Raw genomic sequence first — 57,671 nt, forward strand, 5'->3', positions numbered from 1 at the left:
GTACCGACCTGCCACACCGACCTGCCGTACCGCCCGTGCGGCCGACCATCGAAGGAGAAGGCATGGAACCGCTGCGGATCGGCATCCTCGGTGCCGCCCGGATCGCCGGCCGGGCCATCGCCGAGCCGGCTCGGCTGACCGGCGCCCGGCTGGTCGCGGTCGCTGCCCGTGACACCGGCCGGGCCGAGGCCTTCGCCGCCGAGCACGACGTCGAACGCGTGCACGCGACGTACCAGGACCTGCTCGACGATCCGGACATCGAAGCGATCTACAACCCGCTCGCCAACGGCTTGCACGGCCCGTGGAACCTGCGGGCACTTGCCGCCGGCAAGCATGTGCTGACCGAGAAACCGTCGGCCAGCAACGCCACCGAGGCCAGGCAGGTACGCGATGCGGTGCAGGCGTCCGGCCTGGTCTTCATGGAAGGCTTCCACTACGCGTACCACCCGGCGCTGCGGCGGCTCCAGGAGCTGATCGCGAAGGGTGAGCTCGGCGACCTGCAGCATGTCGAGGCGACGATGGTGATGCCACCACCCGCCGACGACGACCCGCGCTGGTCGCTGCCGCTCGCCGGTGGCGCGGTGATGGACGTCGGTTGTTACGCGCTGCACGCGCAGCGGATGTTCGCGGCGTACGCCGGTGGTGCTCCGTTCCTGGCCAGTGCGCGGGCCGGCGAGCGGAAGCGGCTGCCCGGTGTGGACGAATGGCTGAACGCCGACCTGCAGTTCCCGAGCGGGGCGACGGGTGCGGTCCGGACCAGCATGGCGGCGGAGAGCGTCGAGTTCAGCCTGAAGGTGATCGGTAGCCGGGGCGAGGCGTTCGCGCCGTTCTACGTACTGCCGCAGAACGACGACCGGGTGATCGTGACGACGAAGGAAGACACCTGGGTGGAGCATCTCGGCACCAGGACGTCGTACACGTACCAGCTGGACGCCTTCGCGGGAGCGGTACGCAATGGTGCTCCCGTACTGACCGACGCTGATGACGCGCTGGCGACGATGGAACTGATCGACGCGTGCTACACGGCCGCGGGTATGACGCCGCGGCCGGTGTCGACGATCTGAAGCTTCAACGCATGGCGGCCGGTATGTGTACCGGCCGCCATGCGCTTTTGATCAGTCGTGGGTGGGGAAGCCCAGGTTCAGACCGCCGTGGGACGGGTCGAGCCAGCGGGACGTGACCACCTTGCCGCGGGTGAAGAAGTGCACGCCTTCGGTGCCGTGCGCGTGCGTGTCGCCGAACAGCGAGTTCTTCCAGCCGCCGAACGAGTAGTACGCCATCGGCACCGGGATCGGGACGTTGATCCCGACCATCCCGACCTCCACCTCGTTCTGGAAGCGCCGGGCCGCGCCGCCGTCGTTGGTGAAGATCGCCGTGCCGTTGCCGTACGGGTTCGAGTTCACCAGCTCGAGCGCGGCGTCGTACGACGGCGTACGCAGCACCGAGAGCACCGGACCGAAGATCTCGTCGGTGTAGATCGACATCTCCGGCGTGACCTTGTCGAACAGGGTCGGACCGAGCCAGAACCCGTCGTCCCCGCCGTCGAAGTCGCCCGCGCGCCCGTCCACGACCAGGTCCGCGCCCGCGTCCACGCCGGCCGCTACGTACCCGGCGACCTTGTCCCGGTGCGCGCCGGTGACCAGCGGGCCCATGTCGCAGCCGCGGGTGCCGTCGCCGGTCTTCAGCCGGCCCATCCGCTCCTTGATCTTGCCGATCAGCTCGTCCGCGATCGGCTCGACCGCGACCAGCGCCGAGATCGCCATGCAGCGCTCACCGGCCGACCCGAAGCCGGCATTCACGGCCGCGTCGGCGGCCAGGTCGAGGTCCGCGTCCGGCAGTACGATCATGTGGTTCTTGGCGCCACCGAGCGCCTGCACCCGCTTGCCGTTGCGGGTCGCGGTCTCGTACACGTACTTCGCGATCGGCGTCGAGCCGACGAACGACACCGACTTGACGTCCGGGTGCTCGAGCAGCCGGTCGACCGACTCCTTGTCGCCGTGCACGACGTTCACCACGCCGTCCGGCAGGCCGGCCTCCTTCCACAGCTCGGCCATCGCGTTCGCCGCGGACGGGTCCTTCTCGGACGGCTTGATCACCACACTGTTGCCACAGGCAACCGCGATCGGGACGAACCACATCGGCACCATGGCCGGGAAGTTGAACGGTGAGATCACCGCGCTGACCCCGAGCGGCTGCCGGATCGAGTACACGTCGACCTTGGTCGAGACGCCCTCGCTGAAGCCACCCTTGAGCAGGTGCGGGATGCCGCAGGCGAACTCGATCACCTCGAGGCCGCGGGTCACCTCGCCGAGCGCGTCGGACAGCACCTTGCCGTGCTCGGCGGTGATCAGCGCGGCGATCCGCTCCTTGTCCCGGTTCACCAGCTCGCGGTACGCGAACAGGACCTGGGTGCGCTTGGTCAGCGACATCTGCCGCCACGCCTTGGACGCCTCGTGAGCGACCTTGACGACCTCGTCGACGGTCGCCGCCGACGCCAGGTCCAGCTCACCGGTGACCTGCCCGGTCGCCGGGTTGTAGACCTTGCTGGTCCGCTCGGCGACGCCGGTCCACGCACTCCCGCCGACGAGGTGGGTGATCCGCTTGATCTCAGTACTCACGATGCTTCCTCACTGCCGAGTTCTCTCATTTGTTGTCATCCGAAGGCCGGGCTTCAGCCAGGTGTTCGTCCAGGCCGGAGTTCATCCGAGGACGGCGTTGCGGTCGGCGAGCGCGACCTCGACCGGCTGACCGGTCGCGAGCGACTCCAGGCCGGCCTCGCACACGGCCGCCGCCGCGTACCCGTCCCAGGCCGTCGGTCCGTCCAGCTCGCCGCGTACGGTCGCGTCGACCCAGCGCTGCACCTCGAGGTCGTACGCCTGCTCGAACCGCACCCGGAAGTCCGCCGGGATCGCGGTCCCGCAGGTCGCGCCGGCCCGCGTCACCACGCCGGTCCCGAGGCCGATCGTCGCGCTGCCCCGCTCCGCGACCGCCTCGCAGCGCACCTCGTACCCGACCTGGAAGTTCACGAACACCTCCACGTCGGCCATCGCGCCACCGGCCAGCTCGAACAAGGCCAGTTGCGGATCGAGTACGCCCTCGCTGACCAGACCGGTCGGTTTCGGCGTACGCACGGTGATGCGGGTGATCTCGTCATCGAAAAGCCACCTGGCGACATCCACCTCGTGCACCATCGAATCCCGCACGATCATCTCGCTGCGGAACGTCGTGGGTACGGTCTTGTTCCGGTGCACGTTGTGCAGCACGAGCGTACGCCCGAGCTCGCCCGAGTCGAGCAGCTGTTTCAGGGCCACGTACTCCGGGTCGAACCGGCGCATGAACCCGACCTGGATCAGCTGCCGCCCGAGCTTGTGCTCTGCTTCAACCACCCGCAACGCCGACTCGGCGTCCATCGTCAGCGGCTTCTCGCAGAGCACCGGCTTGCCGTGTTCGAGGCAGGCGAACAACTGCTCCGCATGCACGAATCCCGGCGACGCCAGGATCACCGCGTCCACGTCGGCCGCCGCGATCAGCTCCAGCGGGTCACCGATCGCCCGCGCCCCGAGCCGCGCCGCGATCCCTTCGGCCCGCTTTTGGTCGGGGTCCGAAACCGCGACCAGCCGGGCGCCGGAGGTCTTCCGCGCCACCCGCTCCGCGTGGTCGGCACCCATCACCCCGACCCCGACGATCCCAACCCGCAACTCACTCATCCCCGCCGTCCCCCTTCTCCTGATCATCCACACTCGTTACCGCTTCGTCCGCTTGACCGTCTGCTGGACCGCCTGCTCCTGAAACCGCGACCGGGTCCGGGTTCGCGCCGCGGAGCTCGTGGCTGAGTGCCTCCAGCTCCGACCCGCCGGCCATTTCCGTCGTCAACTGCTCGAGCGTGATCTCCGAGCGGTGCGTGTCCAGGGCCACCCGGCCGAGCTTCAGTACCACGAAGTGATTGCCGACCAGGTACGCGTGATGCGGATTGTGGGTGATGAAAACGACGCCGATCCCGGCGTCCCGCGCCTTCACCACGTACTTCAGCACCACGCCCGACTGATTCACGCCGAGCGCCGCCGTCGGCTCGTCCAGGATCAGCACCTTCGCGCCGAAGTGGATCGCCCGCGCGATCGCCACGCACTGCCGCTGGCCGCCGGACAGCTTCCCGACCGGCTGCTCCAGATTGGGAATCGAGATCCCCATTTTGGTCAGCTCCTCGTGCGCGATCCGCTTCATCGCCGCCGAGTCCAGCAACCCGAACGGCCGCTTGGTGAGCTCGTTGCCGAGGAAGAAGTTCCGCCAGACCGACATCAGCGGCGCCAGCGCGAGGTCCTGGTAGACGGTCGCGATCCCGCTGTCCAGCGACTCCCGCGGCGACGAGAAGTGCCGCTCCTGACCGTTCACCGACATCCGGCCGGAGGTGTAGTCATGCAGCCCGGCGATGATCTTGATCAGCGTCGACTTCCCCGCGCCGTTGTCGCCCAGTACGCAGGTGATCTCGCCCTGCCGGACCGCCAGCGACACCCCGCGGAGCGCGGCGATGTTGCCGTAGCTCTTGCCGATGTCCTCGAGCAGCACGATCGGCTGGTTCGGCCCGGCCGCCGCCGCTTCCGCGAACGACTTCGTGGTGGTCATCGCGCCTCCGCCCTGTTCTTGACGACCAGATTGACGATGGTTGCCAGTAGCAACATCGCGCCGAGGAACGCCTTGAACCAATCCGGGTTCCAGCCCGCGTACACGACGCCGAGCTGCACCATCCCGAAGATCAGTGCACCGACCGCGCCGCCGACCACCGACCCGTACCCGCCGGTGAGCAGGCAGCCGCCGACGACCGCCGCGATGATGAACAGGAACTCCTTGCCGACGCCCTCACCCGACTGCACCACGCCGTTCTGCACGAACAGCAACTGCATGCCGGTGAACCAGGCGAAGAACCCGACCGCCATGAACAGCCCGATCTTCACCTTCTTCACCGGTACGCCGACCGCCCGCGCCGCCGCCGCGTCCCCGCCGACCGCGAAGATCCAGTTGCCGATCTGGGTCTTCAGCAGCACCCAGGCGGCGATCGCCACGAAGACGATCCACCAGACGATGATGATCTTGATCGTCACGCCGCCCAGCTTGAACTCCGACGCGAACACCGCGTGCGCCGCGCCGAACCCGTCCATGTCACTGATCGAGTTCGACGCGACGGCGCCGGAGGTGAGCCGGGTGACGGCGATGTTCAGGCCCTGCAGGATGAAGAAGGTGCCCAGCGACACGAGGAAGCTGGGCAGGCCGGTCCGCATCAGCAGCCAGCCGTTGAACGCGCCGATCGCCAGCGACAGGACGAGCGCCACCAGCACGCCCACCCAGACGTTCAGGCTGAACTGGTACGCGAAGATGCCTGCCGTCAGGCCGGACGTCGTCACCGCGACGCCGGCCGACAGATCGAACTCGCCGCCGATCATCAGCAGCGACACCGGCACCGCCATCACGCCGATCAGGGCGGCCTGGTAGAGGATCGTGCCGGTGTTGTTGACGTCCCGGAACGGCGGCGCCGCGATCAGGAAGAACACCAGGATGACGGCCGCGCCGACGAGCGAACCGATCTCGGGCCGGCTGAGCAGCCGCGCGCCGATGGACCGGGCCGAGACGCGGTCGTCTCCCGGCGCGGGTGAGGTGATGGTGGATGCCATGGCGGTACCTCAGCGAGTCCCGGCTTCGGCGTACTTCAGTACTGCCGCGATGTTCGCCTTGTCGATGAACGCCGGGCCGGTCAGCGTCGCCTGACCACCACCGATGGTGTCGCCGTTGTTCTTGTACAGCCACAGCGCGTCGACGGCCAGGTACCCCTGCAGGTACGGCTGCTGGTCCACGGCGAACTGCACGCTGCCGGACTGGATCGCCTTGGCCATCTCCTTGCTCATGTCGAAGCTGCCGATCTTCGCGCCTGATCCGGCGTCCTTCGCGGCCTGGACCGCGGTCAGCGCGATGCCGGCGTTCAGCGCGACGACGTAGTCGACGGCCTTGTCCTGCTGCAGCTTCGAGGTCAGCGTGGCCTGTGTACCCGGCTGGTCGGTGCCGTTGACATTGACGTTCTCGACGTTGCCGAACTTGTCCTTGATGCCCTGGCAGCGGGCCTCCAGGCTGACGTTGCCCTGCTCGTGGATGACGCAGAGCACCTTCTTGGCGCCGAGCTCCTTGAGCTTCTCACCCGTCGCCTGGCCGGCGATCCGCTCGTCCTGGCCGAAGTACCCGATCGCGCCGCTGGACTTCCACTGGTCGAGGCCACCGTTCAGCACGGTCACCGGGATGCCGGCCGCGATCGCCTTCTTCACGTTCGGGATGACGGCGTCCGGTTTGTTCAGCGTGACCGCGATGCCGTCCACCTTCGAGTCGATCGCGGTCTGCACCAGGTTCGCCTGGGCCGCGCCGTCCGGGTCCGCCGAGTACTGCAGGTCGATGTTGTCCTTCTTGGCGGCCGCGTCGGCGCCACGCCGGACGATGTCCCAGAAGGTGTCGCCAGGTCCCGAGTGGGTGATCAGGGCCACCTTCATCCGTGGGGTGTTCGCGACTCCACTGCCGCTGCCACCGGAGCTCTGCTCCTTCTGCTTGCCGCCGGACGAGCTGCACGCCGCCAGTGCCGCGGCGAGCGCGACCGCCGCGACCGCGGCCACCGCCTTCTTCTGCCACCGAACCATGACTTGGACCAGCCTTTCAGGGACGCACCACGGTTACTCCGCGGATGTACGTGGGACCAGAGAGTGTCACACTCAACTGGTCGTCAGCTCGATACGCCACCCCCAGCTGTGGATAAGTACGCCAGCGTCCGCTCCGCGATCGGCAGCGGAGCGTCCGGCGCGCACGGGTACATGTCCTGCTCCACGATCGCGAACACGTCGACGTCGAGCGCTGCCAGCGCGTCCAGCACCGGCGGCAGCTCGGGTACGCCGTTCGGCGGCTCGACGAACACGCCCCGCCGGACCGCTTCGTCAACGCTCAGGCCCTCGGCCTCGACCTCGGCCAGCACCTTGGGATCGACCTGCTTCAGGTGCAGGTAGCCGATCCGGTCCGGGTACTTGCGGATCAGCTCCAGGTTGTCGCCGCCGCAGTAGCTGATGTGACCGGTGTCCAGACAGAGGTTCACGTGCGCGCTGTCGGTCTCTTCGAGGAAGCGCTCCACGGTGTCCTGGGTGTCGACATGCCCGTCGGCGTGCGGGTGGTACTGCGTACGCAGCCCGAACTCCTCCGCCAGCCGGCGACCCAGCTCGGTCACCGCCTGGCCGTGCCGTGCCTGGCCTTCGTGATCGAGCCGCTCCTCGACGATCTCCCCGTTGTCGCCGCGCCACATCGACGGCATCACGACGAGATGCTTGGCACCCATCGCCGCGGTCAGCTCAGCGGTCCTCGCCACGTCGCGCCAGGTCGACTCCCAGCCGTCAGGCCGGTGCAGTTGCTCGAACGTCGTACCCGCGGTCATCGTCAGACCGCGTTGATCCAGCTCGTCCTTGAGGCGCACCGGATCGGTCGGCAGGTACCCGTACGGACCGAGCTCGATCCGGGTGTACCCGGCCGCGACCACCTCGTCGAGGAACCGCGGCCACGGCGTTTGCCGTGGATCGTCGGCGAACCAGACTCCCCACGAGTCCGGCGCCGTACCGATCGCGACCCGGCCCATTTCAGCTGTCCCCTTCAACCGGAGCCAGGTATGGCCGCTGGGTCTTCTTGCTTTCCTCGTACGACGCCGCGGCCGCCTGCGTCGACCGGAGCTCCGACACCTCGCTGACCGGGACGTCCCACCACGAGTCGCTGTCCGGCGCGCTGACCAGCGGATCGGTCGTGACATGGATCGCGATCGGACCGGTCGCCGCCTTCGCGGTGTGGATCGCCTGCTCCAGCTCGGTTCGGCTGCGTACGTCGATCACGTCGACGCCGAAGCTGCGCACGTTCGCCGCCAGGTCCACGGGCAGGTAGTCGCCGTCGAGCCTGCCGTCGCCGGTGCGCTTGCGGTACGCCGTCCCGAACCGTTGCGAACCGAGCGACTCGGACAGCGCGCCGATCGACGCGAACCCGTGGTTCTGCACCAGGACCACGATGATCTTCAGGTTCTCCTGGACCGCGGTGGCCAGCTCGCTGGACATCATCAGGTACGACCCGTCGCCGACCATGACGAACACGTCCCGGTCCGGCGCCGCGAGCCGGACCCCGAGACCGCCGGCGATCTCGTATCCCATGCAGGAGTAGCCATATTCGACGTGGTATCCCTTCGGGTCGCGCGTCCGCCACAGTTTGTGCAGGTCACCCGGCATCGAACCGGCCGCGCAGACAACCACATCAGACGGCGCCGACAATTCGTTCACGGCACCGAGCACTTCGCCCTGTGTCAGCAGGCCTTCCGCCAGTTTGTCCGTCACCTCGGCCGAGGGCCGGAAAACTGCGTCCACAGTTCCGTTCCAGGTCCTTGCGAGTTCCGTCGCGAGCGAGGTGTACTTGGCGTCCACCGACCAATCACCGAGCCCGGAGCCCAACGAAACAAGGGCTTCCCGAGCATCCGCGACGAGAGGAAGACCAGCATGTTTGGCACTGTCGAAACGCGCCACGTTGATGTTCACGAACCGCACCGCCGGGTTCTGGAACGCGGACCGCGAGGCAGTCGTGAAGTCGCTGTAGCGGGTGCCGATCCCGATCACCACGTCGGCATCGCGGGCCAGGGCGTTGGCTGCCGTGGTCCCGGTCGAGCCGACGGCGCCCACCGACCGCGGATGGTCGAAGCGCAGCGATCCCTTGCCTGCCTGGGTTTCCGCGACCGGGATGCCGGTCTGCTCGGCGAACGCACGCAACGCGTCCTCGGCGCCGGAGTAGTGCACGCCGCCACCGGCAACGATCAACGGGCGCTGCGCGGACCGTAGGAGATCTACCGCCTTGTCGACAATTGATGCCTCCGGCACCGGCCGCGCCACGTACCAGGTGCGCTCGGCGAAGAGCTCCTCCGGCCAGTCGTAGGCCTCGGCCTGGACATCCTGCGGCAAAGCCAGCGTGACCGCGCCGGTCTCGACCGGATCGGTCAGCACCCGCATGGCGTTCAGCAACGCCGACGGCAACTGCTCCGGCCGCCAGACCCTGTCGAAGTACTTGGACACCGGCCGGAAGGCGTCGTTCACCGAGACGTCGCCCGCGCCGTAACTTTCCAGCTCCTGCAGCACGGGTGTCGCCACCCGGGTCGCGAACACATCCGAAGGGAGGATCAGTACCGGCAGCCGATTGATAGTCGCAAGGGCCGCACCGGTCACCATGTTGGTCGAGCCCGGGCCGACGCTTGCCGTGCAGGCGTAGGTCTGGAGCCGGTCACGGGTCCGGGCGTACGCGGCCGCCGTGTGCACCATGGCCTGCTCGTTGCGGGCCAGGATGTACGGCAGTGCCTCCGGGTCGTCGAGCTCCGACTGCAGCAACGCCTGCCCGACACCGGCGACGTTGCCGTGGCCGAAGATGCCCAGACACCCGGCGATCAGCCGCTGCCGAACGCCGTCCCGCTCCGAGTACTGAACGCTCAGGAATCGCACCAAGGCCTGCGCGACCGTGAGGCGCACCGTCATGACTCATCCCCTCCGAGAGGCTCTGTTTGCTGGAAAGGCAGGCGTGGATCGATATGTTGCGAGTTCCACAACTCACGTACCCAGGCGTGTTGCGGGTCGTCGGTGATCAGCCACTGGCGTTCCGTACCAGGGCCGGCCATCACGTTCAGGTAGTACATGTCGTAGCCGGGCGGTGCCATCGCCGGACCGTGCCATCCGTGCGGGACCAGGACGACGTCCCCGCTGCGGACCTCCGCCAGTACGTCGATCGGCCGGTCGTCGGTGCCGTACACCCGCTGGTACCCGATCGGGTCGTTGCCCCTGGCACCTTCCGGCGCGGCATCGGACAGCTGCAGCTCGAAGTAGTAGATCTCCTCGAGCTCGCTCTCCTTCCCGGGCCGGTGCTCGTCGTGCTTGTGCGGCGGGTAGGACGACCAGTTGCCAGCCGGAGTGATCACCTCACAGGCGATGATCGAGTCGGCGTCGAGCACCCCTGGCGTACCGAAGTTGCGGACCTGGCGGGACGCGACGCCGGCACCACGCAGTTCGGTCTCGACGTCCTCGACCGCGATCCGCTGGAACGGACGGTCACTGGCCGCCTTCGCGAACGGGAACGCGATCCGCGCGCCACCGGCGCTCACCACCGCGAAGGTGGTGTTCCGGGGCACGTACGCGACATCGGTCGCGCCCGCGAACACATCGGCCCGCCCACCGAGCGGCACCGCTTCGCCGTCGATGACGACCTCGGCCGACCCGTTCAAGGGCAGCACGATGTACTCGCAGTCGCCGGTCTCGATCTGTACCGACTGCCCCGGGCGCAACGTCCGTACGGTCAGTCCGCTGTGCTTCCAACCGGGGTCGCCCGGCCGGACCACCACGTCGTACCCGTCGCGCGCCGCGGTCCCCGCCGGCCGAACCCACTCACTCATCCCGACCTCGCTCCAGTCGAACCTCAAGCACCTGGGACCTGTGCGTTTCCGTCCGGCGCGCGGTCATGCGGCGCCGCCGTGGACCAGCGCGGCGGCCCGGTCGACAGCCGTCGCGACATCGCCGTCGGGCGGGAAGAGCAACGCGCGGCCGACGACCAGCCCGCGTACCGAAGGCAGGTCCAGCGCCTTGCCCCACGCCGAGTAGGTCGCTTCCGGATCACCGGTCGGATCACCGCCGAGCAGCAACGTCGGCAGGGTCGTTGCCTCCATCACCCGATCGAGCTCGTCGACGACCGGCAGCTTCAGCCACGTGTACGCGCTGGTCGCGCCGAGGGCGGACGCGATCTGGATGGACTTGATCACCGACTCCGGGTCGAGCAGGTTCGTCACCCGCCCGTCCTCCGACCGCGTCGACCAGAACGGCTCGACCATCGCCATCAACTTGTGCTCGGCCAGGCCGGTCACCGCGGCGGCGCTGCTCTCCAACGTCGCGACCGTCCCGCGGTCGGCGAGGTCGATCCGGGTCAGCATCTTCCCGCCGTCGAGCCGCCGCGCCGCGATCTCGTCCGCGGTCCGGTACGCCGTGAAGCGATCGTCCAACTCGAACGATGCGCCCTGCAGACCGCCCCGGTTCATCGAACCGATGACGACCTTCCCTTCGAGCGCACCGAGCAGGAGGAGGTCTTCCAGCACATCCGGCGTGGCGAGTACGCCGTCCACGCCTGGCCGCTGCAACGCGATCACCAAACGCGCGACCAGATCGGCCCGGCTGCCCATCGCCATCCGGTCGCCGCGCACGCCGAGCGCGCCCCGAGCCGGGTGGTCAGCAGCCACGATCAGCAGCCGACCGTCCTCCCCCACCAGCCCACGGGTCCGCCGGCCAAGCCAGCCTTCCTCGACCCGCTCCGGATACCGAACCCGAACCTCGGTCAGCTCCGCCAACCTGTCCGCGAACTCATCCCGCCGCCCAGCGGCACCAACAGCCCACTCCGCCGACTCACCAGCAGCCGACGTCTCAGCAGCAACCGACCCGCCAACCGCAGGCTCACCAGCGACCGGTACGCCAACCGGCGCCTCACCAGCAACCGGCTCGACGCCAACCGTTTCAGCAACCACCGGTTCAGCGGCGAATGCCCCTGCAACCACCGACTCCGCGGCGACCGGCTCGGCAGCGAACCGCTCGACAGCATCCGCCTCTACTGCGATCGGCTCGTCAACCACCGGCTCGACGGCGAACTGCTCGGCGGCGAACGGTTCGGTGGCCGGGGAGATGGCGACCGTGGGGTCAGCGGCCACGGGGTTGGGAGCCGTGGGGTTGGGAGTTGGTGCGACGGCGAGGGTCTCGGCCGGCTGGGTGGGATCTGTGGTTGGGGCGGCGGTGGATGGGGTGATGGATGGGGTGAGTTGTTGCTGGTTTCCTGGGCCTTCGATCAGGCTCGACTGGCCGCCGACGAGATGGTCGGCGGCTGCCGACGCGGGCGGGTTGGCGCCGGCGGGGAGGTCCAGGTTGCCGATGACCGTGGTCTGGCCGTCGGGGCTTGCCGTGATCCGCGACGGATCCACCACGACAGTCAGGTCCTCGGCGCCGGGAGTAACCGGGCGGCGTACGACCACTGTCGGATCGTTCGCACCACCGCCAGCGGCACCAGCACCAGCCCCAGGACCGGTCCCCGGACCAGTACCTGGCTGCCCGCTGACGGACACACTCACCGTCGGGTCGTCCGCGCCGGCCGGCGCCTCCGAGTGCTGTGGTGCGAACGGCGACTCGCGGGGGATCTCGAAAGTCGGCTCGCTCGTGCCTGGAACCAAAACAGTTTCCTCATCGCCAGAAGCTGCTCGGTCGCCCTGGGTTGCACGGTCGGGTGGGGGCTGGATCGGGATTGTGCGGGCTTCCTCGGAGTAGGTGTCCTGGGGTTGTGGCGCCGTGGGGTGCTGGGGGTTTGGGGTGTTGGGGGTCATGAGTCGGCTCCCAACCGGGAGAGGACCTCTTCGGTGGTGGGCATGGCGGTGGAGCATTCGAGCCGGGAGGCGACGATGGCGCCGGCGATGTTGGCGAACCGGATGACCTTTTCCAGCGGCCAGCCGGAGAGCAGGCCGTGGCAGAGGGCGCCGCCGAAGCCGTCGCCGGCGCCGAGGCCGTTGACCACCTCGACCGGGAACGGCGGGACCTCGACGCGTTCGTCGCGGGTCCGCGCCAGCGTGCCGCGCGGTCCCTGCTTGACCACGGCCAGGTCCAGGCCGCGGTCCAGCAACGCCTGGGCGGCCTTGTCCGGATCGGTTTCGCCGACCGCCACCTCACACTCCTCACGGTTGCCGACGGCAACCGTGCAGTGCTCCAGCGCCCGCGACACCTGGTCGTGCGCCTCGCTCGGGTCGGCCCAGAACATCGGCCGGTAGTCCAGGTCGAGCACCGTGAACGGCTTGCGGCCGCGCGCTTCCCAGGCGGTGAAGTGCGCGGACCGGGACGGTTCCGCGGACAGCCCGGTGACGGTGGACCAGTAGATCCGCGCCTCCCGGATCGCGTCCACGTCGAGTTCGGACGGGTTGATGACCAGGTCCGGCGCCTTCGGGAAGCGGTAGAAGTACAGCGGGAAGTTGTCCGGTGGGAAGATCTCGCAGAAGGTGATCGGCGTCGGCAGCCCGTCGACCGGCGTGACGAAACGGTCGTCGACGCCGAGTTCACCGAGCGTGCGGTGGATGAACGTGCCGAACGGGTCGTTCCCGGTCCGGCTGATCACCGCCGTCTTCCGCCCGTGCCGCGCCGCCGCGACCGCCACGTTCGTCGCGCTCCCGCCGAGGAACTTGCCGAACGAGGTTACGTCCTCAAGATGTGTTCCGGGCTGCAGCGGGTACAGGTCGACCCCGATCCGCCCGATTGTCAGTACGTCGTCCACCATCAGACCCTCCCATCCCGCCGGTCCGTCCGTAGCCACGGCACTCGCACGGTCATCGCAGCGCGGCCGCGATCTCGTTCAGGTGGCCGATACTGGCGCGTACGTCGGCCACCGGCCCTTCGTCACTGGGTCGATCGGCGAGGATCGTGTCCTGCTCCAGCACGTACCAGCCGTCGTACCCGGCCTTCTCCAGCGTGGTCACGATCGTGGTGATGTCGATGTCACCGGCACCCAGCGGCCGGTACATGCCCTCCCGGACCGCATCCGTGTACGACACCTCGCCCGACTGCACGCGGGCGGCCCAGCCGGCGTCGACGTCTTTCAGGTGCGTGTGCCGAATCCGATCGGTGTGGTTGACGGCCAGCGCGACCGGGTCGGCGCCACCGATCAGCAGGTGGCCGGTGTCCAGCGTGAGACCGATCGACGAGCCGGCCAGCACCCGGTCGACGTCCGCCGCGTTCTCGACCATCGTGCCGACATGCGGGTGGACGGTCGCGAGTACGCCCCGCGACGCGGCCAGCTCGGCCAGCTTGTCGAGGTTTCCGAGCAGGGTGTTCCAGCCCGCGTCGCCGAGGACCGGGCGGTCGTCGTACCCGTCCTGGCCGGTCGCGGCCGCAAGCACGAGCGTGCCGGCGCCGGCCGCGACGAACCCCTCCAGCGCGGTCGCGACCTCGGGCGCCGGGTCATGCGCGGGGTCGTGCAGGACGACGGGTACGAACCCGCCGACCGCGCGGAGCCCGACGTCCGCGAGCGTTTTGGCCTTGTCCGCCGGGTCGTCCGGGAGGAATCCGTCCGGACCGAACTCGGTCGCGGCCAGGCCGACCGTCCGCATTTCGGCGAGCACCGTCTCGGCGTCGTACTGCCAGCCCCAGCCGGGGACCTCGCACACGCCCCACGAGATCGGGGCACCGGCGATACGAGCAGCAAACTCGGTCATGAAAGCAAACTCCTCAGAGCGTGTGGGTTCAGGGCGTGGCAGTTCAGAGGACGACAACGCGGTTCTCGTGCCGGGACAGCTCGCAGGCGTCGGCGATCCGGAAGGCGGCAAACGCGTCCCGGACCGTGCACGGCACCGCCCGCGTACCGGCGACGACCTCGGTGAAGGCGGTCAGCTCGGCGACGTACGCGGGCTGGAAGCGGTCCATGAAGGTCATGTGCGGCTGCCCACCCGGGAAGGTGACGCCGGGCTCGGCGGACCGGAGCGCGGTGTGCTCGTCCAGGCCGACCGCGATCGACCCCAGGCTGCCGTGCAGCTCCATCCGTACGTCATGGCCGGCGCCGTTGTACCGCGTACCGCTCGCCGTGACGAAGGTGTTGTCGTCCAGCGTGAGCAGTGCGGCCGCCGAGTCGACGTCACCGTACTCACCGAAGAACGCTTCGCCACGGTTGGCTCCGGTCGCGTACACGCTGACCACCTCGCGGCCCGTGACGTACCGGATGATGTCGAAGTCGTGCACGGTGCAGTCGCGGAAGAAGCCGCCGCTGTTCGGGATGTACTCGTGGTGCGGCGGGAACGCGTCGTTCGTGTTCGTGCGGATGTGGTGCACGTACCCGAGCTCGCCCGTCTCCACCGCCGCCCGCGCCGCCTGGTAGCCGGCGTCGAACCGGCGCTGGAAACCGATGTGTACGGGCACGGTGGACGCCTCGACCAGCTCCAGCACGCGCTCGGTCTCGGCCAGGTCCAGCGCGACCGGCTTCTCGCAGAACGTCGGCACGCCGGCCGCGACGCCGGCCGCGATCAGGTCCGCGTGCGCCGACGTGGCCGCCGCGATCACGAAACCGTCCAGCCCGGAGCCGAGCAGCGCGGTCACGTCCGGCGCGGACGAGACGCCCAGTTCCTTCGCGACCACCTCGGCCCGGGCCGGGTCCGCATCGGCGACGACCACCTGATCAACCGCCGGCAAGCCCTTCAGCGTCGCGGCGTGGAACGCCCCGATCCGCCCGACCCCGACCAACCCGATCCGCATCCGCGCAGCCTCTCTCGAAGTACAGGCGCGCCACAGCCCCGGCGGCGCGCTGGTTGCCCGTCAGCTTTCCGGCCCTGGGCGGGAGGTGTCAATACTTTGTTAACACATTCTCACGTCGCGACATGAGTACATCATCGCGGTACCATCCCCGGCATGATCGCCGCGCTGCCCATCCAGCTCGACCGGACCAGTCCGGTGCCGCTGTACCACCAGCTGGCCGAGCAGCTGACCGCCGCCATCACCGACGGCCGGCTGCGTCCGGGCGACCCGTTCGAGAACGAGATCGGCATGTCCGATCGGCTGAACCTGTCCCGCCCGACGGTCCGGCGGGCGATCTCGGAGCTGGTCAACCAGGGCCTGCTGGTGCGCCGCCGCGGCATCGGCACCACGGTCGCCAACCAGATGGTGCACCGCAAGGCGGAGCTGACCAGCCTGTACGACGACCTCGCCCGTGAGGGCCGCACGCCCCACACGGAGGTGCTCGCGCTGGACTGCGCCGCGCACGACGAACGCGCCGCCACGGTCCTCGAACTCCCGCCCGGTACGCCGTTGGTGTCGATCGTCCGGCTGCGGTACGCGGATGATCTGCCACTCGCGATCATGCGCAACTGGCTGCCGCCGACGCTCGCCGACCTGTCCGTCGAGGAACTCGTCGCCGACGGCCTGTACGCGGTGCTCCGCGCGCGCGGCATCCGGCCCACCGTCGCCCGGCAGCGCATCGGCGCCCGGAACGCGACCGCCGACGAGCGCCGTACGCTGCACATGTCCAAGGCGGAACCGCTGATCACGATGACCCGCTCGGCGTACGCCGCCGACGGATCCCCGGTCGAGTACGGCAGCCACTGCTACCGCGCCGACCAGTACTCCGTCGACGTCGTCGTGTCCGAGCGATGAACCCCTAGCCCTGGTTGGCGATCAGGGCCCGGACCAGGCGCAGGCCGACCGAGAGGTGGGCCAGCTCCGGGCCTTCGATCTCGACGATCTCCTCCAGCATCGACGCGGCCCGGGACAGCACCGCGGCGTTCTGGTCCTGCCAGGTGATCACCCGGTCCTCGGGCTCGGCCGAGGCGTCGGTGGTGGCGAGCACCTGCCGGGTCAGCCGCGAGTGCACGGCGTGCAGGTCGTCGCGCAGCGCCGCGCGGGCCATCGTCTGCCAGCGGTCGGTCCGCGGCAGGCCGATGATCCGCTCCAGGAAGCGGCCGAGCTGCAGCCGCTCACCGAGCGCGAAGTGCACCTTGGCGACCTCAAGGATGTCGATGTCGTCCCGGGACGCGGTCTCGACGATGCCGAGCCCGGCGTACGTCGGCGGCAGCACGGCGATCCGGGTCGCGAAATCGTCCGCGACGCCCTTCTGCACCAGGCTTTCCCGGCGCTGCTCGAACAGCGCCAGCTCGCGGCCGCGCAGCACCTCCGGCAGCGCCGTGGTCAGCTTCGCGATGCCCGGACCGAAGAACTCGATCAGCTCCTCGATGTCGACCGGTGGGCGCCGGTTGCTGACCAGCCACCGGGTCGCGCGCTCGACGAGCGTCCGGGTCTCCAGCCGCATGTGCGTCTGGGTCTCGGCATCGACGACGTTGTCCAGGTCGGCGTTCGCGGCCAGCAGCTCCGGCTGGGAGAAGATCCGCGAAGCGGCCAGGTTGGCCCGGACGACGTCCTCGACCGTACCGCCGGTCTCCAGCGAGAGCCGGTGGTACGCGGTCACGCCGGACGTGTTCACGAACTCGTTCACCACCTGCGTGGTGATGATCTCCCGGCGCAGCTGGTGGCTCTGGATCTGGTCGGCGAACCGCTCGTGGATCGCCTTCGGGAAGTAGCTGGCCAGCTTGTGCTTCAGGAACGGATCGTCCGGCAGCGAGGTCTTGAGCAGCTCGGCTTCCATCACGATCTTGGTGTACGCGATCAGCACCGACAGCTCCGGTGACGTCAGCCCACGGCCCTCGGCCTTGCGCCGCTTGAACTCCGGGATGCTCGGCAGGAACTCCAGCTGCCGGTCGAGCAGCCCCTGCCGTTCGAGCCGCCGGACCCAGTCCTGGTGTACGTGCATCAGCGCCGGCGCCTGGGCGGTCGCGTTCGCGAGGGCGATGTTCTGCCGGTAGTTGCTCTTGAGTACCAGCGCGCCGACCTCGTCAGTCATCGACGCGATGATGTCGTTGCGCTGCTTCTCGGTCAGGTCGCCGTCGGCCACCACCTTGTCCAGCAGGATCTTGATGTTCACCTCGTGGTCGGAGGTGTCCACGCCGGCCACGTTGTCGATGAAGTCGGTGTTGATCCGGCCGCCCGCCGCCGCGTACTCGATCCGGCCGAGCTGGGTGCAGCCGAGGTTGCCGCCCTCGCCGACCGCGCGGGCGCGCAGCTCGGAGCCGTTCACCCGGATCGCGTCGTTGGCCTTGTCGCCGACATCGGCGTTCGACTCGCTGCTCGACTTCACGTACGTGCCGATGCCGCCGTTCCAGAACAGGTCGACCGGCGCCTTCAGGATCGCGTTCATCAACTCGGCCGGGGTCAGTTTCGCGGCGGTGCCTTCGATGCCGAGTACCGCCCGGACCTCCGCGGAGATCGGGATCGCCTTCTCGGTTCGCGAGTACACGCCGCCGCCCGAGGAGATCAGCGCGCTGTCGTAGTCCGCCCACGAGGACCGGGGCAGCTCGAACAGCCGCCGCCGCTCGGCGAACGAGGTGGCGGCGTCCGGCGCCGGGTCCAGGAAGATGTGCCGGTGGTCGAACGCCGCGACCAGCCGGATGTGCTCGGACAGCAGCATGCCGTTGCCGAACACGTCACCGGACATGTCGCCGACGCCGACCACGGTGAAGTCCTCGTGCTGGCAGTCGTGACCCATCTCGCGGAAGTGCCGCTTGACCGACTCCCAGGCGCCGCGGGCGGTGATACCCATCGCCTTGTGGTCGTACCCGACCGACCCGCCGGAGGCGAACGCGTCGCCGAGCCAGAAGCCGTACTCCTTCGCGACCCCGTTCGCGAGGTCCGAGAAGGTCGCGGTGCCCTTGTCCGCGGCAACCACCAGGTACGCGTCATCGCCGTCGTAGCGGACCACGTCCCGCGGCGGAACGATGTCACCGGCAACGATGTTGTCGGTGATGTCCAGCAGCCCGGAGATGAATGTCTTGTAGGACGCGATCCCCTCGGCCAGCCAGGCGTCCCGATCGGCGGCCGGGTCGGGCAGTTGCTTGGCGTAGAAGCCGCCCTTCGCGCCGACCGGCACGATCACCGAGTTCTTCACCATCTGCGCCTTGACCAGGCCGAGCACCTCGGTGCGGAAGTCCTCGCGCCGGTCCGACCAGCGCAGACCGCCGCGGGCGACCGCGCCGAACCGCAGGTGCACACCTTCGACCCGCGGCGAGTACACGAAGATCTCGTACGCCGGGCGCGGCTGCGGCAGGTCCGGAATGGCCTTCGGCTCCAGCTTCAGCGACAGGTACGACCGGGGCTGACCGTCCGGACCGGGCTGAAAGTAGTTGGTCCGCAGCGTCGCCTTCATCACGGTCAGGTACGACCGGAGGATCCTGTCCTCGTCCAGGCTCTGCACGGTGTCCAGCGCGGCCAGGATCTCCTTCTCCAGCTGATCCGTCAGCGCGGTCCGGTCCGTGTCGTCGACCCGGCCGCGAGCCGGGTCGAAGCTGGCCTCGAAGAGCCGCACCAGCAGACTGGCCACGTCCACGTGGTTCAGGAACGTGTTCTCGATGTAGTCCTGGCTGAACGGTGTACCGCCCTGGCGCATGTAGCGCTGGTAGGCGCGCAGAATCGACACCTGTCGCCAGCTGAGGCTGCCGCGCAGTACCAGCGCGTTCAGCTTGTCGGACTCGGCCCTGCCCTGCCAGACCGCCTGGAACGTGTCGGAGAACAGCGCGCGCAGTTCCTCGCGCTCCTCGGTGTCCTCCGGTGCCTTCAGCCCGAAGTCGTAGATGTACGACATGGTGCCGTCGTCGCAGCGGATCTCGTACGGGCGCTCGTCGATGACCTCGACGCCCATAGCGGTCAGATGCGGCAGCACCTGGGACAGCGACAGCGGCGACCCGGTGCGGTACACCTTGAACCGCCGCTCACCCTCCCACTCTTCCTCGATCGGGCTGTACAAGGACATGGCCAGACCGTCGTCCGCCGGCAGGCCCTCCAGTACATGGACGTCGTTGACTGCCACACGGGCGTCGAAGTCCTCTTTGTACGCCTCCGGGAACGCATCGGCGTATCGACGGGACAGCTTGGTCACCGCGACGTCGCCGCCTTGCGCATGCAACGCCACAGTGAAGTCATCCGCCCAGGCGCGAGTGGCGTCGACCACCTGCTGCTCCAGCAGCTCAGTGTCGTACTCGCCGACTGTTTCGCCCTGTTTCATCCGGACGACGAAGTGCACGCGCGCAAGTACGGACTCGGTCACGTACGCGGCGTACGTCACCGACTCTGCGCCGATGGCGTCCTTCAGGATCTGCTGCATGCGCAGACGGACCGCAGTGGTGTACCGATCACGTGGCAGGTACACCAGACAGGACAGGTACCGGTTGTAGACGTCACGTCGTACGAACAGCTTGACCGCGCGGCGCTCCTGCAGGTGCAGCACCGACTGCACGATCGGCAGCAGGTCCTCCACCGGCGCCTGCAGCAGCTCGTCACGCGGGTAGGTCTCCAGTACGTCCAGGAGGCCCTTGCCGCTGTGGCTGTTCGGGTCGAAGCCGGTCTGGCGGAACAGCTCCAGTGCCTTCCGGCGCAGCACCGGCACCTGCATGACGCTCTCGGTGTACGCGGTCGACGACAGCAGACCGATGAACCGGCACTCGCGGACCGGGTCGCCGTTCTCGTCGAACTGCTTGATCCCGACATAGTCCAGGTACGTGGACCGGTGCACGGTCGAGCGGGAGTTCGCCTTGGTCAGGATCAGCAGCTTCTGCTCCTGCGCCTTGGCGCTCACCTCCGGCGGCAGCTTGCCGGAGCCCGGCTTCGGATCCGGCCGGAGGATGCCCAGGCCGGTGCCGGGGCGGCCGCGCAGGATGCCCTGCGCGCCCTCCATGGTGAAGTCGTACTCGCGGTAGCCGAGGAAGGTGAAGTGCTCGTCGGCGAGCCATTCGAGCAGCTCACGGGCCTCCTCGACCTCGCTCTCGGCGACCGGCAGCTCGGCCGCGTCCAGGCCGGCCGCGATGCTGACCGCCTTCTCGTGCATCTTCGGCCAGTCCTCGACCGCCTCGCGGACGTCGTTCAGGACCTTGAGCAGGTCGTGCTCGAGGGCGCGGTGCTCGGCGACGTCCGCGATCCGCTCGATCTCCAGGTGCATCCAGCTCTCGCGGACCAGATCGTGCTCGTCCGCGGTCTCGCTGTCGTCCAGGACGTCCTGGAGCGTGCCGGCCATGTCCCGCCGGACCACGAACTGGGGGTGGATCAGCAGTTGCAGCTCAAGGTTGCGGTCGGTGATCACCATCGCCGCGCTGTCCACCAGGAACGGCATGTCGTCGACGACGATCTCGACCACGGTCCGCCCGTTCGCGGACCAGCCGTACTCCTCCGGCGTCGGAGTGAAAACGTGCACTTTCGCCGTACCCTGCGGGCGGGTCGTCGCGGACTTGTAATGGTGCCGCGCGGCGCCCAGGCAGTCGTTCGGCTGCCGCTCGGCGACGTCCTCCGCGGCGACGTGCCGGTAGTACTGCTCCAGGAAGGTCCTCAGCCTGACCGGGTCGACCACTTTGTCGTGCCCATGAGTTCCCGTGGCCACCGCTTTGGCGATCACATCGGCCTTCAGAACGTCCAGCTTGCTCTGCATTCCTCACCGTCTCCACACGTGACATTCGGCGTCGCTCCCGCCGGACCGCACGACATTGTGCGGTCACTCAGAGATTAGTCCACCATCGTCACTGGTGTGGTGCGGGGACGGGACTGTCACTAGGACGTGTCTGATGGTTCCGCGCCGTAGCGAGCAGGTGCTCGGTGCGGTAGCTCGGCGTGCGGGAGGGGAGGCCTCGATGTGGTTTCATCGTTGCCTTTCCTCCCGTGCGGCGAGATGCCGTGCCGAGTGCCGCGCAGTAGGTGCGGAACCATCAGACACGTCCTTGACTGGTGAGACGGAGTGCAAGGGCTGGGCAGGCGAGGACTGCGCGGCGTGCGTCCGGGAGTTCACCTGGGGTAATCTCGTCGGCGCGGAGGAGAGGGAAGCCCCACTCGTCCATGGCGATGTCCTCGGGTAGCAGGCCGGCGCACAGGCCGTGGCCGTCGCACCGGGTCCAGTCGATCTCCAGCTTGCTCACCAGGCACCTCCTAGTACCCCTCGCACCGGTCGGCCGCAGCCTGTTCCGGACAGGTGGCTGTGTACGTCGTCGCCGAACACCTCCAGCGCTGACGCCAGGAACCGCGCCGACCCGTCCGGGTGTGCACACGCACCGCGCCCCGGAATCAGACCGAGATGCCGCTGGGCGTCATGCCAGCCCTGCGGGTCACCAGCGGTCAGCCTGGTGAAGTCATCGACCAGTGCGGCCAGTCCGAACACACAGGGACCGCACTGGCCGGCTGACTCACTCGACAGCCACTGAACGACCCTGGTGACCTCACCGAGCGGGCAGGTACTCGATCCGAGCGGCAGCACGATGCCGGCTGACACATCTGGTCGCTGGAGCGTCACGCCGTCTGTCTGTGGCAGCCAGCGGCCGTGGTAGCCGCCTAGTAGGACAGGACCGGGTTCTGCCTCGACGTACTGGAGGACCGTGTTCAGCGGGATACCGGTCGGTGTCTCGATCACTCCGGGGCGCTGTACTGCTCCGGCGACGGTCAGGAGCTGCGTACCTGGCTCGGTGCTCACTCCGGTACTGCTGAAACCACGCGACCCGAGCCGGGCGAGTACTGCCAACTGGGCGAACGTCTCCACGTTGGACAGGAAGGTCGGTCGTCTGTGGTAGCCCTTCCTTGTTGGCAAGACCCTCCGCCCGGGTGGTACGGCCTGGGTGCCTTCCAGTGCATTCAGCACCGCACGGGCCTCCCCTGCGACAAAGCGGCCCGGTGTGTCTCGTACCTCGATCGCCAGGTCGTCATGACGCTCCATCAAGGCTTCTCGTACTTTGGTGGCCGCCTCGTGGTCGTGTACGGCGATGAGTACATGTGGCGCCTGGAGCGCATGTGCGAGACCGACAGCACCGTCCAGTACGAGGTGCGGCGACTGTGCGAGTAGTAGGCGATCTTTGCGGCTCAGCGGTTCGCTCTCGGAACCGTTGACGACCACTGCCTCCACTCCGCGCCGTGGGAGGTCCTTCAGCTTCAGTGCGACCGGAAAGGCGGCACCACCACGTCCTCTGAGACCTACAGCTTCAGCCAGTGAGGTGTAGTCGTCGCGGGTTAGCTGCGGCTGCGGACCGTGTGTCTGTAGATGGCTGTGCAGATCGTTCAGTGGCCCGTGGTCAAGTCCAGCGAGCAGTCTGGCCACACCGATCACCCTGGTTGCTTCGAGCGTTCTCATTGGGCCCTCCAAGCACGGGAGATCGGCGTTGCGTTGAGGCGGTACGCGCCTGCTAGAGCCACTGCGACCAGACAGGTCAGAGTGATGGCGAGCATCCACGGCGTACTGCGGTCAGTACCTGCCAGCAGTGCGTGGCCGATGGACAGCAGCCAGCCAACTGAGGCGGCGATGTGCAGCTTGCGCCAGTACTTGGCGAACTGCGCCGAGACCGCAAGGCGGCCGCGGGACGCTCCGACCAGAGAGGCGAGCACCAGGCTGTACAGGGCTAGTACGCCCACGGCCATGGCGAACGGGCGGTAGCCGGAACCGAACGGCCAGACCAGCACGGTCGGACTGATGCTGACGTAGCTGTCTGCTATCACTGCGATCACGTGGGTGGTCAGCAAGACCAGTCCGGTTACTGCAGCCGACCTGTGCACGTACTGGAGCCAGAAACGCCGCTCCGGTTTGCGGATGCGCGGCATCAGCATGCCTAGTACCGCCGACAGGGTGAACATGACCATCGTGACCACACCGGCGGCACGGGCCAAGTACCAGAGTGTCATCAGGCGGCCCTGCTCGCCGCCGGCCAGCCGGACAGCTCGGTGACCTCACCGTCCGCACCGATCAACCGCGCCGGGTGGCTGGCCAGCTTCAACCGTCCGAGTGCCGCGTCACTAGTCGCAACAAGCGCGGTGCTGAAGGTGTTGGCGCGCACTGCCGTTGGTGCCCACACCGACGCGGTTCGGTACGCCCCTTCCGCCGGGCGCCCCGTACGCGGATCGATGACGTGATGGGCGTACCCGTCCGCCGTGCGCCACCGCCGCACCGTACGCGTCGAAGTGGCAAGACCGCCGTGAGTGAGAGTCACCAACACACCCGGCCCACCGGACCGCTCGGCGACAGTCACCACCCAGGGCTCCTTCGGCGCACCAGCGGCCCGCAGGTCCCCACCGATCTCAACCAGCACGGCGCAGCCGTACCGCTTGCTCAACAGATTGGCCGCCCGATCGGCAGTCCACGCTTTGGCAGTCGCCCCCAGGTCAAGCGCACACCCCTTGGGCACCCCGAGCAACGCCAACTTCCGATTGAGCCGCACCTCCCGCCAGCCGGCAACCCCACCGACGCCCGGCGATCCCCCACGCACACCACCCACCACCGCCTGTCGGTGCGCCCCACCCAGCTCCGCCGACTGTGGGTGCGTTCCACCCACCATCTGCTCCCCCGGCGCTCCAGACGCTTCGAGTGGTGGTTGCGGTTCGTGAAGGGGCGGCGGGAAGCGGCGGCGTACTGCTTCGATGTCGACGTCATACCCAGCCGCGATCACCGCTGGACCGACAGTCGGGTCAACTGCCCCACCACTCACCCGCGCCGCGACCAAGCTGACGTCAACCAGATCCACCAGCAACCGCGATACCGGCACCAGCGCCCCAGCCCGGCGGTTCACAACCGACAGCTCAGAATCCACCCGAAACCGGCTGGCAGCCTTGTCGACCCGATCCATCAGCCCCTTGAGCTCACCGCAAGCCGCACCCAGTACGGCCGGGTCCTCCACGGTCAGCCGCACCGCGCAACTCCACGCGCTCCAAGCCCGCGACGCGCTCATGACCCATGACTCCCACCCTGAGAGCTGGACCCCGAGGCCGCCGACCCAAGCCCGCTACTGCTCGAACTACTCCCACCCGAACTAGTTCCATTGGAACTAGTCCCACCCGAACTACTGCTCCCGCTCGAACTACCCGAGCTACCGGAGCTCCCGGAACCGCTGGACCCCGAATCGTCCGAGCTCGTCGCGGTCCCCGAGCCGGCACTCGAGTGCTTCGCCGAGACAACCGCGACAGACACCCCCGTCGCCCCGACCCCAAGCACCGCGGTGGCAACGGCGGCCACCGACGCCCGTCGTACCCACCCCCGCCGCCGCCCGAACCCTGACTCGCCGTTCCCACCTGTACTCACCATGCAACGAGGCTCGCCCGATCGCCCTCAGCCCCACTCCAAGAAACCCTCAAGCCACCATCAAGTTCTCCTGAACACTCCCTGAAAGCACCCCTCAGAATCCGCCCCGAATCTCAGCAACCGCCCGCTCAGCGCACCCGCAGGCAACAACCCCGGGACCGGCGCCGAGGCGGGACGCCGGATGCCGGGTGGGTTGCCTGGCGCCGGTTCGGCTTGTGCCGGCGCTTTCCGTCGCGGGGTCAGCCCAGGCGTTTGACGGCTGACTTGGCCAAGGACGCGATCGCCTTGTCGACCGAGCCCGCTGTCGCGTTTGTCTGGATGATGCCGAAGTTGGTCCCGTTGACGACGACCACGATGCCCCCGTCAGCGCGGGTGGAGCTCCCGGTGTACGACGCGGCCCAGGTAGCGACACCCGTACCGACCTTCACGGTGTGAGTTTTGCCGTAGTGGAAGTCCCACTGCGACGTACCCGCCTGGCAGCCGCGGATGCCCTTGTCGATCAAGGTCTTCGCATAACCCTTCGCCTGCCCCGCCGTCTTCGCCTGGCCGATCGACTCGGACAGACCAAGGTTCGGGTCCTTCCGGCTCGACCACTGCACGTTGATCGCCTTGCGGGCGCCGCGAAGGGTCTCGGTCCACGAGTTCCCCTCACCCAGGCAGGACGAGAAGTCTTCGTCCCAGTTCAGCGCGATGTTCGCGGTGTCGAGCTTCGGGCTGACTGTGGCGAGATCCCCACTCTGCAGCAGCTGGCTGGTCCCGATCGCCCGAACAGCGGCCGCACTCGCGCCGGACGGACCAACCTCATCATGGCTCGGCGGCGTCTCACCGGCCGCGGATTGGATGGACGTGGACTCGGCGGACGCGGTGTGGTTCGGCGCGTACTGGATGGGCACCGGCTCAGTGGACGCGGACCGGGCGGCGGTGGACTGATCGGCCTGGGCGGGCATGAGCCCGAGAGCCAAGCTGACCGAGGCGGTGGTTACGACTGCCGCGCCCGCAAGCACGCCGAGCGAACGCACCCGACGCCGGCCGCTCCCCGAAGTACCGCGTGACGTACCGGTGGTGTTATGTCCGTTAGACATTCAAGAATCCCCTTCTGGTCGTGCCGCCGAAGCAGCACGGCGGTTGCTGTCACCACCAGAGAGGGGACCTGCCGGTTTTTTGTTGGATCCAACTTTTCGCAGCTTTGGGTGGTGGGTGTGGGACTCGGCTGTCAGCCGAGGCGGCGCGCCGCTCGTCGGCTCAGTTCCGCGAGTTGCCGACCAGCATCGCCGCCGGCGGCGACGCACGCAGCCTCATCACCGGCACTGACACACCAGTTGATTCCCAGCACCGCAACATGGTTCCCCCGGCGCAGTACTGCCGTACCCCCACTGATTTTCTCGACCTTCGGCGCCCGCCCGGCGGTGTTGAACGACCCGTCGATCTGTCCGAGCCAGCTGGCGGTTGTCGCCCGATCGATCCGTTCGCTGTGCGTCGCTCCGTACACCCAATATCCGGCCGGCCGCTTCTGACACGCTTCGAGCTTGCTGAGTACCTGCCGAGCGACCTGTGCGGCCTCGTCTTCGTCGCGGGCAGCAACCGCTTGCTCGTACACGCTGACTGCCTCGCCTTCCCACGCTCGCTGGACAGGCGGTCCACTGAGTGCGATGTCGTCCAGGGTCTGCAGCTTGTCGCAACCAACCAGTTCGAGCCGTATGTCTGGCGGCTGCGGACTGGCCGTCAGTCCGACGCCGGCGAGGTCCGCGTTGCTGAGCATGTTCGCGCTGGTTACCGGACCATCAACAGACACGCCCTGAGTACTCGGGCTGCTCGGGCTGCTCGAACTGCTCTGGCTGCTTGAACTGCTTGGCCGCGGCGAGCTGGCCTGACCAGGCGGCGCCGGAGTCGTTCCATTCGAAGCAGGACGCTCAGCCGCCGACGTGCCCGGGTCCGGGAGGGCGACAGCGCCCACCACCGCTCCCAGCACCGCGGCGGTGCCGATCACGAACATCCCCGTACGCGGCCTCATGACCGCCGCGAAGCATCCGACCGGAGTCGCGGCTCCATGAACTTCCGCGCCCGGTGGATCCGGTCCTTGACCGTACCCAGACCGGTCTTCGTGACGTCGGCGATCTCTTGATAGCTGAGCTCGCCCAGGTCGCGGAGGATGAACGACTCGACCAGCGCGGGATGCCGCTGCTCGAGTTCATCCAGCGCGTCGAGCAGATCCAGGCGCGTACCCGCGATCACGCTCGTCGTCCGCGGATCCGGCGGTTCGGGGACGGTGTCCAGTACGCCGAGCGCGTCGGCCCGATCTCGCAGCGACCTGTACGTCGCGCGGGCGGCGTTCGAGCTGATCACGGTCACCCAACCGGCAAACGAGCCACGGCCCGTGTACGAGGTCAACTTTCGGCTGATGATCAAGAGCGCTTCCTGTGCCGCGTCCTCGGCATCCGCGTGGTGCGGAAGGAATCTCGTGCAGCGGCGCAACACCATCGGCCGGATCCGGATCAGTACCTCGTCCAGCGCCGCCTCGTCGCCCTGTTGAGCCAGCTCTACCCAGCGGTCCAGGGCCCCGTCCTCGTACGCCAAGCTGGTCGTCTCCGCTCGTCTCGATCGCCGACTGTCACAATAGAGCCGTGCGAGGTCTCGGGCGTTACCGGCTGGATCACAGAATCGGCTCGGGCGCGTTCGCCACCGTCTGGAAGGGATACGACCCCGAGTTCGACACCGCGGTGGCGGTGAAGGTACTGGCCGACAACTGGATCCACCACGCCGACGTCCGCGAACGCTTCCTCACCGAGGCCCGGCTACTGCGCCGGATCGAAGACCGGCGGGTCGTCCGCGTACACGACGTCGGCGTGGACGGCGACCGCCCGTACTTCGTCATGGACTACATCCACGGCGGAACCCTGACCGACCTGCTCGGCAAACTGGACCCCTCCGAGGCCCTGCGAATCGCCACCGAAGCCGCCGAAGCCGTCCACGTCCTCCACGAGTTCGGCTTCATGCACCGAGACATCAAACCCAGCAACTTCCTCGTAGACCAGACCGTCAGTCCCGTCCGCGTCCTGGTAGCCGACCTGGGCACCGCCAAACGCCTCGAAGACGCCTCCTGCTTCACCCTCACCACCGGCACCCCCGCGTACATGGCCCCCGAACAAGCCGCCGGCCAAGGCACCTACGACACCCGAGCCGACGTCTACGCCCTAGCGGTCGTCACCTGGGAACTCCTCACCGGCACCCGCCCAGACCCGACCCCGACCGCACTCACGCACACCAACCCCACATCACCCCACGGCCCGGCATCGCGCGTGCGCCGACCCTCCCCCCGCCTGACGCGCGGCCGCCCCCTCACCCGCCGCCCCACCCCCGAAATCCCCGGCGTCACCCCACAGGTCATCGACCTCTTGACCAAGTCCCTAAGCCCCAACCCCAACACCCGCCCCCCAACCGCTAACTCCTTCGCCCAATCCCTAGCCACCGCCTCCCACCCCACCACCCAAACCCCCCACTGGCCGGCTCCCCTCGTCTACGCCGCCGCCCTCCTCACCTTCACCCTCACCCTCTTCGTGACCCACCTACTCCTCTGACCCCAAAAGACCAACCGCCAAGGGCCCTCCGCCCAGATCGAGGACCCAGCGCATCCGCGCAGCGGCCCGTCAGGCGACGCCTAGGCAAGATCTTCGAAGTCAGCCTTGGCAATCTCCGACAATGCTGAAGTTATATTATCTCGCGTAACTCTTGGCACAACGAGAACAGAAGACAAGGCACATCCCCCAGACCGGGAAATCTCATCCAGAACCTCTTGCTGCAGCCGCGTTGCATCATAGACCGTAAGATTCCAGCGCCGACTTCCACGACGCAGCACGACGTCAGCGAGATACCCGGACCGGTCGACACCTCGCATAACGGGCACAACCGTCGGGATCATTCGCCGCTACTCAGATCGAACCGGACCGCCAGGCGACAAACTTATCAATAATGGACCATTGATCCACTATTGCCCGCCAGTCGCCCAAAGGTCGCCGAGCGGGGCCAGCAATGAGGTTGGCGCGACTACGCCAGACCAGCCGATGGTGAGCCTCACCGTCCACTCGAAACACCTCTCAGCATGCCCTCATCCACTTACTGGTTGGACCAGATTCTCACGAATGACCGTCTGCCGGCTTGACAGTCAGTGGCACGATTTCGTCCCAGAAAACAGTCAAGGCAGCGTCTTCATGCACCGTCAGTGCTTCGCTGAATGCCTCGTCGCCAGCAAGTCGGCTGTACCCCCAGAGCGCAGCCATGCCAGCCGTACCGCCAGCTCGAGGGGAAAACGACCACCCTGCTGGAATCCGACCATCCTCAATCTCGAACATATCAATTGGATACCAGTTGGGAAGATTTGTTGAGTCGACAATCAGTACGATCAACCCGGAGTTATAGAGGGCAAATCCAAACACATCGTATTCGGCTGCGAGAACAAGATCGAACCTCGAATCTCGAGTAAAATACAAACCTGAGTATTCCGCAGGAAGATCGCGTCCTTCAGTGGCCACACATCGCACTCTCATATAAACACTTCTATCACTTGAACTTGAAGTCGTCGACCTGACCCGTCCGAGTGTTCGCGACGTAATGAATCTCAACGCCGTTGACGTTCTGCGACATCTTCACCCATCCGCTCTCCGCCGGCCAGCGCGGATCGGTCATCCTGATCGGCAAGGCACGACCACCACCTGGATTTGACATCGCCGACTTCATTGCGACCTGTTCGGACAGCGATTCCGGAAGGGCTCGGCCAGTCGAACCACGGCCAAGCGGACGGATGTCAGTGGCAACACCGCTCGGGTCAACTCGGAAGCGCCCAACGCCGGTCGGTAGCTCCTGACCATAGAGAAGTTCTCTCCCTGGGGGTGCAACTCGCGATCCAATCTGCGGTGTGCACCCACAGCCGGGTTCGCCGATCGCAGGAAGCCCGCCACGTCCCCCCTTGCCGCTTCCTCCGCCGCCGGGCTCGATGACGCGGCTTCCGCCTCCGGCGCCACCGCGGCCTCCGCCCCAGCCGCCTGCACCACCGCCAGCACATACTTCGCAAGCCGGGTTGTTGGTGGAACTCAGGCCACCGCCGATGCCCATGTTGAACCAGTTGTAGTCGCCCGTGGTGCCTACGCTGGAGATCACCGAGCCGTACTTGTTCAGGGCGTCTTTGTACTGCTGGTCGGACCAGGCGCTGGTTTCGTTGGTCAGGTCGCCTTGGGGGCCGACGATGGTGGCGGGGGTGGTGGGGTTGGTTGGGCAGAGGGGGTTGCCGGAGGCGCAGACCGGGTCGCCGGGTGGCGGCTGATTGACGTTCTGGGCGTCTTGTTCCAGCTGATCGCGTTCGTTTTTGATCTTCTTGTTGAGCTGGCATTGGGGATCACAGACTGGCGGCGGAGGCGGTTTCGGGCCGCAGTCTTTCTTACAGCGAGTGGGTGGCGGCGGATCGCAGTTCTTCTTGCAATCCGTGATCGGTGGCGGGCAGTTCTTGCCACCTCCTCGGCACTTCGGCTCGCAGTCCTTAGATCCTGGGCATTCGGGCTTGACTGGCGGAGGCGGGGGCTTTGGCGGGTCACATTTGACCCCGTAGATCGGTGTCTTAGAGTCCGAGCCCTCGCCCGCCCACATCCAGCCGATCACTTTGCTCAGATCGCGTGTGCAGTTGGTACTGCCACCGCCCGGATCGATAGGGCGGCGGCCGTCGGGGTCGTTGTAGGTGAGGGGGTTGCCGCCTGCGTAGGTGTACAGGTTTTGGACGGAGCTGGTGGCGCCGGCGTTGTGGGTGATGGTGTCTCGGGAGTTGAAGGTGGCGGTGGAGGGGTTGTACCAGCGGGCGCCTTGGTTTACGTCGCCGGAGCGGGGGTCGGTCCAGTCGCCTTGGTAGCCGACTCGGTATTTGAGGCCGGTGGCGTTGGTGGATTGGCCGAAGGGGTCGTAGGTGCGGGTGTCGGGGAGGCCGGCGGACAGGGTGGTGTCGGTGGGGTCGAAGCCGGCGACGATGTCGCCGTGGCGGTCGGCCAGGACGAGGCGCTTGGTGGTGTCGTAGCCGACGGCGAGCAGGCCATCCGAGGCTGAGCGGCCGAAGAACTGAGTGCCGTCGGAGACAACCTCGTCGCTGAAGCCGGCGTAGCGCATCCGGGCCGTGCCGGCCTGGACGGGGCGGTCGAGCGCGTCGTAGGTGAAGTCACGGTCGGAGCGGGTGATCATCCGGTCGAAGGCGTCGAAGCTGAAGGCCTCCGTCGTCGTGGTTCCGCCGGTCGTGGTCGCCTGGGTCCGCAGGGCGCCGCGGGGTGAGTAGGTGTAGGTGGAAGTGCCGTCGTCCAGGAGCCGGTTGCGTTCGTCGTACGAGGCGAGCTTCGTACCGGCCTTGCTGCGGTTGGAGTTCGCGTCCCAGCCGTACGCGGTGGTGGTCGTTCCCTTCGTCCACGAGGTGAGTCGCCCGAGCTGGTCATAGGCGTACGTGTTGTTGCCGGCGCCCGCGACACCGGTGGTGTTCTTCGAGGTGATGTTGTTGTCGGCGTCGTACCCGTAGGCGATCGACGACACCGAAGCAGTGCCGGCCTTGAGTACGTCGGAGTTCATCCGCCCGTACGCGTCGTAGCCGATCGTGCGGACCCGGCCCGAGCCATAGTCGATTGTTGACAATTGACCGGCTGCGTTGTAGCCGATTGTCTGCAATAGACGCGTGACGGGGTCGGTGACCGTCGCCGGGCGACCGTTCACGTACGTGAAGTCGGCGGTACCGGCGGCGTCGATCCGCTGCGTGAGCTGACCATCAGGGGTCGTAGCCCTGCGTCGACGTACCGGACGGGCCGTCGGCGCGCAGCAGCATGCCACGGTCGTTGTAGCTGTAGGTGTTGACACCATCCAGCGCACTTGAGGTAGCGAGCCGCCCGCCGAGGTCATAGGTCAGATTGCGGGCAGCAGTTGGAGCTTCCGCGTTGGCGCCGGTCTCAGACTGCAGCCGCCCGGCCGCGTCGAACACGCGCGTCCGAGTGACACCGCCCGGCGACAGCAGCGAAACCGCGTTCCCGGCCGCGTCGTACGACGCCGTCCAGGTCCGATCGGTCAGCGCGGGATGCGCCGTGGTCGACGGCTCGATCACCTTCTCCGGCAGACCCAAACTGTTCACGGTGTAGGCGGTCGAGTTGCCCCGCCCATCGGTGTACCGAGTCCGGTTGCCCGCCGCGTCGTACCCGTACGAGACGTTCACCTGGTCGCTCGCCGACACCGGATCGGTCTGCGTGAGCAGCCGGCCGAGCGCGTCATAGGTGTACGTCGACGCGCGATTCCCGGACGCCGGTGTCGACGAAACGAGATTGCCGTCCAGGTCGTACCCGAGCACGGTGGTGCCGAGGGCAACGTTCGACGAGTTCAAGGTCTTCGACGAAACCAGTTGCCCGGCCTTGTCGTACGTCGCGACGCTGCTGCGCCCCATCCCGTCCGACGACCGCACCTGACGCCCGGCGTAGTCGTAGCCCAACTGTGAAACGACGTTGTTCGGATCGGTCGACTTGGTCAACTGACCCAACGTGTCGTAGCTGCTCAACGCGACCGCACCCGACGGCGACTGCGCACTCACGACGTTGTCCATGTCGTCGTACGTCAGCCGCGTCACGAAGTTCCCCGCGGTCGGCTTCCGCTCCACAGACGTGGACGTGACCATCCGGTCCAGATCGTCGTAGGTGAACTTCTTCACCGCACCCAGCGGATCGGTCGTCGACTCCACGTCACCATTCGGCGTGTACGTGACCTTCGTGACCGCCCGCTCGTCATTCGTCTTGCCCGGTACGTCCACCTGCACCTGCTGATTCAGCTGGTCGTACGTAAACCGGGTCGCGTTGCCACGCTCATCGACCTGCTGCAACAGGTTCCCGACCGCGTCATAGCTGAAGCTCGTCTTGGGTGTCACCGCGCTACCGCCGGGCGGCGTGTAGGACGCCCCACTCACCTCAGCAGTCCGGCCGAGCTTGTCGAACACCGACTTCGTGACGTTGCCCAGGGCATCCTTCGAGGACGTCGCCTGCCCGAACGCGCCGTACCCGACCAGAGCGGTCGGCTGCGCATCGGTTGGTATACCACCGTCCTGCTCAGCCTTCACCTTCGGCGCGACCGTCTTGATCAACCGACCGAGTTCGTCATTCACGTACGCCGTGGTGAAGTCGGCCTTCACCGCACCGGACGCGTTCCCCCGCGGCGTCGTCATCGCGGTCGTCAGCCCACGCTGGTCGTACACCCACGAGGTGGTCAGGTTGCCCGCCGCGTTCTCCACCGTCTGCGACACCCGCCGTCCGGCCGCGTCGAACACATAGTTGGTCGCGTCAACGACCACGGCCGGCCCGGCGATATCGGCGTTCGACCAGTCGCCGGTGTTCTCCTGGCGGGTCACGTTCCCGGCCAGGTCATGCACGTACGTCGCTTTCCGCTTCAGCCCCGCCGGGTCACTCGTCTCGGTCCCGACCCGCCCCGCGACATCGATCGTGTACGCCGTCGTGGACTTGCCGTTGTCCGTGACCGCCTGAACCCGGTTCCCGGCCTTGTCGTAGGTGTTCGACTCCAGCACGTACGGCCGCGTCGACCCGTCCGGGTTGTGGAAACCCTCCAGTTTCTTCGTCTTGAGCGTGTCGTCCAGGTTGTAGTCGTACGTGACCAGCCGGCCCATCGCGTCGACCTCGGCCCGCTTCCGGCCGGCCAGGTCGTACTGCGTCTTCGACCGGACCGCATAGTCGATCCCCTCCCGCGGACCGTCCGTCGGCGGGTTGTTCGGATCGGCCGGGAGATTCAGGTCCCAGACTTCGGTCGGCATGTTCAGATCCGAGTACTTGTACTCGAACCGGTTCCCGTTCGCGTCCTCCGACCAGGTCCGGTTCCCGGCATCGTCGTACCCCTGCTGCGACTGCTTGCCGTCGGCATCGACCGTCGACGCCAGCCGGTTCCGGTCGTCGTACGTCAGCGTCGTGAGCCGCGGTTCGTCCGCCGTCTTCAGATCCCGTGCCGTCGTCTTCACCACGTTGCCGTCGGCGTCGTACTCCAGCTCGGCCTTCTGCTGATGCTGCTCACCGGTCACCGCGTCAGTCGTCACCGGACCGGTGATCGCCGTGACTCGCGACATCTTGTCGTAGTCGTACGTCGTGGTCACACCGTTCGGATAGGTGTCCGAGATCTGGGTCTCGGTCTTCTTCCGTCCGATCTCGTCGTAGGTGTACTTCGTCACCAGCCCCGACGGCACGGTTGTCTGCACGAGCCCACCGAACTGGTCGTACAAGTACTGCGTGACCGCCGACGTCGTCGCGTTCACCTTCACCGTCTCGGTCTTCAGCAACCCGGGCGGCATCGCCTTGCCGTCCGGCCCGGTCTGCACCCCGTCGGTGTACGAGTACGTCTTCAATCCACCGTCCGGACCGAACTCCGACGCCACATCCCCCGCAGCCGTGATGTTCCGGTACTTCTTGTACGTGTTGTCGGTCGGCCCCGACGAACGCCCGTCACGGAACTCCCACAACTTGTCCCACCGCGGATCGAGCGGCGGCCAGATCGTATTCGCGTGGTACGCGCTGTACTCGGTCCGGCAGTCGGTCCCACCAGCACCACGACACGTCTTCGTCGACGCCACGTTCCCACGAGCGTCGTAGGTCATGCTGACCTCGCCACCCATCTCACTGGTGACCTTCGTCAGCTGACCGGTCTTGTCGTGGGTGAAGCTGCGGATCGCATACCCGACGTCCGGCCAATGCGGTGTCGTGTCAGCAGTCCACGGCTTCTGCGTGTCCTCAGCGAGCGGCCGGCCAGTACGCAACAGCCAGCCGCCGAGCGCGTCGTACTCGTACATGTAGGACGTGTTGCCCGGACCGGTGACCTGAACATCGCGGACCAGGTCCTTGGAGTTGCCGATCAGTTCGGATGCGAGTACAGCGCCACCTCGTCGATCTGACCAGTGAAGTACTTGACCGACTGCGTCCCGTAGGACGGCCAAGCCGACGGCGCAGCCGCAACAGCTGCACCGATCTGGGTGACCGGGAACTGCTCGTGGTCCACCACGCTCTGCGTGATCGTCCCGATCGCCACGCCATCCAGGTACAGCGACTGCCGCGTGCCCAGTGAGCTCAGTACGACGTGGTGCCACTGGTTGTCGTTCACCAAGCCCGCTGACGTCATCGGCGCCGCCGCACCGTGCCAGAACTGACCACGCAGCTTGCCGTCCGCGCCGACGTACAGCACCGGCATGCCACCGGTCGTTGCCTTACCCCACGACTCCTTCTGGTACCCGATCAGTGGCTGACTCGTCGACCCGCTCGTCTTGAACCACAACTCGACTGCCTCGTCACGGCTGCGGGTGGAGATACCGTTCGGCAACTGGACCCGGCCCGCTCCGGCGAACGCAACTGACTTGTCCGCATTGCCTGCACCGGCCAACGGAGTGCTCTGCCCGTACTGGACGCCGGCGTACGTACCGAAGCCGTCGTCCAGCGCGATGTCCACCTCGTTGGTGGCGTTGGTGTCAGTGCCATCGTCGGACAACCGGAAGTACCCGTCCGGCTTGCTGTCCAGCACTGCGCTGCGATAGTGCGAGCCCGGCGCCGAACCGTACGTCGTGCACTTCTGCTCGCCGTTGCACGACTTGGTCAGCACGTCACCGGCGTACTCGTACGTCCACGTCAGCGCGGCCCCGCCGACCGGCTGGGTACTGACCGACGCGACGTGCTTGTTGTCAGCCGTCCAGGTGAACGACAGCTTCCGGCCCGCGCCGTCCAAACTCGCCGCGGACTCGAGCGTTCCGTCCGCGCGGTAGGTCAAGGCGAGGGGTTTGCCTTGAGTGGCATAGATCTTCGAGAGCCGCCCGGTGCCGGCCGCGAACTCGTACCTCGTACCTGGTGCGATCTGCAACGTCCACGGCCCGTTGGCGGAGGCGGCGGTCAGGACTGCTTTCGATCCACGCGGCGCGACGAACGTGCCATCAGAGTTCCGGCCGAACCGGACCTGCCTGCCGTCCGGATAGGTGACGAGAGCGTTCCCGTTGTCGTTGTTCTCAAGCACCAGCCGCATGTCGTAGCGGCTGGTCCAGCCCGCCCCGAACAAGCCGTCCCGGCGCGGATCAAGACTGTTGTAGGTCCGCGCGACGTTCAGCTCCGGACCCGCGACTGGCACCACGATGTCCAGCGCCGAGGCCGTGTAGTTCCCGACCGCCGGATCGTACGGCTTGTCCTGCGACTTTCCGTCATTGTTGGCGACATGCCCTGTGATGGCCGGCTGCGGCACGTCGGTGAACAACGCGATCTGTGGACCCGTCGAATGCGAACCGTCGTTGTCCTGAACGTAGATCTCCCACCGGTACTCACGGTTCCAGGCCAGCTTCCCGGCCGGCACGATCCACGTCTTCGACGAGGTGTAGTCACCACTGAAGAAGCACCCCACATGGGTGTCCTCGCCGACGACCTCACACAGCCGGAACGAGTACTTCAGCGTGTTCGCCGGCGCGTCCGGGTCGATCGCGGACGCCCACACCTGCGGCGTCAACGAGTACGCCTGCGCACCGTTCAGCGGCCAGACCTTCGACAGATCCACCACCGGTGGAACGTTCTGGATCGTGATCAACCGAGCCGCGGGCACCACGCCCCAGTCGGTGTACCAGCGATGCACGGTCGTATCTCGATGCACCATCGAGAACTCGAGCTGATAGTCGACGCCGGCGGCGCTACCAGGCAGGGGATTGACCGCGACGTCCAGATTGATCTTTCCGCCGTGCGGCACCGACGTGGTCACCGGGGTGTTCAGCACTGCCCAGTTCTGCAGCTTGCCACCCTTGTAGATCCGGTAACTCATGTAGTCGTTGCCCGGCTGCCAGGTGAACCCGCCAAGGTTCGTGATCGTCATCGGGAACTTGCCGGCCTTGTCCTGCGTGACATAGTCCGCCGGGTTCTGCTTCCGGAACGCGTACGACGCGTGGTACGGCGAGTGCGTCACCGCCAGCCGGGGTGGATTCGCGGTGTTGATGCCGGCCAGCTTCTTCCACGAGTACCGGTCCGAGCGCTGGTTCGCGAACAACGCGAACCCAAAGTTCGATCGCTGACCATCCACCAGGCTCTGCAGCCACGAGACACCGGCGGCGTTGAACGGCAGCGCGTCGTACATCGGCTGACAGGCCGTCGTCCCGGTGGAGTTCGACACGTAGCCGCGCGAGAAACTCTTCGCCGCGACCACCGACGGCGTTGTCTGCGGACCCGGATACTTCAAACTCGGCAAGGGTGTCGACTGCCACCCTTCCATCACCCCGTACACGTCGAGTGCACGTGACGAGCAGCTGTCGGCCTGGTAGTTGTACACCTCCAGCTGCGCGGCGACGATCGTGTCGTACCGGAACGCGTCCACCAGACTCGGGAACGACAACAACGAGGTGAACGCGTTCCACCCGGACGTTGACGAACAGTTCGTCGCGCCCGCCGCCGGACGGCAACCCACCTGTAGGTCGCTCGCGCCACTGATCGAACCGTTCACACCGGCGCTGACCGCGTAGTTCGGCTTCACGCGGTCGGTTGGAATCACTGTCGGGTCGATCCGCACCGGGAACACCCGCGCCGGATCATCCAGCCACGCACTGTCCGCCGTGACCTTCAACGCCTGCCGGCCGTCAACGGTCACCAACTCGTACGCGACCGCGTTCGACGTCGCGCGTACCTCGACCGTGTTCGAGTCCTCCATCGTGCCGGCCGGAATCCGGGCCCGCTCGGTACCGTGCTCGTCGGTCAGCACCACGTCCCGACCGACCAGGGAGGCGGTCAGATTGGCGCTCAGGTTCAGCGGGAACACGAACGAACGCGGCGCGGTCGCCGACTTGAGAACGATCGTCTCCTTGACGCCGCGCGGCTGCGATTCCAGCTCCAGATCGGAGCCCGGCAGGAACTCCGGGAAGATCACCTTGCTGCCGGCCGCCTGGCCCGGCACGGCCACGGCGCCGGACACACCCCAACCTACGGTGTGCCCGTCACCCAGCTCGACGGCCGCCACCGGAACCCCGTCCGCCTGCGCCGCGATCCAGGAATAGATCTCCGTCGAGATCGTCTCCCAGCCACCGCCCTCGCGCGGCTGCAGATTCGCGTTGATCTCGGCCCACGAACCATCAGGCTTCTGGAAGTTCAGCGGTGCGGGCGACAGCACGCTCGTCTCACTGCCGTCGGCGTTCACAAACGTTTACGAGAACCGATCGCGCTTCTCCGGCAGTTCCCGGCTCGACTGCTTGTCGAAGCCCTTCACCTGCGCCTGCTTCGACGGTGTCGCCTTCACGGCCTTCGGCGCGGGCTGTTCCGCCGCGGCATCCACCGGCTTCGCGGCCGTGACCGGAAACCTCGATCGCAACGACGGCGGCCGCACCTGGTTCTGCCCAGCCGGAAGCGGTGCGGGCAACTTGCCCGCACCGAGTCGCTGGGCCGGCGCCTTCGTCTCCCCCTTGCCTGACATCGCCGCCGGCGGCACCGGTGGATCAGCCGCCGCGGCCGGCGCGACAGGCAATGCCGGACCGAGGCCGAGTAGCGGAACAGCCAACGCGACCAGAATCGCGGTGAGCCTCGCAGCTCGAAGCCGGCGACGGCGGGCACGGGAAGACAACCTGGACTTGGGCATGACGAGATCCCCCTGGGCGTGGATGACCTGAATCAGGACCCTGGGGTCCCCCGACCCCGCCAGCGCCGTTTCCGACCCTATTCGCTGAGGTCCCGCAGAGCCAGGAAGAGGCAGGTTCCTGCAAATCTTCGAAGATCTGTAACGCTGCGGATGCGTGCCGGGACTTAGGAGGGTGTCCTGCGGATTTGGTCCAGCGGCGTTCGGGTGAGTTCCGCGTTGCCGGGATCATCGCGTTGCAGGCCAGCGGGTTGTGCCCCCACCAGCATCGGCTCATTTGAGTGGTTAACCTGCGAGTTTGCCCGTTCACAGGGCGGACGCCGCTTGCGAAGGGGCATATCTGCGGGTTAACCACTCAAATGGTCACCGCCACAACCTCCCAGTCGTCACACACCAGCACCAGCACCAGCACCAGCACCAGCACAACCCCGAAGATGTGCAACAACCAGCTGAGGTCAGGGGCCGAAAATGCGCGGGGTTCTCAAAGTGCGGTCGTCGTACGCTCCGGCCACGGCTGCGGGAACGCCGGTTCGGGAGAGGCGGTAGCCCACCATCGCGCCTGGGTTCTCCACCCGCCTTGAGGGTTCTCTACTGGCATGCGGGTGGAGAACCCACAACACCGGTGGATAACCACTCGCGTTGGGGGGTGGTGGTGGCTGGACCGGTAGGCTCGGCGAGTTCTGTGGGTCTATTGCAAGGGTGATTGATGAGTTGGGTTTCGGCTGTGGTGCTGGGGATCGTGCAGGGGCTGACGGAGTTTTTGCCGGTTTCTTCTTCGGCTCATCAGCGGGTGGTCGCGGCGCTGGCCGGGTGGGACGATCCGGGGGCGGCGTTCACGGCGGTGACGCAGTTGGGGACCGAGGCCGCGGTGCTGATCTACTTTCGGCGGGACATCGCGCGGATCGTCGTGGCCTGGGTTCGGTCGTTGACGGATCGGTCGCGGCGGAGTGATCCGGACGCGCGGCTGGGGTGGTACGTGATCCTGGGGACGATTCCGATCGCGGTGCTGGGACTGTTGCTGCAGGATCAGATCGAGACCGCGTTCCGGGATCTGCGAGTGGTAGCGGCGACGCTGATCGGGTTCGGGATCGTACTCGGGATCGCGGACCGGATCGGTGCCGACGAGCGGCCGTTGACGCGGCTGACGACGGGGCATGCGATCGGGTACGGGTTCGCGCAGGCGCTGGCGCTGATTCCAGGCGTATCGCGCTCCGGCGGCACGATCACGGCCGGACTGTTGCTCGGGTACCGGCGGGAGGCCGCCGCGCGGTACTCGTTCCTGCTCGCGATCCCGGCCGTACTGGCTTCAGGGCTGCTGGAAGTACGGAAGATCGGCAGCGGTGAAGACCATGCCGAATGGGGGCCGACGTTGCTCGCGACCGGGATCGCGTTCGTGGTCGGGTACGTGGCGATCGCGTGGTTCCTGAAGTACATCACCACGCACCGGTTCACCGGTTTCGTGATCTACCGGATCGGCCTCGGCGTGGTCATCCTCGCCCTGGTCGGTACGGGCGCGCTAGCACCCTAAAAGAACCGGGGACACCGCCGGAATGGCAGTGTCCCCGGAACAGGGTTTGCTGAGTACTACTCGCCGACCAGCTGGTCGTAGTGCGTGGTGAGCGACACGTGGCTGACGCCGGTGAAGACGACGCCCGGGATCTTGCCGTACGACGTGATCGCGGTCTTGCTGCCGTTCGCCTTGCTCATCGCGAACTGGTAGCCGGCCTTGGTGTCGTGGTCGACGGCGACGATCAGCGAGCCGCCGCGGGTGCCGCAGCCCTGGACGACCAGGGACTCGTACGCGGACCAGCCGGACGAGCGGATCAGCTTCAGCACCGGCTTGGCACCGGCCGCGACCGGGATGTGCACGGTGTACAGCGCGCCCGCGTTGGTCGTCATCAGCAGCGTGTCGTACGTTGCCGTCTCGCTGACCACGGTCATCGCCTTGAAGCCGCGGAAGCCCGGGAGCGGGCCGAGCGCCTTGAAGCCGGCGCCGGCGATCGCGTACCGGTAGAGGCTGCCGTTGGTGTTCAGGCCGTACAGGTACTGGTGCCGCGGCCCGGCGACGCTGTAGTTCGACGTCGCGATGGACTTGAAGCTGCTCCAGCCCGAACCGACCTTCTTGAAGGTCGGCCGCGGCGAGGCGGTCTCGTCGGCCGGCAGGTACGTCGTGTGCCGGTACAGGTTGGCACCCTGCAGCAGCAGGCCGTAGTAGTAGAACTGCGTACCAGCGGCGTTCACCGCGCCGTACCAGGTCGCGTTCGCGCGGGAGCCGACGAAGTTGTACGGCTCCAGGGCCTCCGCCTTCGGGGTCCGGCCGGGCAGGACGTAGATCTCCTGCATGGTGCCGGCCGCGGTCGGCACGCCGACGGCGCTCTCGCAGGGCTCGGCGGCGCTCGCCTTCGCCGAGTTCGGGTTGGCGGTCTTGGTCTCGAAGTACGGCTTGGGGCCGGTCTTGGCGTTGGCGGTGACCGGTACCGAGGCGGCCGCGGCGGCGAGCAGGCCGGCGCCGGCCAGAGCGAGCGCGAAGCGCTGCAGTTTCATAGGAGTTCCCCCTCCAGGAATTCTCTCAAATGCTTGAGATCGGGCGAACTCTAGCCGACACCACCGACAAAGGCGAAGCCGATTGCAGTTAGTTGCAATCTGTCAGGGCCGTGTACGCCGTGAGCTGGCTGCTGCGATTACTCCGATACCGGCCACGATCAGGGCGAGGGCGGCGAGCAGGATGCCGGGGCCGAACGAGCTACCGGTGTTGGGCAGTTCGCTGCCTGGCTTCTGTGGGACAGGTGGCGGAGTAGGTCGGCCAGGCTGCGGCGGTGTCACCCGTACAGTGACCGAGCTTGTGTTGTCGGACGGGTCCGGGTCCGGCGTGGTCGAGACGACCTTCGCACCGTTCGTTACCGACGTCCCCCGGTACGCAGTGTCGACCAGGACCTCCAACGAGACCTGCGCTGTCGTACCAGGATCAATCCGGCCAACCGCACAGGTCACCGTCTGCCCCTGCGCACTGCACTGCGCCGACTTGCTGATCAGCCGGAGTCCAGTAGCCAGCTGGTCCGTGACCGTCACACCGGTCGCGGATGACGGACCGGCGTTGTGTACGGCGATCACGTACCGCAGTGAGTGCCCAGCCACCACACTGGGCGCCGAGGCGGTCTTGCGAACACTCAGGTCCGCCGACTGCGTCGTACGGCCGGTAACTCGCGCCTCGTTGTTCCCAATCACAGGATCAGGTGTGGCCGAGCTGACCCGCCCGATGTTCTCCAGCGACCCACTGAACCCAGGAACCACAGTGGCCGTGATGGTGACAGTAATACTGGCGCCTTCGGTGAGCAGCGGCGTACTGCACTGCACGCTACCGGCCTCTGGTGAATCCGGCGCACCAGGAGCTACCGGCGGCAACAGGATGCACTTCACACCAGCAGACGCCGTACTGGTGACCTTGGTGAGACCCCGAGGCAGCTCGTCGATGACCTCCACCAGACGGGCGTCGGACGGGCCGTTGTTCTTCACCGTCAACAGGTACTTCACCGACTGTCCTGACACCGGTGCGGTCGGTGACATGGTCTTGGTGATCGCCAGGTCCGCCAGCGCGGTCACTGGCGACACCACTGTGTCCGTGTTGTTGTCGGTGTTCGGATCGGGAGTAGGCGACGTCGCAGTCGCGCTGTTCGTCAGACTGGCTCCGTCGTACCCGGCGTGCAGCCGCACGTTGAGCTGGACGACCACCTGTCCGATCGGCAAGTCACCTAGCTCGCAGCGCACCGTCCGGCCGTCGATCGTGCAGCCCCTGCTGGCCGACGTGACAGTCAGCCCAACAGGCACGGTGTCGGTCACCACCACGGCACGTGCTGTCGACGGACCGGCGTTGGTGACCACGATCGTGTAGTCGAACGCACTGCCCGGCGTCACTCCGGACGGATCGGAGCTCTTGACGACACTGAGGTCCGCCCGCGTCTCGACCGGGATGGTCACGGTGGAGCTGTTGTTGCTGTCATCCGGGTCGGGTACGGGTGAAGTGGCCGTCGCGGTGTTCGCCAACGTCTTCCCGGTGTACGCGGTGTCGAGCGCGGCTGTGATGACAACAGTCGCAGTCTTTCCGGCCGCGATCGTTCCGAGCGCACAACCCACTGTCTGACCAGCCGGTGTACAGGTGCCCTGGCTGGGGTCTGCCTGTACCAGCGTGAGTCCAGCAGGCAGGGTGTCGTTCGCAACGACAGCTGTTGCGTCTGACGGCCCGTGGTTGACCACAGTGAGCCGGTAGGTCACTCCACCACCGGCAACGGCCGATGGCTCGTCGCTGGTCTTGATGACCTCTACATCGGCTGCCCGCTCGACTTCTGTCGTGACCCGGTCCTCGTTGTTCGACGGATCAGGGTCAGGCGTCGTACTGGTCACCGAACCGGCATTAGTGATCGGGGCTGTCTGTGACGTCGCGACGGCCACCCGGATCACGACTACCGCAGGTGCGCCAGCGTCCACTGCACCGAGCTCACAGGTCACCTTGGAACCAGCAGTAGTGCAGGTGCCGTCCGCACTGGTTGCCTCCAGCACCGACAGCCCAGCCGGAACAGCGTCGGATACCGACACCTGCTGCGCAGCCGACGGGCCGGCGTTGTGAACGGTCAGTGTGTACACGGCGTCGCCGCCTGCGATCAGCGGTGATGGCTTGACCGACTTGACCATCGACAGGTCAGCCGACGTCGACAGCTTGGTCTCCGCCGAGTCACTGTTGTTGCCGTCGTTCGGGTCGGGCGTCTGCGAACTCACTGCCGCCTTGTTCACCAGTGTCCCGGCGGCCTGGTCCGGGGAGACCTTGACCACCACAGTGACCGTTGCGTCGTCACCAGGTGCCATCCGGCCGACAGGGCAGCTGACAACCGGTTCGGACACCGCCGGGTTCTGTGTGCAGTCGCCGCCCGGACCGGTCCCGCGTACGAACGTCGTACCCGCTGGAAGCCTGTCTGTGACTACTGCACCGACCGCGTCCGACGGACCGGCGTTGTGGACAGCCAGTGTGTACGTCAACTCGTTGCCGGCGAGACCGGTTGCCGGAGCGGTCTTCTTGACCGACAGATCGGCCTCCGCCTCGACCAGCGGCGTGGTAGTCGAGGTGTTGTCGGAGGTGGTCGGGTCCTCGGGTGTCTCCGAGGTAACTGTCGCGGTGTTGACCAGCTCACCCGGTTTGGTCGACGGAGCAACTGTTCCGTTCACCGTGACGACGTAGCTGTCTCCGGCAGCCAGCGTGGCAGCCAGACAACGCACTCGCTGGCCAACGACCGTGCAGGTCGCGCCACCGGTCGCACTGGCCGACAGACCGGTCACTGCATCCGGTACCTCGTCCACGACGCTGACGGCCTGTGCATCCGACGGGCCGTTGTTGCGGACGGTCAACCGGTACGTGATCGCCTTGCCGGCAATCACCGGGTCCGGAGAGGCGGTTTTGACGACGGAGATGTTCGCCTGCGCGCCGGTCAGCACCGTGTACGTCGCCGTGTTGTTGTCCTTGACCGGGTCGGGTGTGGGCGACGAAACGGTCGCGGTGTTCTTCAGCTCGTTCGGCGGCGCGCCGGACGGTACGTTCGCGACTACTGTGATTGTCACGGTGTCGCCCGGGGCGACCGTGCCGGCCGCACAGGTGACCGTTCCATTCGCCTCAGTGCAGCTGCCGCTGGAGCTCTTGGCCGACACGTACTGCAGTGGAGCCGGCACCGGGTCAGTCACCTTGACGGACTGCGCCGCGGACGGGCCGTTGTTCGTCACAGTCAGCGTGTACGTGAGCGGATGACCTGCTTGTACCGGCACGGGCTGGGCGGTCTTCACGATTGCCAGGTCCGCGCTGGTCTTCACCTCGTCAGTGGTCTTTCCGGTGTTGTTGCTGGTGTCCGGGTCCGGTGTCGAGCTGTCCGCGGTCGCCGAGTTGGTCAGCTCACCCAGCGCCTTGGGCGAGACAACCGCATTCACCGTCACGACAGCGGTCGACCCGGTGGTCAGATCGCCCAGCGCACACTTGACCTGACCAGAGCTCACCGTGCACGAACCTGCCGGGCTATCCACGGTGACGTCGCTCAGAGCCGCCGGTACGAGGTCGGACAACTGCACTGCCTTCGCATCCGACGGCCCGGCGTTCCGTACCTTGATCTGGTACGTGATCGGCTCCCCAGCAACCACCGGCTTGGTCAGCGTCTCCTTGCTGACAACCAGGTCTGCCTTGGCCGCACCAGGTGTAACCGTCGAAGTACCCGTGTTGTTGGACTCGTCCGGATCAGGGGTATCACTGACGACCTTGGCCGTGTTGGTCAGCGCACCGCCCGTGTAGCCCGAGTCCAGCGTCGCAGCAATCCGCACCGCCACACTGGAGCCAGCGGCAAGCCGGGGCAGCGTACAGCTGACGTCCTGCCCAGCCGTCGTACATGCGGCCGCGGACTGCACGCCGGTGATCGCGAACCCGACCGGGACCGAGTCAGCGATCCGCACCTGCTCAGCGTCGGACGGTCCGTTGTTCCGGGCAGTCAGCGTGAAGACCACTGGCTCACCCGGTGCGGGATGCGTCGGCGCGGCAGTCTTCGTCAGTACGAGATCCGCCGTACGCGTCACGTCCGTGGTAACCGAGGACGTGTTGTTGGACGGGTCCGGATCGGACGTAGACGTAGTCACTGTCGCAACGTTGGTCAGACTGGTCGCGGTACTCGCCGCAGCGACCTTGACCACCACCGTGATCGTGGCAGTTGCACCATTGGCGAGCGTGCCGAGTGAACACGTGGTGGATTTGCACGTGCCCTGAGTGGGCTTCGCGGACACCAGCTGCACGCCATCCGGCAGGGTGTCCGTGACCTCCACGTCCTGCGCGGGACTCGGACCGTTGTTACGGGCAACCAGCGTGTACGTGAGCTCACCGCCCGCGGACACCGGATCGGGCTTGGCCGTCTTGGTGATCGACACGTCGGCCTCGGCCGCAACCGGTGTGTGCACCTCATCGGTCTGGTACGTGTACTGCTTGTTCAGCGTCTCAGCCGTGTAGTCGAGCAGACCGGTGTTCACCAGGGTCGTACCGGCCGCGGACTTGTCCACCGTGACGCGGAACCGGACCGTACTGCTCTGGTCCTTCGTCAGCCGTCCACCAACAGTGCCGTTCGCCCCAGTGCCTATTCGGAACCGGACAGTGCGTGAGCTGCCGACGTACTCCGCCTGGTCGTCACCAGCTCCGTCGGTCTTGTTACCAGCTCCAGCACCAGCAACAACACTGAGCGAGCCAGGTACGTATGTCGTGTTGGCCGGCAGCTGGTCACGCACGGTCGACCGGAGTGCGTCGTCATCACCTGTGTTGCTGTAGCTCAGCGTGTACTCGAGCGTGTCGCCCGTCTTGGCCGGACTGTTGCCGGACAGGTTGCGCACTGTCTTCGTACCGACGATGGTCGGCGCATACAGATCGATCTGCGTGGTCAAAGCGGCCGGGTAGTACACGTCGCCCGTACTGGCGAAGGTCAGCTCAGCACTGGTCGAGTTGTTCGGCAGGATGCCGGCAGCGTTCACCACCTTGGCATCGACACCCAGGTTGTTCAGGCTGGCCGGAGTCCGGTTCGTCAGGTTGGCGCCGCCGTCGGTGATCCGGCTGCCGTAGAAGTTGGCCGACGGATTCTCCGCATCCGCCAGCCGGGTGCCGTTCACCGCGAAGTAGTCGCCACTGATCCCAGCGTCGCCCTCGTACGTGACGCTGCCGAACCGGGCGTTCACTGCGCCACTGGGCGGCGCCAGGAAGCCGGAGATCGTGGTCCGCTCCGGCTGACCGCTGCTGACGCTGGCGTACCCGTTGAACACACTCAGGTCGCGTAGCGGCTCGTCAGCTTGCTGGTAGGCGATCACCAGGCTCCAGCCCGCGTACCGGTCGGCGCCCGTACCAGTAGCCACGTCGGCGCCCCAGTACTCGCCGTTGCCACCCGCCTGCACAAGTGCAGTCACATCCAGGTACGAGGAGTAGTCCTTCTTGGTGGTGTTGTTCAGGTAGTCCGTCTGGCTGGCAGTAACAGTCTGGTACGCCGACTGTCCCGGGAGGCGGAAGCGCATCGTCTTGCCGTCCTCGGTGGTCGCGGTACCGCCCCGGCCGGCGCCGCGCGCCGCACCCCAGAACAGACCCGCGTACAGCACGTGCGCACCCGACGGCAGCGCCACTGAGGCACCGGATGAGGACTCGGTGGACGGATCGGAGTCGGTGTCCAGCCGCTCCATCGTCCAGTCGTTGTTGTTCGCCCGCGAACTGCCACCGGCCAGCGTCGCGCGGCAGGCCGCTGAACCGTCGCAGGTCAGCAGGCTGTTGCCGGTGATCCGGATCGCACCGTTGGTCTGGCCACCGAACACTTTCCCGAAGTCGCGTACGGACGCGGCCTGAGCGGTTGCCGGGAGCACCAACCCGGACAAAAGCACGAGCAGCAGCGCAAGAGCGAGACGTAGTACCCGGGCAGACGAAACACCTGCGGCCATCCGAAAGTCCCCGTTTCTGTCAGCGTCGCCAGCCAGGCATACCACAGAAAGGACTTCAGAGTAACCAAATGACTACAGCGTGTTGCAAGCTTTTGTTGCCATTGGCATGTACTGGTGCAGGCCGCTACTGGCTCGCGAGCGTCAGTGAGACCTCGTTGGCCTGAATCGTCAGCGCGCCCCCGGCGGCCTCGGCGCAGCGTCGCGCGATGTCCAGGCCGAGGCCGGTGGACCCACGGTCGCTGCGGCCGCGTTCCCCCGCGCCGAGCGGGATGCCGGGCCCCTTGTCGGCAACCGTGATCCGCACCCCCGGCGACGTCCGGGAAAGCGTGATCCTGGCCGGTGTTCCGTCCGGAGTGTGCGCGACGACGTTCTCCACCAGCGCGTCCAGCGCGGCGCCGAGGTCCTCCGCCGACGCCCGCACCATCGCCGGCGGCGCCGGCAGGTCGAGCGCCAGCTCGCGGCCCTGATCCTCGAACAGCGGCTCCCAGAACGCGGCCCGTTGCCGCGTCACCTCGACCGCGTCACAATGCGGCACCCGGCCCTCCCGCTGCGGGCGCCGGGCCGCGCTGATCACCGCGGTGAGCGTCCGCTCCAGGCTCGTGACCTGCGTGTTCAGCTCCTCCGCGCTCTCCCGGTCGCCCATCGCCTCGACCTGCAGCCGAAGCGCGGTCAACGGCGTACGCAGCCGGTGCGACAGGTCCGCGACCGCCTCGCGCTCGACCGCGATCACCTCGTCGATCCGGTCCGCGAGCCCGTTCAGCGCGGAACCGACCTTCGCGACCTCGGCCGGGCCGGTCGTCGGGGCGCGGGCATTCATGTCACCGCGGGCGAGCCGTTCCGCCGTACCCGCCGTCTCCTCCAGCGGGCGCGCCAGCCGGCGGGAGACCAGTTCGGCGCCGGCGATGCTGAGCAGCAGCACGACCAGGCTGCCGCCGATCAGGATCAGCAGGCGCGGGGCCACACCGGCGTACAGCTCATCGCTGGTGAGGTAGAGGCACACCGACGCGGGGCCGCTCGCCGTACCGACCCCGACGTCGACCGCGAGACCACCGCTGACGTCGCGGTAGTTGGCGTCCCCAACCTTCGGCGGTCCCTTCTCGTGGTCGCCGTCACCGTCGCCATAGCCGTTCGGGACCTGCTGCGGCGCCGGTACGCCACCCGGCGGCGGACTGCCGAGCGTCGACCCATCGGGCATCCGGACCGAAATCTTGCCCGGCCCATCACTCAGACCATTGATGTACGCGGTGATGTCGGCGGCCGTATGACCCCGGTCGCCGACGTAGTACGCGACACTCTCGGCCCGGTACCGCGCCTTGTCCTTCGACTCGTTGGCCGTCGTCGAGCGCAGCAGGATCACCAGCGGTACGGCGAACGCGAGCACCACCAGCGTGGTCATGCCGACCGAGAGCAGCAGGATCCGGCGGCGCATGGTCAGCCGTCCGCCGACAGTTTGATCCCGACGCCGCGCACGCTGTGTACGAAGCGCGGCTCGGCGGCCGTCTCACCGAGCTTGCGCCGCAGCCAGGACAGATGGACGTCGACCGTACGGTCCCCGCCGCCCCACGGCAGGCCCCACACCTCCGCGAGCAGCTCGCGCTTCGTCACCACCGCGCCGGGGCGTCGCGACAACGCCAGCAGCAGATCGAACTCCTTACGGGACAGATCCACCGCGGCACCGTCCACCGTCACTTCCCGGCTGCGCGGATCGATCCGCAGGCCGCCGATCTCAACGGTCGAATCACCTTGCTGGTCCTGGCCGAGACGGCGCAGTACGGCGCGGATGCGGGCGTCCATCTGGGCGGCACTGAACGGTTTGATCACGTAGTCGTCCGCGCCGGCGTCGAGCAGCCGTACCACGCTGGCATCGTCGTCACGGGCGGTCGCGACGATCACCGGCACGTCACTCACCGCGCGCACCATCGCCAGTACGTCCCGGCCGTCGAGATCCGGCAGGCCGAGGTCGAGCAGCAGCACCTCGGGCCGCTCCCGCGCGACCGCCGCCACCCCGTCGGCGCCCGCGCCCACCGCCGACACGACATGACCGGCCGCCGTCAGGGACTTCCCCAGCGACAAACGGATCGCGTCATCGTCCTCGATCAGCAGCACGCGCGCCATGTACCTGAGGGTAACCGCCGCCACCCCAAGCCACCCTCAAGCGGTTGTTAAGCCCGCTTCCCGGAAACTTTCCGGGAGTAGTCGGCTAGTTGTTTCCGGAAACCGGCTCATCACCGGTGGGTGGCTCGGTTGGGGTGGGCGGGGGTTTCAGGCCGACGGTGCGGAGTTCGAGGGTGGCGAGCTCGGCGATCACCGCGCGGTCGCCCTCGCGCCAGGCGGTCACGGGGTCGGCGGAGATCCGGGCGAGCTTGTGCATCGGCTGATTGGCCATCGCGCGCAAGGCGAAAAGATCAAGATCGGCGGCGTTGTCGATGAACCTCTGGGCCGCGGTCGCCCGGCGTACGAACCGCACTCGGAAGGGCACCCAGAGCAGTACGGCGAAGAGCACCGGCAGGCCGATCGTCACGCCCGCCAGCACGTACGCGAGCTGCTCGACCGCGTGGGCCTGATCCCGCCCGGCCTCGGCCAGTTTCCCAGCCGCGCCCGCGACGCCGTCGATCGGCGACCGCAACTGGTCCCCCACCGCCGGAACCTTCCCGACCGGCTCAGACAGCTGCCGCAGGTTCCCGACGATCCCGTCCCCCGCCTCGGCCGCCTTCCGCCCCGGCGCCCCCAACGCGTTCGTGACCCGGAAAACCACCCGCCCCAACTCCACACAGACCCAAACCCACCCCACCAGCAGCAAGTCCCCCACCACCTGCCCCACCCGCCGCACCCCAACCTCGGAGTAGACCTTCACACCATCAGTCCTTCCAGCCGAACTAGTGCCCCGCGTCGGTGATTGTTTCAGTGATTGCGGTGTCCAGGTGCGTGCATCGTGGTGGCGGAGGGGCAGCCTCGATGCTTTTCCATCGTGGCTGTTCCTCCGCCGCCGCGAGGTGCGTGCCTGGGCGCCGCAAGCACGAAAGAATCACCGACGCGGGGCACTAGCGGGACGGAAGGACTATAGGTTCGAGCGGAGGTTCCAGAGGAGGGGGTAGTAGCGGAGGTCGAGGCGGCTGCGGAGGTAGGTGGCGCCGGAGGAGCCGCCGGTGCCTGGTTTTGTGCCGATCATGCGTTCGACCATGACGACGTGGCGGGCGCGCCAGGCGGCGGCCAGTTCGTCGTGCTGGAGGATGGCTTCGGCCAGCTCCCAGATGGCGGCGTAGTGAGCCCGGTCGCGGGCCACGGTCCGGAGGGCGTGCCGGACGGAGTCCTCGGACCCGGTGTCGAAACCGGCCTTGCTGAGGACCTCCAGGAACGCGTCCCAGAGCGTCGGTTCCTCCAGGCGGCGACGGAGACGGTCCTTCTCCACCTCGGTCAGGCCACGGAACCGGCGTACGAAGGACGGATCCTTCGCGCCGGACAGGAACTCGATCTCGCGGAACTGCACCGACTGGAACCCGGAAGCCGGCGACAACCGGTGCCGGAACTCGCCGAAGTCCTGCGGGGTCATCGTCTCCAGGATGTCGACCTGCTGCGTCAGCGTCCGCTCGATCGTGTGTACCCGCCGGAGCAGATGCTCCGCCAGCCACAACTCACCCGACAGCATGGCGTCGCGGGAGGCGGTCAGCTCGTGCAGCACCTGCTTGAACCACAGCTCGTACACCTGGTGGATGGTGATGAACAGCAGCTCGTCGTGCGCGGGCGGATCGGATTCCAGCCGCTGCTGGTCCAGTAGCTCGGTCAGGCGTAGGTAGCTCCCGTACGTGAGCCGGCCGCCGTCCTCCCCGAAGTGCACGTCGACGCCGCCCCACTGCCCCGTCACCCCATCACCAGTGCTCATGACCGGAGACTAACTGACGGTTCGTGACTGGTCAGTGATTCGTTCGTTGGACCTTGGGTACGCCGAGCTGAGGAGTTGCATGACCGCCACGGTCGAAACGCCGATCGTCCCAGGGCCGGTACAGGGGCCGACGCGGGAAGAACCGTCGATCGAGGCGCTGCTGCTCGACGAGTACCGGTCGCTGGTCCACCTCGCCTATCTGATCCTCCCGCCTGCGATCAGCCGGCCGAGGCGGATCGCGGCCGCCCACGCCGTCGTACACCGCGCCCTCCCACCCAGCTTCACCTTTCCGCCGGACGCGGTCCCGGAGGGCGCCGGCGAGCGGCGCGCTGGAGTTTCCGCGACGGGGCCGCGCGAGTTCATGCGCCTGCGGGTGGTGGAGGAGGCGACCAGGCAGGCTGCGTCGCGGTCGGTCCTGGCACGGCTCGGGAGCGTGCTGGCACCGGCCGACGGGCTCGGCTTCGAGCCGTGCTCCACCCGCGCCGACCGCACCGCGATCACCCGCCGCCGCGCCCGCGGCCGCCGCGTCGCCGTCATCACCACCGTCGCCGTCACCGCCGCGATCCTCCTCGCCCTCCTCGCCTCCTGACCCGCCCGCTCCGCACCCACCGTGGTCGCGTGAGCTGGGGATTCGCCTTGACGGGGTGTTGCCGGGCGTTTACCTTCGGTGGCACCGCATTCTTCCTACCGCCCCAGGGAGATCCGATGCTTGTTGGAATCGTTTCCAGCCTCACTCTCTCCAGCATTGCCCTGATCGCACCGCTCGGCGCACCCGCCCCGCCGGCGCCCGAAACCCCACCGGTGACCATGTCGACCCAGGCGACGATCTGCAACAAGTACTGCGATGCCCGCGACCCGGCGCTCGCCCCGAAGGAGCGCATCCCCGTCTCCACCACGCTCTTCGGGCGTACGATCGCGCTGCACCTCGATGACGACGACGCGATGGGCTGGGCCGCGATCGAGAACGGGAATCCCGGCGACGAGGTGTGGCTGGACCGTTCGATGGACGGCGGCCGGACCTGGACCGGCGGCAGCCGGCTCGGCAACGCCGCGATCCCCGCCGGGCAGCGCGGCCGGCGAACGCTGATGTACAACGTCGACGACTGGAACAACCTCGGCGTCGGCTCGCTGCGTGCCTGCGGCAAGGCAGGCGACCGGCCGGACATCGCGTGTACGCCCTGGGCGCGCGTCGACTGGAACGCCTGGGACCGCCGCACCGCGGCCGCCACCGCGATCATGCAGGACTACAACCTCGGCACCGGCCTGTTCGACACCACCGGCTGGTGGAATTCGGCCAACGCCCTGAACGCGCTGATCGACAACATCCGGATCAGCGGCATGCACAGCTACCAGTACGCGATCGCGCGCACGTACGACCTGAATCTGAACAAGTTCGAAGGCCAGTTCCGCAACGACTACATCGACGACACCGGCTGGTGGGGTCTCGCGTGGGTTGCCGCGTACGACCTGACCGGCGACGCGCGGTACCTGCAGACCGCCCGCGCCGACGCGGACCACATGGCCGCGTACTGGGACAACACGTGCGGCGGTGGCGTGTGGTGGAGCGAAGCGAAAACGTACAAGAACGCGATCTCCAATTCCCTGTACATCCAGCTCAACGCGCAGTTGCACACCCGGATCGCCGGCGACACGACCTACTTGCAGCGCGCGCGGTCCGGCTGGACGTGGTTCCAGCAGACCGGGATGATCAACGGCTCGAACCTGGTCAACGACGGCATCGACTTGTCCACATGCAAGAACAACGGTGACACCGCGTGGACGTACAACCAGGGCGTACTGATCGGAGCACTCACCGAGTTGTCGAAGGCAACGAACAATTCGGCGTACCTGACCTCCGCACGCCAATTGGCCGATGCATCGACGACGGCGACGGGATTGCACACGAGTGATGGGATCTTGCGTGAGCCGTGTGAAGGCGGTGATTGTGGCTCCGACGGTCCGTCGTTCAAGGGCGCGCATGTCCGTGGGCTCGGCAAGCTCAACGCGGCGCTCGGCGATCACCCGTACACGTCCTATCTGCAACGCCAGGCCGATCGGGCGTACGCGGCCGACCGTACGCCGATGGATCACTACGGGCTGCGCTGGTACGGCCCGGTCGACAAGCTCGACGCCGCGCGGCAGCAGTCGGCGCTCGATCTGCTCAACGCGGCCCCTTAGCGGAGGTACGTTCGCCGGGTGACGACGATCTACGAGCGCGACAACTGCCGGCTGACGCTGGAGCTCGGTGACCGGATCGAGTACACGCTCGAAGCCGACAGCCGCCACGTCGTCAGTACGCCGCTGAACGGCCTGACCGCACTGGTCACGTACCTCGAACCCGGCGGTGCCGAGGACGGCAGCGCCCGGTTGGCGACCGCCAGCCGGGCCGCGGCGGTACGGGACGGGTTCGAGCGCTATGCGGCCGGAACGATCGCGGCCGAGCTCCGCCGCTGGTGTCACCAGGCCGGCCTCTCCGCCGAGTGGTCGATCGACGGCCGCAGCACCCATCGCGAGCACATCATCACGACCGTCCCGCAACCGTGCACCGGCCGTACGGTCACTCTGAGCGTGGCATTCTGGACACCGGGAGACGCGGACGAGATCTCGTTCACCGAGGAGTACCGTGCCCCGGCGGAGATCCTCGGCTACAGCTACGGCATCGGCCTGCCGTACGACGCCCTGCCCCACCTCCTCGAAGCAGACCACACGCCCGGCAACCCCGAGCACCGCCTGGTCGCGGCGATCCAGGAACTAGTTGCCAACGGCACCATCAATCCGCTGGCCGGCCAAGGCGTCGTTCGCGACCTGTTCGAGGGCTGGTGCCGTGAGTCCGGCGTACGCTCCCGCCCGCGCGGCATCGATCGACGCGAACCACTGATCCAGGTCCCGACCCGGTCGGATCAACAAGCAGCGGTAAGCCTGACGATCGGCTCGGCAACCCGGCAGATCGGCTTCCAGGAAGGCTGGGGACCCGACGGACAACCCTGGCGCGACGCCCTGTACCAGCTGCAGTTCGACCACGACCAGCTCGACACACTCCTGCCCTGGTTGACGAATCGAGCCGGTCCGATCGACGACCGGCTCCAGCCGGACGACGCGATGGTCGCCGCCTGGCGCGTACTGGCCGAGCGTGGCGAACTGACGCCGCGCCGCCCGATGGAGATCCGCGACCGCGTCGCCGGTTGGCTGACCGAAGCAGGCGTGACCTTCCGCAGTTACGGATCGGCGTGGCGCGAGACGCTGCTCCGCGTACACCGCCCGAACGACTGCATCTTCACGCTGACGTTGACGATCGACCCGGACGCGCGCGCCAAAGGCATCCTGTTCACCGAGTTCTACGACTACGGACCGAGCGGCGACGATCCCGGTCGCGAGTACGGGTACAGCGTGCATGCTCCGTACGCCGACCTGGACGTACTCGCGGACGCGTACGCGCCGGGGACCGCTGGACCGGCGCCGGAACGACTGATCGGCGCGTTCAAGGACCTGGTCGCGGCCGGCGTACTCGGTGACGGGATGGCGCTGAAGGCCAATCAGGCCGTCGTGCTGCGTGATTTCCGGGCGGCCGGCGTCGACGCGACACCCGACGTGTGGGTATGGCTGAACTCGGACTGAATGTCATGATGGCGCCATGGAGCTGAAGCTTTCGGCGTCGTACGACGCCACCCCCGAGGAAGTGTTCGCGATCGTCACCGACCCCGCCTTCCGCGAGCAGGCCTGCGAGAAGACCAAGGCGCTGTCGTACGACGTGCGGGTGAGCACGTCCGGGGGTGACACGATCGTCTCGGTGACCCGGAAGATGGAGGCCGTCGACATCCCGGACATGGCGAAGAAGTTCGTCGGCGAGACGCTGACCGTGGTGCAGACCGAGACCTGGCACGCGGCCGCGGCGGACGGTTCGCGGACCGCGGACGTGACCGGCGAGATCTCCAACACCCCGGTCACGCTGAAGGGCACCGCGCGGATCGCGACGTCCGGCGCGCAGACCGTGCAGTCGATCGACCTGGACGTGAAGGTCAACGTCCCGCTGATCGGCAAGAAGCTGGAGCCGACCGTGGTCGAGGCGATCGAGTCCGGCCTGCGCAAGGAACACGACCTCGGCCGCGAGTGGGCCGGCCGCTGAGCGGTTGGCAAGCCGTGTCGTTGCGCTGAACGGCTCACCTCCGGTGGCAATCTGAACTGAAGGATCGCACCGGAGGTGACCCGTTCTCATGTTGCGGAAGAAGCACGCCCGAACCGGCACGAATCAGTCTGACCGGGACCAGTCGGGCGCGGATCAGTACTGCGCGTTCTGTGCCGCCGTGATGCCGTTCGAGCGGATCGAACCATCGGGCTACCTGGTGGACGAGCCGGACGAATGGATCTGCGTCCGCTGCGGCTCCGCCCTGATCGTCGACCCGCCCCTGCAGGACACCCGCACGGCCTGACCTCAGCGGCTGCGGTTGCCCCACCCTTGACAGTGCGAAGTCGCTGCACGTGGCCTTGCGCCGAACTATGCTGACCGGCACGAGGCTGGGGGGCACCGATGCATTTCGGCGTACTGGGGACACTGCACATCCTGAGCGACGCGGGTGCGGTGCTGACGATCGCTTCCGGCAAGCAGCGGTTGGTGCTGGCGCTGCTGCTGATCCGGCCGAACCAGCCCCTCTCGGCGGAGTACCTCCTGGACAGGTTGTGGGGCGACCGTCCACCACGCAACGCCCGCACCAACCTTCAGGTGTACGTGCATCGCCTCCGCCAGGTCCTTGGCGAACACCGGATCGCGCACGGACCAGGCGGGTACCGGCTGGCGGTCGCTCCGCACGAGCTGGACGCGTTGGAGTTCGAACGCCTCTCGGCCGCCGGTCGTCCGGCGGAAGCACTCGCCCTCTGGCGCGGTGACCCGTACGCCGATGTCACCGACGTCGATGAGCTCCGCGACGAGGCTGCCCGGCTGACCGAGGGCCGGCTGACCACGAACGAGGACTGGTACGGCACCGAGCTCGACGCCGGCCGGCACCACCGGCTGATCCCCGAACTGCAGGCATTCGTCGAGCAGAACCCGTTGCGGGAGCGCTCTCGCGGCCAGCTGATGCTCGCCCTGTACCGAAGCGGCCGGACCGCCGAGGCGCTGGAGTCTTACCGCGCGGCGCGCAGCCGGATGATCGATGAGCTGGGCATCGAGCCGGGACCGGACCTGCGCCGCCTGGAACAACGCATCCTGGAGCACGATCCCGGGCTGAAGCAGGACCGCGAGCTGGAGGCAGCCGATCCCGCACCGCCGGCCCGCCACGTACCGGCCGAGCTGCCACCGCTGAGTACGACGTTCACCGGCCGCCGCACCGAGGTGAAGAGCGTCACCGAGTACCTGACCGTGCCGCCGACCGATGGTGCGGTCACGGTGATCGCGGTCAGCGGACCGGGCGGGGTCGGCAAGTCGGCCCTCGCCCTGCAGACCGCGCACCCGGCGGCGCACACCTTCCCGGGCGGTCAGCTGTACGTCGACCTGCGTGGTTCGACTCCCGGAGCCGAACCGTCCGTCCCGGCCGCGGTACTGGCCCGCCTGCTCCGATCGCTGGGCGTCACCGAGGACCGGATTCCGGCCGGTCAGGACGAGTTGGCGGCGATGTTCCGGTCACTCACCAGCGCCGCGCGGACCCTGGTCGTACTGGACAACGCGGCTGACGCGGCACAGGTCCGTCCGCTGCTGCCAGGTGCCGGCAGCGCGGTCGTGGTCACCAGCCGGGTGGTGCCGTCGACGCTCGACGGGGCGCTGCACGTCCGGCTCGACACCCTCGAGAACGACGCATCCCTCGATTTGCTAGGCCGGTTGGCCGGCCGGGCCCGGATCGATGCCGACCCGGAAGCTGCCGCCGAGCTCATCCAGTTGTGCGGCGGTCTGCCGCTGGCGCTCCGGATCGCCGGGGCACGCCTGGCCGCCCGACCGGACTGGTCGATCGCCGAGCTGGCCGCGCGTCTCGCCGACGATCGGGTGCGGTTGACCGAGCTGGAGCACAGCGACCTGGCCGTCCGGCCGAGTTTCGCCGTCAGCTTCGACGCGTTGTCCACGGACGCCGGCCGCGTACTCGTACACCTCGGGGTTCTCGGTCTGACCAGCGTCGGCGTTCCGGTCGTCGCGGCGATGGCCGGCCGGGGCGACGTACGCCGCGACCTGGACGAACTGATCGAAGCGCAACTCCTGCAACCGGCCGGCGACCGGTACGTACTCCACGACCTGGTCCGGCTCTTCGCCCGCGAAGTGGCCGAGCGGGCTCTCAGCACGGCCGAGCGGAACCGGGCGCTGCGCGACGTGATGGCACACTACGTCGCGACCGCACGCGTGATCGCGCTGCGGATCGGCGGCGAGCGAGCCTGCTGGCGTACGTCGGCCGGTCCCGCGGTGGACGCCGAACCGGCCGTGATCACCGATGGGGACGCGGCGGCGGACTGGGTGCGCGCCGAGCTGGCGAACGTGATGCAGGTCGCCGGACAGGTCCGCGAGCTTCCTGGCGGCGCCGACCTGGTCGGCAGTTTTGTGGCCGCTGGCAACTATGTGCTCAGCGGGCTGGCGCGCACCGCCGAGCAGATCACCCTCGGCCGAATGGTCCTCGCCGCCGGCGCCACCGACCAGCTGCGTACCTTCGCGCAACTGGAATTGGCGCTGACCACCATGTCGCTGCGGCAGCACGAGGCTTCGATCCACCACGGACGGGCAGCCGTCGACGGGTTCATCGCCATCGGGGACACCTTCGGCGAGGCCAGCGCGGCCGGATGGCTCGGCTACGTACTCGCTGACATCGGCCGGTTCGAGGAAGCGTTCGAGATGTTGTGGCGCGCGATCGAGATCCGCCGCCTGACCGGTGACCGCTTCGGCGCGATCGCGACCGCGAACCAGCTCGGACTCGTCTACCGCGCGTCCGGAAACCTGGCCGAAGCCGAGAGGGTGCTGCACGACGCGGTACTCAGAATGCGCGAGCTGGCTGCCGAAGCGGAGCTCCCGCCCCGGCAGCAC

At 67.4% G+C, this 57,671-nt stretch carries 41 protein-coding genes (1 of these 41 cut by a window edge); 10 read left to right on the top strand and 31 right to left on the bottom strand.

What is annotated here, in order from left to right:
* Positions 1–62: 62 nt before the first annotated feature.
* A complete protein-coding gene (locus HDA44_RS18505) occupies positions 63–1,064 on the top strand; it encodes a Gfo/Idh/MocA family protein (protein ID WP_184836077.1) in 1,002 nt (333 codons plus the stop codon).
* 51 nt (positions 1,065–1,115) lie between these two features.
* Here HDA44_RS18505 and HDA44_RS18510 read toward each other — a convergent pair whose 3' ends face one another.
* The 12 genes from HDA44_RS18510 to HDA44_RS18565 all read right to left on the bottom strand — a co-directional run bounded on the left by HDA44_RS18510 (position 1,116) and on the right by HDA44_RS18565 (position 15,329).
* Entirely contained in the window at positions 1,116–2,618 is a 1,503-nt protein-coding gene (locus tag HDA44_RS18510) for a CoA-acylating methylmalonate-semialdehyde dehydrogenase (protein ID WP_337906111.1), read from the bottom strand.
* Positions 2,619–2,699: 81 nt separating this feature from the next.
* Entirely contained in the window at positions 2,700–3,707 is a 1,008-nt protein-coding gene (locus HDA44_RS18515) for a Gfo/Idh/MocA family protein (RefSeq protein ID WP_184836079.1), read from the bottom strand.
* Positions 3,700–4,620 (bottom strand): ATP-binding cassette domain-containing protein, encoded by a 921-nt coding sequence (locus HDA44_RS18520; protein WP_184836081.1) that lies wholly within the window; start codon positions 4,618–4,620, stop codon positions 3,700–3,702. Before HDA44_RS18520 ends, HDA44_RS18515 begins: the two co-directional genes overlap by 8 nt.
* Positions 4,617–5,663, bottom strand: coding sequence for an ABC transporter permease (locus HDA44_RS18525; RefSeq protein ID WP_184836083.1), 1,047 nt, complete (start codon positions 5,661–5,663; stop codon positions 4,617–4,619). The genes HDA44_RS18520 and HDA44_RS18525 overlap by 4 nt, the downstream gene beginning before the upstream one ends.
* Positions 5,664–5,672: 9 nt before the next feature.
* Positions 5,673–6,668 (bottom strand): sugar ABC transporter substrate-binding protein, encoded by a 996-nt coding sequence (locus HDA44_RS18530; RefSeq protein WP_184836085.1) that lies wholly within the window; start codon positions 6,666–6,668, stop codon positions 5,673–5,675.
* 83 nt (positions 6,669–6,751) lie between these two features.
* Entirely contained in the window at positions 6,752–7,645 is an 894-nt protein-coding gene (locus HDA44_RS18535) for a sugar phosphate isomerase/epimerase family protein (protein WP_184836087.1), read from the bottom strand.
* A 1-nt stretch (position 7,646) separates the two neighbouring features.
* Complete coding sequence (iolD, locus tag HDA44_RS18540; RefSeq protein ID WP_184836090.1) at positions 7,647–9,560, bottom strand: 3D-(3,5/4)-trihydroxycyclohexane-1,2-dione acylhydrolase (decyclizing); 1,914 nt, start codon at positions 9,558–9,560, stop codon at positions 7,647–7,649.
* Positions 9,557–10,468: a 5-deoxy-glucuronate isomerase gene (gene iolB, locus HDA44_RS18545; protein WP_184836092.1), complete on the bottom strand. Its 912-nt coding sequence runs from the start codon at positions 10,466–10,468 to the stop codon at positions 9,557–9,559. The genes iolD and iolB overlap by 4 nt, the downstream gene beginning before the upstream one ends.
* A gap of 63 nt (positions 10,469–10,531) precedes the next feature.
* On the bottom strand, positions 10,532–11,410 hold the full coding sequence (locus HDA44_RS38925; RefSeq protein ID WP_184843852.1) for a Cgl0159 family (beta/alpha)8-fold protein: 879 nt from the start codon (positions 11,408–11,410) through the stop codon (positions 10,532–10,534).
* Between the two features lie 1,013 nt (positions 11,411–12,423).
* Positions 12,424–13,365, bottom strand: a complete 942-nt coding sequence (gene iolC / locus HDA44_RS18555; protein ID WP_184836093.1) for a 5-dehydro-2-deoxygluconokinase — start codon at positions 13,363–13,365, stop codon at positions 12,424–12,426.
* A 49-nt stretch (positions 13,366–13,414) separates the two neighbouring features.
* Positions 13,415–14,299, bottom strand: a complete 885-nt coding sequence (locus HDA44_RS18560; RefSeq protein ID WP_184836096.1) for a sugar phosphate isomerase/epimerase family protein — start codon at positions 14,297–14,299, stop codon at positions 13,415–13,417.
* Positions 14,300–14,342: 43 nt separating this feature from the next.
* Positions 14,343–15,329 carry a Gfo/Idh/MocA family protein gene (locus HDA44_RS18565; protein ID WP_184836098.1) on the bottom strand — a complete coding sequence of 329 codons (987 nt, stop codon included), beginning with the start codon at positions 15,327–15,329 and terminating at the stop codon, positions 14,343–14,345.
* A gap of 153 nt (positions 15,330–15,482) precedes the next feature.
* Here HDA44_RS18565 and HDA44_RS18570 point away from each other — a divergent pair, with 153 nt between their 5' ends.
* Positions 15,483–16,223 carry a GntR family transcriptional regulator gene (locus HDA44_RS18570; protein WP_184836100.1) on the top strand — a complete coding sequence of 247 codons (741 nt, stop codon included), beginning with the start codon at positions 15,483–15,485 and terminating at the stop codon, positions 16,221–16,223.
* Positions 16,224–16,227: 4 nt separating this feature from the next.
* Here HDA44_RS18570 and HDA44_RS18575 read toward each other — a convergent pair whose 3' ends face one another.
* From HDA44_RS18575 to HDA44_RS18610, 8 genes are all read right to left on the bottom strand, one after another.
* Positions 16,228–21,090, bottom strand: coding sequence for an NAD-glutamate dehydrogenase (locus HDA44_RS18575; protein ID WP_184836102.1), 4,863 nt, complete (start codon positions 21,088–21,090; stop codon positions 16,228–16,230).
* A gap of 274 nt (positions 21,091–21,364) precedes the next feature.
* Entirely contained in the window at positions 21,365–21,571 is a 207-nt protein-coding gene (locus HDA44_RS18580) for a ferredoxin (RefSeq protein WP_184836120.1), read from the bottom strand.
* On the bottom strand, positions 21,568–22,770 hold the full coding sequence (locus HDA44_RS18585) for an NADH-ubiquinone oxidoreductase-F iron-sulfur binding region domain-containing protein (protein WP_184836122.1): 1,203 nt from the start codon (positions 22,768–22,770) through the stop codon (positions 21,568–21,570). Before HDA44_RS18585 ends, HDA44_RS18580 begins: the two co-directional genes overlap by 4 nt.
* The gene (locus HDA44_RS18590) at positions 22,767–23,315 is read right to left on the bottom strand and encodes a hypothetical protein (protein ID WP_184836124.1); all 549 of its coding nucleotides are present in this window, start codon (positions 23,313–23,315) and stop codon (positions 22,767–22,769) included. The genes HDA44_RS18585 and HDA44_RS18590 overlap by 4 nt, the downstream gene beginning before the upstream one ends.
* On the bottom strand, positions 23,315–24,316 hold the full coding sequence (locus HDA44_RS18595) for an FAD:protein FMN transferase (RefSeq protein WP_184836134.1): 1,002 nt from the start codon (positions 24,314–24,316) through the stop codon (positions 23,315–23,317). Before HDA44_RS18595 ends, HDA44_RS18590 begins: the two co-directional genes overlap by 1 nt.
* Positions 24,317–24,944: 628 nt before the next feature.
* Positions 24,945–25,787, bottom strand: a complete 843-nt coding sequence (locus tag HDA44_RS18600) for a hypothetical protein (protein WP_184836136.1) — start codon at positions 25,785–25,787, stop codon at positions 24,945–24,947.
* A 131-nt stretch (positions 25,788–25,918) separates the two neighbouring features.
* On the bottom strand, positions 25,919–26,497 hold the full coding sequence (locus HDA44_RS18605) for a hypothetical protein (protein WP_184836138.1): 579 nt from the start codon (positions 26,495–26,497) through the stop codon (positions 25,919–25,921).
* Between the two features lie 215 nt (positions 26,498–26,712).
* Entirely contained in the window at positions 26,713–27,279 is a 567-nt protein-coding gene (locus HDA44_RS18610) for an RNA polymerase sigma factor (protein ID WP_184836141.1), read from the bottom strand.
* Positions 27,280–27,326: 47 nt separating this feature from the next.
* On the opposite strand from HDA44_RS18610, the gene HDA44_RS18615 reads away from it, so the two are divergent.
* Complete coding sequence (locus HDA44_RS18615) at positions 27,327–28,280, top strand: protein kinase domain-containing protein (protein WP_184836143.1); 954 nt, start codon at positions 27,327–27,329, stop codon at positions 28,278–28,280.
* Positions 28,281–28,835: 555 nt separating this feature from the next.
* On the opposite strand, the gene HDA44_RS18620 is transcribed toward HDA44_RS18615, so the two are convergent.
* From HDA44_RS18620 to HDA44_RS18640, 5 genes are read right to left on the bottom strand one after another with little or no spacing between them, the layout of a single operon-like run.
* Positions 28,836–29,231 (bottom strand): hypothetical protein, encoded by a 396-nt coding sequence (locus HDA44_RS18620; RefSeq protein WP_184836145.1) that lies wholly within the window; start codon positions 29,229–29,231, stop codon positions 28,836–28,838.
* Positions 29,232–29,259: 28 nt separating this feature from the next.
* Complete coding sequence (locus tag HDA44_RS18625) at positions 29,260–31,434, bottom strand: RHS repeat-associated core domain-containing protein (RefSeq protein WP_184836147.1); 2,175 nt, start codon at positions 31,432–31,434, stop codon at positions 29,260–29,262.
* 52 nt (positions 31,435–31,486) lie between these two features.
* Positions 31,487–34,684 (bottom strand): RHS repeat protein, encoded by a 3,198-nt coding sequence (locus HDA44_RS18630; RefSeq protein ID WP_184836149.1) that lies wholly within the window; start codon positions 34,682–34,684, stop codon positions 31,487–31,489.
* The gene (locus tag HDA44_RS18635) at positions 34,603–37,863 is read right to left on the bottom strand and encodes a DUF6531 domain-containing protein (protein WP_184836150.1); all 3,261 of its coding nucleotides are present in this window, start codon (positions 37,861–37,863) and stop codon (positions 34,603–34,605) included. Before HDA44_RS18635 ends, HDA44_RS18630 begins: the two co-directional genes overlap by 82 nt.
* A gap of 33 nt (positions 37,864–37,896) precedes the next feature.
* Complete coding sequence (locus tag HDA44_RS18640) at positions 37,897–38,325, bottom strand: hypothetical protein (protein WP_184836152.1); 429 nt, start codon at positions 38,323–38,325, stop codon at positions 37,897–37,899.
* A gap of 703 nt (positions 38,326–39,028) precedes the next feature.
* Between HDA44_RS18640 and HDA44_RS18645 the strand changes: the two genes are divergently transcribed.
* Positions 39,029–39,850, top strand: coding sequence for an undecaprenyl-diphosphate phosphatase (locus tag HDA44_RS18645; protein WP_184836154.1), 822 nt, complete (start codon positions 39,029–39,031; stop codon positions 39,848–39,850).
* A gap of 56 nt (positions 39,851–39,906) precedes the next feature.
* Here the strand turns inward: HDA44_RS18645 and HDA44_RS18650 are convergent, their stop codons facing one another.
* From HDA44_RS18650 to HDA44_RS18675, 6 genes are all read right to left on the bottom strand, one after another.
* The gene (locus HDA44_RS18650) at positions 39,907–40,866 is read right to left on the bottom strand and encodes a hypothetical protein (RefSeq protein ID WP_184836156.1); all 960 of its coding nucleotides are present in this window, start codon (positions 40,864–40,866) and stop codon (positions 39,907–39,909) included.
* A 102-nt stretch (positions 40,867–40,968) separates the two neighbouring features.
* On the bottom strand, positions 40,969–46,800 hold the full coding sequence (locus HDA44_RS18655) for a DUF7507 domain-containing protein (RefSeq protein ID WP_184836158.1): 5,832 nt from the start codon (positions 46,798–46,800) through the stop codon (positions 40,969–40,971).
* A gap of 124 nt (positions 46,801–46,924) precedes the next feature.
* Positions 46,925–48,229, bottom strand: a complete 1,305-nt coding sequence (locus HDA44_RS18660) for a sensor histidine kinase (RefSeq protein WP_184836159.1) — start codon at positions 48,227–48,229, stop codon at positions 46,925–46,927.
* Between the two features lie 2 nt (positions 48,230–48,231).
* Entirely contained in the window at positions 48,232–48,915 is a 684-nt protein-coding gene (locus HDA44_RS18665; RefSeq protein WP_184836161.1) for a response regulator transcription factor, read from the bottom strand.
* Positions 48,916–49,000: 85 nt separating this feature from the next.
* Positions 49,001–49,654 carry a hypothetical protein gene (locus HDA44_RS18670; RefSeq protein ID WP_184836163.1) on the bottom strand — a complete coding sequence of 218 codons (654 nt, stop codon included), beginning with the start codon at positions 49,652–49,654 and terminating at the stop codon, positions 49,001–49,003.
* Positions 49,655–49,858: 204 nt separating this feature from the next.
* Entirely contained in the window at positions 49,859–50,680 is an 822-nt protein-coding gene (locus HDA44_RS18675; protein ID WP_184836165.1) for a tryptophan 2,3-dioxygenase, read from the bottom strand.
* A gap of 79 nt (positions 50,681–50,759) precedes the next feature.
* Here HDA44_RS18675 and HDA44_RS18680 point away from each other — a divergent pair, with 79 nt between their 5' ends.
* The 6 genes from HDA44_RS18680 to HDA44_RS18705 all read left to right on the top strand — a co-directional run.
* Positions 50,760–51,269: a hypothetical protein gene (locus tag HDA44_RS18680; protein ID WP_184836167.1), complete on the top strand. Its 510-nt coding sequence runs from the start codon at positions 50,760–50,762 to the stop codon at positions 51,267–51,269.
* A 116-nt stretch (positions 51,270–51,385) separates the two neighbouring features.
* A complete protein-coding gene (locus HDA44_RS18685; protein WP_184836169.1) occupies positions 51,386–52,858 on the top strand; it encodes a glycoside hydrolase family 76 protein in 1,473 nt (490 codons plus the stop codon).
* An 18-nt stretch (positions 52,859–52,876) separates the two neighbouring features.
* On the top strand, positions 52,877–54,295 hold the full coding sequence (locus tag HDA44_RS18690) for a hypothetical protein (RefSeq protein WP_184836171.1): 1,419 nt from the start codon (positions 52,877–52,879) through the stop codon (positions 54,293–54,295).
* Positions 54,296–54,311: 16 nt separating this feature from the next.
* Complete coding sequence (locus HDA44_RS18695; RefSeq protein ID WP_184836173.1) at positions 54,312–54,803, top strand: DUF2505 domain-containing protein; 492 nt, start codon at positions 54,312–54,314, stop codon at positions 54,801–54,803.
* 88 nt (positions 54,804–54,891) lie between these two features.
* The gene (locus HDA44_RS18700; RefSeq protein WP_184844914.1) at positions 54,892–55,107 is read left to right on the top strand and encodes a hypothetical protein; all 216 of its coding nucleotides are present in this window, start codon (positions 54,892–54,894) and stop codon (positions 55,105–55,107) included.
* A 98-nt stretch (positions 55,108–55,205) separates the two neighbouring features.
* On the top strand, positions 55,206–57,671 hold the 5' portion of the coding sequence (locus HDA44_RS18705) for an AfsR/SARP family transcriptional regulator (protein WP_184836175.1). The gene runs 306 nt beyond the window's last position; only the first 2,466 of its 2,772 coding nucleotides appear in the window; its start codon is at positions 55,206–55,208; its stop codon lies beyond the right edge, outside the window.

Origin of the sequence: Kribbella solani (genome assembly GCF_014205295.1) — a bacterium.
GTDB lineage: Bacteria > Actinomycetota > Actinomycetes > Propionibacteriales > Kribbellaceae > Kribbella > Kribbella solani.

Bases quoted from the DNA above. Each gene is read 5' to 3' on its own strand.
- HDA44_RS18505 (WP_184836077.1), top strand. From the start codon at position 63: ATGGAACCGCTGCGGATCGGCATCCTCGGTGCCGCCCGGATCGCCGGC.
- HDA44_RS18515 (WP_184836079.1), bottom strand. From the start codon at position 3,707: ATGAGTGAGTTGCGGGTTGGGATCGTCGGGGTCGGGGTGATGGGTGCC.
- HDA44_RS18520 (WP_184836081.1), bottom strand. From the start codon at position 4,620: ATGACCACCACGAAGTCGTTCGCGGAAGCGGCGGCGGCCGGGCCGAAC.
- HDA44_RS18525 (WP_184836083.1), bottom strand. From the start codon at position 5,663: ATGGCATCCACCATCACCTCACCCGCGCCGGGAGACGACCGCGTCTCG.
- HDA44_RS18530 (WP_184836085.1), bottom strand. From the start codon at position 6,668: ATGGTTCGGTGGCAGAAGAAGGCGGTGGCCGCGGTCGCGGCGGTCGCG.
- HDA44_RS18535 (WP_184836087.1), bottom strand. From the start codon at position 7,645: ATGGGCCGGGTCGCGATCGGTACGGCGCCGGACTCGTGGGGAGTCTGG.
- iolD (WP_184836090.1), bottom strand. From the start codon at position 9,560: ATGACGGTGCGCCTCACGGTCGCGCAGGCCTTGGTGCGATTCCTGAGC.
- iolB (WP_184836092.1), bottom strand. From the start codon at position 10,468: ATGAGTGAGTGGGTTCGGCCGGCGGGGACCGCGGCGCGCGACGGGTAC.
- iolC (WP_184836093.1), bottom strand. From the start codon at position 13,365: ATGGTGGACGACGTACTGACAATCGGGCGGATCGGGGTCGACCTGTAC.
- HDA44_RS18560 (WP_184836096.1), bottom strand. From the start codon at position 14,299: ATGACCGAGTTTGCTGCTCGTATCGCCGGTGCCCCGATCTCGTGGGGC.
- HDA44_RS18565 (WP_184836098.1), bottom strand. From the start codon at position 15,329: ATGCGGATCGGGTTGGTCGGGGTCGGGCGGATCGGGGCGTTCCACGCC.
- HDA44_RS18570 (WP_184836100.1), top strand. From the start codon at position 15,483: ATGATCGCCGCGCTGCCCATCCAGCTCGACCGGACCAGTCCGGTGCCG.
- HDA44_RS18575 (WP_184836102.1), bottom strand. From the start codon at position 21,090: ATGCAGAGCAAGCTGGACGTTCTGAAGGCCGATGTGATCGCCAAAGCG.
- HDA44_RS18585 (WP_184836122.1), bottom strand. From the start codon at position 22,770: ATGAGAACGCTCGAAGCAACCAGGGTGATCGGTGTGGCCAGACTGCTC.
- HDA44_RS18590 (WP_184836124.1), bottom strand. From the start codon at position 23,315: ATGACACTCTGGTACTTGGCCCGTGCCGCCGGTGTGGTCACGATGGTC.
- HDA44_RS18600 (WP_184836136.1), bottom strand. From the start codon at position 25,787: ATGTCTAACGGACATAACACCACCGGTACGTCACGCGGTACTTCGGGG.
- HDA44_RS18640 (WP_184836152.1), bottom strand. From the start codon at position 38,325: ATGCCCAAGTCCAGGTTGTCTTCCCGTGCCCGCCGTCGCCGGCTTCGA.
- HDA44_RS18645 (WP_184836154.1), top strand. From the start codon at position 39,029: ATGAGTTGGGTTTCGGCTGTGGTGCTGGGGATCGTGCAGGGGCTGACG.
- HDA44_RS18650 (WP_184836156.1), bottom strand. From the start codon at position 40,866: ATGAAACTGCAGCGCTTCGCGCTCGCTCTGGCCGGCGCCGGCCTGCTC.
- HDA44_RS18655 (WP_184836158.1), bottom strand. From the start codon at position 46,800: ATGGCCGCAGGTGTTTCGTCTGCCCGGGTACTACGTCTCGCTCTTGCG.
- HDA44_RS18660 (WP_184836159.1), bottom strand. From the start codon at position 48,229: ATGCGCCGCCGGATCCTGCTGCTCTCGGTCGGCATGACCACGCTGGTG.
- HDA44_RS18665 (WP_184836161.1), bottom strand. From the start codon at position 48,915: ATGGCGCGCGTGCTGCTGATCGAGGACGATGACGCGATCCGTTTGTCG.
- HDA44_RS18675 (WP_184836165.1), bottom strand. From the start codon at position 50,680: ATGAGCACTGGTGATGGGGTGACGGGGCAGTGGGGCGGCGTCGACGTG.
- HDA44_RS18680 (WP_184836167.1), top strand. From the start codon at position 50,760: ATGACCGCCACGGTCGAAACGCCGATCGTCCCAGGGCCGGTACAGGGG.
- HDA44_RS18685 (WP_184836169.1), top strand. From the start codon at position 51,386: ATGCTTGTTGGAATCGTTTCCAGCCTCACTCTCTCCAGCATTGCCCTG.
- HDA44_RS18695 (WP_184836173.1), top strand. From the start codon at position 54,312: ATGGAGCTGAAGCTTTCGGCGTCGTACGACGCCACCCCCGAGGAAGTG.
- HDA44_RS18700 (WP_184844914.1), top strand. From the start codon at position 54,892: ATGTTGCGGAAGAAGCACGCCCGAACCGGCACGAATCAGTCTGACCGG.